Source organism: Streptomyces sp. NPDC090021 (assembly GCF_044748225.1).
Taxonomy (GTDB): Bacteria; Actinomycetota; Actinomycetes; order Streptomycetales; family Streptomycetaceae; genus Streptomyces.
In genome coordinates, this window is sequence record NZ_JBIVFO010000050.1 from 1 (window position 1) to 51,545 (window position 51,545).

Here is a 51,545-nt window from a genome sequence, read left to right on the forward strand (position 1 = left end):
TCGTCATCCGTCAGAACCACGTCGACCGTCGGTCGACCCATGCGTGCCATGAGCCCAGCATACTTCTATAGCTTTTCTAAGACTCAGGACACTAGGACATTCGGCTCGTGCGCCGAGGGTGCGTGCCGGGCGTCGCGACGCCGCGGGGCAACTCAATACAGGCCCTAGATCGAGCCGACGACCTTGCGGGGAGTCACCCGCACGACGACGCGCGGGGCGTCGTCGACGGAGGCGGGGTTGAAGTCCCGGTAGTCCTTGCCCGTGTACTTCCGCGAGAGCTCGTTGATCAGCTCCTGGCCGCCCTCCGTGCTCAGTTCGGCCGTGCCCCGCACCTCGGCGTAGGTGTACGGCGCGTCGGGCGGGTTGATCATCACGGTGATGCGCGGGTCCCGGCGCAGGTTCTGTTCCTTCCTGCGCCCCTCGGTGGTGGAGATGAGCAGGGCGTCGCCGTCGCGCATGATCCAGGTCACGGACAGTTGCGGGCTGCCGTCGGGCTGGATGGTCGCCACCGTCGCGAACATGGGAGCGTCGTCGATGAGGCGCTTCAGATCATCGGAGAGTTCAGCAGACACGGGTGCAAGCCTTTCCGGAAGGGCGGTCCCGTACCCGTGGTACGGAACCCGACAACATCTGACCCTGTGTCACCATAGCCCCGCCGCGGCACCACTGAACGTGACGGCGCGACTCCCGAGGGCGGATGTGGCGGATCAAAGCCGCCCGGCTGCCTCCGGGCCCGGCCCGGGCGGCGGCGCGGGCGGCCGGCGTGGGCCCGTGGTGCACCTCAAGGAGCTGCGGCTCTCGGGGCTCGGGCAGAACCCGGCCGCCCCACGAACGTCCTCGTGCGCCTGGCCGCGCATCCGGCCGGCCGCCACGGGTCGACGCTGCGCGCGGGGCCGTGGCCCGGCGCGGTGACCGAGGCCCCGCACTCCGCGGCCCCGGATGGACCGCGTCCTCGCCGAGGCCGGCCTGTGACGTCCCGCCCTCAGGGGCTGCCGCGTTCCGGCAATGCCGTGCCGCAGCCGGTGCAGTAGCGGGCGTCCGCCTCGATCGCGTGCCGGTGGCACCGGACGCACACCAGGTGCAGCGCGCACGGCTCCGGCGGGGCGGCCGGGGTGCTCCGTCCGATGCTCATTCCGCGGCGCCTGTTGTGCACGGTCAGTACCAGGAGCCCCTCGGGGCCGGCCAGCAGCGCCCGGGAGGTGCCGCGCGGCAGCAGACCGAGGAAGCCGGGCGACAGCCGGGACGACGTGCCGTCCAGGGTGAGGGTGCCACCGCCCCCGACGACGACCAGCATCACGTCGACCTCGTCCTCGACGTACGCCGCCCCGCCCGTCCCGGGCAGGTGGCGCACCAGGTTGGCGTCCAGTTGCCGGTCGGCGGCCTCCAGCCGCCACAGAGCGCCGCTCTCCCCCTGTGCCACCGCCGCGACCAGTCCCGCGACGGTGACGAACTCCGCCTCCCGCACAGCCTGCTTATCCTTCGCACCGAGCCGAACCGCAATGCCCCGCACTGCGCCACACCACCCTCATGATCTCCCACTCGTCACCCCGGCGGCGAGCAGGAAGCCCACAACATCCGCGGGCTCCGGCTGTCGGCTCGGTGCGGTGAGCGCAGCATCCAGCGGGACGGTCATGAGCGCGGGGCGCTCCGCAGGCGGGCCGGCGCGCGGCGGGAGCGGCCCGGTGCGGGCGCGGTGCCGGCAGGCCGCCGAGGACCGCGGCGGGCAACCGCCGCCGGTTTCACGGCGGGAGTGGGCGGCTTACTGGCTGCCGAGGGCCATCCACCGCTCGGGCGCCTCCAGCGGGGCGAAGCCGAACTTGGCGTAGATCTCGTGCGCGTCCGCGGTGGCCAGCAGGACGCGGCGCAGGTTGTACGGGGAGAGATGGTCGCGCACCGCGGCGACGAGCGCGGTTCCCAGTCCCTTGCCGCGCACCTCCCGGGAGATGTAGACGTCGCACAGCCAGGCGAAGTCGGCCCGGTCGGTCACCACGCGGGCATAGCCGACCTGGCGGCCGGACGCCCGTTCGTAGACGCCGAAGTTCAGGGAACCGGCGATGGCCCGGTCCTGCTTCTCCCGGGACCGGTCGTGGGCCCAGTACGCGTCTTCCGACAGCCACTTGTGGACCAGGGCGGGATCGATCCGCGCGGAGTCGGCGGATATCTCGTATTCAGCGGGAAGAACGGTGGTCATGACGGCATCCAAGCAGGTGCGGCCGCTCCCCCACCGCTGATTTTCGCGACGCCGCCCGATCCTTCGCATGATCGTCGCACTGGAGCGACGTGCGAGGATCCCTCTCATGGATCATGGAACCGGCTGGACGTACGCAGCGGGGGGAACGCCCGCAGCCGGGCCCGAGGACGCACTGCGCCTGGTGCGCGGCGCCGTCCGTGGCGAGCCGGGCGGGCGGGTCGAGACCCTGCTCGCCACGTGCACGATGTGCGGTGCCGAGGAGGACGAGTTCGAGGTCGCCGCGGGCGAGTGCTTCTGCGTGGGTTGCTGCATACCGCTCGGGATCACGGACGGGGACGTGCGCTCCGGCGCCCGCCGGTGGCGGCTGGAGCCGACCGGCACACCGTTGCCGCCCTCGTCGCCGGGCCCGGGACTCGAACCGGGGGACCTGCCCCGCTGCCCCGCGGGACACGACGTCTTCCAGGTCGCGGTCGCGCTCTCGTTCACCGCGGAGGGGGAGGTGCGGGGTCTCTCGGTCGGCCTGAGGTGCCCGGTGGACGGCGCGCTGTGTCTCTATGTCGACGACGCGCGCGTGGTTGCGTACGGGGCGTGACCCGACGCCACGCCGTCGGGGCTCGGGGGCGGGGCATCAGTGCTGCGCGGGGGCGTGCGCCCCGGGACCTTCCCAGGTGAATCCGTCCGGGTCGGTGAAGGCGTCGCAGGTGCTGCCGGGGACGACCCGGTGCGAGCCGGTGCCGTCGGCGGGGACGCCGAGGTCCTTGGCCAGGGCGCGGCGCTTGGAGAGGGCCGGCTTGACGGAACCGGCGCCTCGGGCGGTGAACTCGACGTGCGTGCCGCCGAAGCTCTTCGCCACGCCCAGCCCGTGACCGACGGTCAGGAAGGCGGGCCCATCGAGCGCAGCCGCTCGGCCACGTCGTACACGTTCAGGCGCAGGGCGCGGATGTCGGTGATCAGGTCGCGCCACGGTTCGAATGCCGTGTCGACGTCCTTGCCGGAGGCCCTGATGTAGGCCACGGCGACGCCGTAGCCGAAGTACTCGTTCCTGGCGGGCAGCGGGCGCAGCAGGACGATCTGCTCCAGCAGTGCCGCCGCCCGCCAGTAGGCGTCGGGTGCGTCGGCCGCCAGGGCCGGGGTGTTCACGCGGTGCCGCGCGACGGCGGCGACCAGGCCCGAGTAGTCCAGGACGCCCAGGTCCTGGACCAGGAGTTCCTCCTGCCGGTCCAGGAGCCAGCGGATGTCGATGTGCAGTTCCAAGATCAGGCCGCCCGGCCCGGGCGGGCGGGCGCGGGCGGCCCGCCGAACTCACGGTCGAACGCCTCGGCGATGCCCGGTCGGCCGACGACTTCGCGGAACACGGCGGTCGCCCTGCCCAGAGCGAGCTGGTTCTCCTCCTCGATGGCCAGCTCCGCCAGATAGGCGCGGACGCTCATGCCACGGGCGGCGGCCACCGCGGCGAACCGGTCCCGCGTCGCCGAGTCGATCTTCACAGTCGTGTCTGCCATGCCCCGAGTATGCACCGGTGCATACCTTCGTGAATACGGTACGGAGGATCCCGGCGCCCCGCGTCGGAGACCGGGGCGCCGGGGGTGTCGCTACGGCCGGGGAGCCGGGGCCGCGGCCACCGGGGCCGCGCCCGAGGGGGCCGCGGGGGCGTGGGCGGCCGGGGCGGGGCGGCGGCGGTCGGCGACCACGACGGCGGTCACTCCCAGCACGGCCCACAGGGAGAGGACCAGCGCGGGTCCGGCCGCGCCCGCGCCGTCGAAGAAGGCGACCGAGCGGAGCAGCGAGCTGCCCGCGCCGGGCGGCAGCCACTGGCCGACGAGCCCGGCGGGCTCGGGCAGCAGGTGCGGCGCGCCCGCGGCGCCGGAGAACGGGTTGCCGAGCAGGACCACGAGCAGGACACCGAGGCCGATGCCGGGCTTGCCGAGGAGGGCGTGGAGCCCTGCGACGCCCCCGGCGACGGCCGCGACCGTGAGGGCCAGGCCCCCCGCCTCGGCCCACCAGTTGCCGGTGAGGACGCCCAGCCAGCTGTGGGCGAGGGCGGCGCCGGTCAGACCCACGAGGGTGGCGGCGCCCAGGACCGCGGTGACGGCACGGCCGCCGCGCAGACCGCCGAGGGAGACCAGGGCGCCGGCCGCGACCCCGGCGAGGGCGAGGGGCAGGACGCTCGCGCCGAAGGCGGCTCCGCGGGGGTCGGCGGCGGGTGTGGGCACCACGTCGGTGACGGGCGCGGCCGGAGCTCCGGGCGGTGACTGGGACGCGACGGCCTGCGTCAGCAGTTGCGCCACGACGGGGCTCGCGGCGGACGCGGTGACCAGGTGCGGGCCCTGCGGGGTGACGACGACCGCGCCGTACACCTCGCGGTTGCGGACGGCGGTACGGGCAGCGGCCTCGTCGGCGTACCGGTGGATCTCGAAGGCCCCCTCGCGGGAGGCGAGCCGCTGCTCCAGCGGGACGGCCGCGGCGGCGGGTCCGGCGACGCCGAGGGGCAGGTCGCGCGGGGCCATCCGGGTGGCCGGCCAGGCGAAGGCCCAGAGGGCCAGTGCGGCGAGGAGCGGGACCATGACCATCACGGCCAGGACGCGGCGGGAGGCCGGGACCGTGTGGCCGGAGGCGGGTGTCACTGACATGACGGGTCTCGATTCAAAGAGAAGGATCGTTCGTTTTACGTCCTGGCCCCACTGTGGGACGACCTCCTCGACTTGTCAAGAATGAATGTTCGTTTTAACTTGGGGGCATGGCACGCGTATCCCAGGCGCACCTCGACGCCCGCCGCCGGCAGATCCTCGACGGCGCAACCCGCTGCTTCACGCGCAACGGCTTCCACGCCACGTCCATGCAGGACGTGCTGAAGGAGGCGGACCTGTCCGCCGGAGCCGTCTACCGCTATTTCCGCAGCAAGGACGAACTCATCGTCGCGATCGCCGAGGAGACCTTCCTGTCCATCCGCGGCGCGTTCGAGGCGGCGGCGGAACAGAGCCCGCCGCCCGCCCCGGACCTCCTGATCTCCGAGGTCCTCGGCACGATCCTGGACGTACGGGCCGGGGAGCCCGGGGCCGACCCCCGGGACCTCCCCCGCCTGATGCTCCAGGTCTGGACCGAGACCCTGCGCAACGAGGAACTCGCTGCGCTGCTGCGCCGCGGCTACGAGGAGATCAGCGGGGCCTGGGTGAGGCTCGTGGAGAGCTACCGCGAGGCGGGCATGCTCCACTCCGGCGTCCCCACCGCACACATCGCGCGCACCCTCATCGCGACGACCCAGGGATACGTCACCCAGCAGGCGCTGTTCGGCGGGATCGACCCCGCCATACTCCGCGACGGCCTGCGCGGTCTGATGTCCATGACGGACGGCCCACCGGCAGGACGGTGAAACGGGACCGGGCCCTGTCGCCGTCGGCTGCGTACTGCTCAGGTCGCAGAGCAGGGGCCGGAGATCATCACCCCCCTCAGTGGATCTGGGCCGTGGCCGCGGTGACGAAGGCGTCGAGGGTGTCCTGCAGGTCCCGCTCGCGGTCGGCCAGTTCCGTTCGGGTGGGGGCCGCACGGAGCGGGCCGATGGCGTCGAAGGCCGCGGCGGCGAGGGCGACGAGCGTGGCATCGGCGGCGAGGAGCCGGACGTGGAAATGTGCGTTCTCCGTGGCCGCGCCGAGACGGTCGCACTCCGCGAAGGCCTCCCGCGCCTGGGGGCCGTCGGGGGCCTCCTGGAGCCGCTACCACAGGGTGACGGTGGCCCGTTTCGGCGCGGTGACCGATCCGGCGTAGGCGCTGTACGTCGTCAGGCGCTCCTGCCGCAGCTGCTGGGCCCGGGTGAAGACCTCCGCCTGCGCACTCGCGCGGCGCTGGACGGTCGGGGTGATGAGGGAACCCAACAGGGTTCCGGTGACGGCTATCAGGCTGGCGAACACGGCTTCCATGTCCGCATCTCACCACGCCGGGCGGCACCTGCCCGTCCGTGCTACCGCTTCAGGTAGGCCAGGACGGCCAGCACGCGCCGGTTGTCGTCCGCGGACGGTTCGATCCGCAGCTTGGTGAAGATGGCCGCGGTGTGCTTGGCGACCGCGCTCTCGCTGATGAACAGGGTCTGTGCCACGGCCGCGTTGGAGCGCCCCTCGGCCATGAGGCGCAGGACGTCCAGCTCGCGCGGTGTCAGTCCCGCCGTGGTGCCCCGGGCGTCGCCGCGGGCCAGCAGGCGTGCGATGACCTGCGGGTCCATCACCGTACCGCCCGCCGCCACGGTGCGTACCGCGTCGACGAACTGGGTGGTGTGCGTGACCCGGTCCTTCAGGAGGTAGCCGATGGCTCCCTGGCCCCCGGCGAGGAGTTCGTGGGCGTAGAGCTGGTCCACGTACTGGGACAGTACGAGGACGGGCAGGGCCGGGCGGGACCGGCGCGCCGCCAGGGCCGCCTGGAGCCCCTCGTCGGTGAAGGTGGGCGGCAGCCTGATGTCGACGACGGCCACGTCCGGCTCCTCCTCGATGAGCGTTCTGAGCAGGGCCGGGCCGTTGTCGACGGCGGCGATCACGTCGAAGCCGTGGTCCTGGAGGGTGCGCGTCAGCCCGTCCCGGAGGAGGAAGAGGTCTTCGGCAAGGACGACGCGCACGGTATCTCCAGGGTCGCGGTGGTCGGGCCGCCCCGCGGGCTGTGCAGGACGAGGGTTCCGTCGAAGGGTTCCAGGCGGCGGCGCAGACCCCGCAGTCCGCTTCCGGCGGGGTCCGCCCCGCCGCGGCCGTCGTCGGCGACCGTGACGCGCAGGGCGCCGCCGGTGTGGCTCAGGTGGATGCGGACCTCGGGTGCGCCGGAGTGCTTGGCGGCGTTGGCCAGCAGTTCCGCGACGGCGAAGTAGCCGGCCGATTCCACGGGGGCGGGGAGCCGTCCGGGCAGGGCCGCCGCCACGTGCACGTCGAGGTGGCTGTCGAGGGCGAGCGAGCGCACCGCGTCGCCGAGGCCCCGGTCGGCGAGTACGGGCGGAAGTACGCCGTGGACCAGCTCGCGCAGGTCCTGGAGGGCCCGCTGGGAGGTGGCCCGTACCTCCTGCAGCAGGGCGCGGGCGGCCTGCGGGTCGTGGTCGAGGAGGCGGGTGGCCTCGTCCAGGGTCATGCCCAGGGAGACCAGTCGGGCCTGTGCCCCGTCGTGCAGGTCCCTTTCGATGCGCCGCAGTTCGGCGGCCTGGACGTCGAGGACGTCGGCGCGGGAACCGGCGAGGTGCTCGATGCGGCGGACGAGTTCGGTGGTGTACGGGGCGGCGAGCAGCCGCCTGCTCCAGCGTGCGTGCATCCGCAGGACCCGGGGGGCCAGCCGCAGTCCGGCGGCCGTGAACCCGCAGCCGAGGAGGAGCGCGGCGAGCATCGACGGTGTGGAGTCGACCAGGACGAAGGCGTACCGGTTGCCGTCGCCCAGGAGCCGCCAGACGAAGGGCTGGACGGCTGCGCCGAAGAGCCCGTACTCGACGAGGGCCAGCGGCACGGCGGCGAGCAGCGCGCCGGTCCAGGGCTCCGCCCAGGCCCAGCGCAGGTCGTGCCAGAATCCGGCGTCGCCGAGGATCGCCAGGGTCCGTCGGCGGCGGCCGCCCCTGCCGGCGGGCCGGGGCGGAAGCGGTTGCGGCGGACTGATGACGGTCCCCTCCCCGGTCCCCGTCCCGGACCCGGGTCCGGGTCCGGGTCCGGGTCCGGTGCCGGTGCCGGTGCCGGTGCCGGTGCCGGTGCCGGTGCCGGTGCCGGTGGCAGTCCATGCTGCGGCCCAACGGCGGTAGCGGTCGGACATGCGGCGCAGGGCCGTCGCCGCGGGCGGGAGCAGGAGGAAACCGGCGCCGACGGGCAGGAGCAGCAGGGCCCCGATGACGAGGCCGCCTGCGCCGGACACGGCGAACGCGGCCAGGGACAGCAGCTGGCAGCGGCCGAGGTCCACCGCGGCACTCCGGATCCGGGCCGGCACACCCCGGTTGCCGGGCCGCCTGCTCCCCTGCGCCGCCATCCCCACCCGTCGTCCCGTCATGTCAGCGCACCCCGTGCGCCGTTGCGTCGGTGATCCTATCCGGGGCCGACTGCGCGGCCCGGCGGGTGGCGGCGAGCCACGGGAGGGCCGCGGCCAGGCAGGCGGCTCCGAGGATCAGCATGGGCGCGGTCGCCGCGGCCGTCTCGTCCGTCACGTACAGCATGCCGAGGTTGACCAGCGTGTGGAAGCCGCCGGCGAGCAGCAGCCGGTTGCTCCTCACGCCCTCCAGGGCGAGGCCGAGGATGACGGACATGGCGGTGGTGGCGAGCAGGAACCCCGCGGCGTAGGCGGGCTCGTGTGTGAACACCGGTACGTGCCACAGGCCCCAGGCGACGCCGACCAGCGCGGACGCGGTGACGGGACCGAAGCGGGTGCGCAGCAGCGGCTGCAGGTGGCAGCGCCAGCCGATCTCCTCGGCGCAGGCGCCGAGGAGTTGGGCGGCCAGGACCAGGACGACGGGGTGGGCGAAGGCCTGCGGGCCGGTGACGGGGAGCGAGCCGGACGTGAGCAGGGAGCCACCCGCGCACAGGGCGATGATGAGGACGGGGGTGAGCAGGAGAGCCGCCCGGCGAGCGGCCGTGCCTCCGGTCCGTTCACGGGTGGGCAGGGTGCCGGCGAGCCGGTCCCTGATCCGGCCGGGCCACAGCAGCGCCACGGCGGCCACGGCGACGGCGGGCCCGGACTGGGTCAGTTGCACCACCTCGGGCGGGATACCGGTCGCGGGCTGGACGGCCCCGCACAACCCCGCCGCCACGAAGGCGACGACGAGGAACACCCCGGCTTCCGCCGCCCAGCCGTTCCGCCGCCCGCTCCGCCCTGCCCGCCCTGCCCGCTGTTGCACCTGCTCGGTTCCCGGCATGCGCCCGGCCTCCCCGTGGGTCGATCGGGGCGTGCCTGTCACGCCCCTCATCGATGCTGCCGGTGCGGTTCGGGCCGGTCCTTGCACGTGGGTACCGAAGGGGGTGTATCCAGGTACACCCCCGCTCCGGGCAGCCGGGTCCCCGTGCCCGGCGGGGATCCCGGGGGCCGAGCCAGGCGGCGAGCCGGGCGCCCTCGGCGGGCGGGAGGGTGTCCTGAGCGGTGGTCCAGATCACGCCGCAACGCTGGACGCACCCGCCGACAGGCCGGTGTGTGCCCTGTGGACGCCGTGGGAGGGGGTGACGCGCACGGGCGCGTCACCCCGGGGGGTCACTTCGTCTGGTAGACGCCGAAGACGTCGAGCACCAGGTCGGCGTCCTCATGGCCCTGGTTCCAGAAGTTGATGACGCCGTGGTCGCCGTCGGCCGCCTGGACCAGGTTCGGCACGGTCGTACCGGCGGTCCAGTTCAGGGTGGAGGAGACGGGACGCGCCGCGGCGGGTGCGGCCGGGTCGCCCGGTTCGGGCAGTGCGTCGGGGCTCGGCGCGACCGAGAGGAAGCCGGTGCCGCCGGTCTCGGTGACGGTGGCGTTGAGCACGTACGCCTCGACACCCGCCGGGGTCGCGGCCTCGGGGGTGAACCCCTTCGTGATGTACTCGCGGGCCCGGAACCTGCCGCCGGCCCAGCCGTACTCCTCCACGCGGGTGTCGAGCGTCCGGAAGGGGGTGAAGGGCAGGAAGGCGGCCTTGCTCTCCGTGCTGTAGTAGCCGACGACGTCGACCACCACGTGGGTCGGCGACCAGGCACCGTTGAAGATCTTGATGGTTCCGTCGGAGGCGACCGGCACGATCACTGCGTTGGCCACCGTCTGGCCGGGCACGAAGTTGAGGTTCGACGCGGTCGGTACCGCCCCGGTGCCGGAGTAGGCGGTCAGGTGACCCGGCCCCTGCGGTTCGGTCACCGTGACGTTCAGGGCCACGGCCTTGATGTTCTGCGGTACGCCCTGCAGGCCACCGATCGGGGTCGTGAAGGCGCTGCGGGCGCCGAGCATGCCCTGGGGCGCGCCGACGCCCTCCCGGGTGTCCACGAACCGGGCGGGCGTCATCGAGGCGTACCCGCTGCCCGAGGACCGGGTGAAGTAACCGGTGACGTCGGCGATCAGGTCCACCGCGCTCCAGCCGCCGTTGAAGAGCTCCACGTATCCGTCCTCGCCCACCGGCACGATCACCAGGTTCGGGACGGAGCGGCCGGCCGTGTAGTTCAGGTTGGAGGTGACGGGGCGGTCGTATCCGGCGCCGGGCCAGGCGGTGATGTGGCCGCTGTCGACGGTCTCCGTGACGGTGACGTTGAGGGCGACCGCGGTGGCACCGGCCGGGATGGCGGCGTTCCCGGCCACCTTCACCCGGGCGGTGCCCTGCCCGGGGACCTTGGCCAGGGGCGCGCCGGTGCCGTCGCGGGTGTCGAGGAGCCGGGTCGGGGCGTGCGGGGTGAAGTCGGCGCCCGGGGTGAGGAAGGCACCGCCGTTGGTGGCCTGGACGGCGTTGGCGGCGTCGGTCACCTTCACCTGCACCTGGTACTCGCCGGACTTGTCGTACGTGTGCGAGTGGTGCAGTTCGGCGGTGCCCTGGACGGTGGCCGTGTCGGTCTTCCCGTCGCCCCAGTCGATGACGACGTCGAGCGCGAAGTCGGCGCTCGTGATCAGGGTGGTGAGCTCGATCCCGTGCGCGGTGTAGCTGGTGCCGCTGACGTCCACGGCGAGGCCGGGGTTGGCTCCCGCGTCGAGTGCGGCCTGCTCGGTCGTCGCCGCCTGCCCGGTCGTCGCGGCCCGGGCGGTCTGCGGCGCGGCGGTCTTGGCGTTCTCCCGGGTTTTCCCCTCGGTGGCGGCGGGCAGGGTGGTACGGACCGTGCGGTCCGCGGGGCTGTGGAAGCCCTGGGACGTGGATGCTTCGGTGATCGCCTCGGCCACGCCGGCCGCGACGGGTACGGGATCAGCCGCCTGCGCGGTGCCCGGGATGATGCCGAGACCGGCCGCCACGAAGGCAGCGGTCATTACGAGTCGGTGGTTGCGCACCGGCCCCCCAGTTGTGGTGATGAGCGAAGAGGGGCCACCGTATGGAAGGTTCCGGCCAAGGCTCACGGGCTTCCGGCGCGATTCACTCCATAGGGGCCAACACCCGTCGGTTGTACGGTTTGTGATCGACCGGGGGCCGTGGTCCCGGGGCCGGAGGGCCCGGTCGGCGGGAGGCCCGGGGTCGGCGTAGCGTTCCGGGAAGGCCGACGACGTCGACCGGGCGCAGGGGGTCACCACCCGGTGGTTCGGCATCCTGCTCGACCGGCGGCTGCCGGCCCCGGGCTCGGATCACGGCTGCCGGTTCGCCCTGCACCTGACGGACAAGGGTGGCGAGCCCGTCGGCTATGTCCCCGACAGCCGTCGCCGGGGGCGAAGGGCACCGGCCTGCCGGCCTGCCTGTGACGGCGCGACGCTCAACAGCAAGGGGGCACCTGGCATGGCCGGGGTGGGCGGCGGCGCAGCGGTCGGCTGACGGAGAGGCACTGAACCGCGGGGGTGCGAGAAGGCGAAGGGCCGCCGCCCCCTCGGGGGTGACGGCCCTCACTGCGCGAACGCGCGGCGGGCGGCGGACCGGGTCAGCCCGCCGCTCCGGCGCGACGCATCCGGGCGGCCAGCAGCAGCCCCGCGCCGGCGACGAGCGCGGTACCCGCGCCGCCCGCGATCATCGTCGTGTTGTCGCCCGCGCCGGTGGTGGCGAGGGACGCGCCGTTGCCGCCCTGGGCGGTGACGGCGGAGTTGCCGGAGCCGGAGCCGGAGCCGGTCGACGTACCGCTGCCGGCGCCGTTGCCGCCGGTACCGGAACCGTTGCCCTGCCCCTTGCCGTCCTCGCCCGAGCCGGGCTTCTCCTTGTCCTTGGCCGCCTGGTCCTTGGCGCGGGCCTCGTGCTGGCCCGTCTTCAGGAACTCGGCCCGGTCCGCGGCGGTGCCCGCCAGGGCTGCGCGGCCCGCCTTGACCAGTTCGGGACCGCCACCGTCGATGATCTTGGCGATCGAGACGCGGTTGTCCTGGTCGCGCAGCTCGTGCTGGGTCACCTCCAGGAAGTGACGCAGCTCGGCCGGGGTCGGCGATCCGTTCAGGAGCTTGCTGATCGCCTCGCTGAGGATCGGGCCCTGCCAGCCCTCGTCGATGCGGGCGAGCTCGACACGGTCGTCCGACGCCTGGGCGAGGTACCGGCCCGTCTTCAGGAACGCGATGCGGTCGGCCGGGGTGCCCTGGAGCGCCTTCTTGCCGGCCTCCTTGACCGCGGTGCCGCCCGTGCTGATGATCCTGGAGATCTCGACCTTGTTGTCGTCGTCGCGCAGCTCGTGCTGGGTCACCTCGTAGAAGTGCTGCAGCTGCTCCAGGGTCTCCCCGCCCCGGAAGAGCTTCTCGATGCCTTCCTTCAGGCCGGGCCCGGCATCGTGGGAGAGGCGGAGGATCGCCACCCGGTAGTCGTCGATGCGGATCCTGTGCTGGTCGACCTCGATGAACTTCCTCATGGCCTGCGGGCCGTCGGCGATGGCCTTCCGGCCGGCTTCCTTCATGTACTCGCTGGCCATCGGGTGAGCGATGATCGCGAGGATGGTCTTGCGGTCCTCTTCGGCCGGGTCGGGAACGGACTGGTCCGGCGTGGTCGGAGCCGGCTGGTTGCCGGCGGCCGGAGCGTCCGAACCGGCGGCGAACGCCGGTGACGCGATGAGGACGGCCGGAGCGAGAGCGGCGGTGGTGACCGCTGCGGCAATCCGGGACAACTTCACAGACAAAACCCCCTGGAAACGTTTCTTCGCACCGAAGACGTCCGATCCGCGCAGATGGTTGCCCTGATCCATCATTTTTTATTGCCGTGCCGGTCGGCCGCGGAGTCCTGCCGGCGGCGGGGCGGGCGCGACGGCGGCACTCTGCCGGGGCCGTCTCCTGTACGGCGATTCCGCCCTGGCCGGGCCGGCGCAGGACGCCCTCGATACGGCGACGCCGGTGCACGGGCGCGGGAGGAGCAGGACCGTCCGGCGCGGGGCGAGGCGGCGCGCCGTGCACGCGACCCGCTCCTCAGCAGCCTCCCACCGCATACCCGACGACGCTATGGTCTCCGGCCGGATCGGCGGGGAGCCGGGAGCCCGGGGCCCGGCGCGGACCGGCGGCCTCCCGCGATCAGTCCTCGGACCAGCGCTCCGTGATCAGCGCGGCCTGCTCCTGCAGTGCCGCGGTCAGTTCCTGGGCGGCGGCGGCCGAGGTGGAACGCAGGAGGGCGACGCTGATCTCCCTGGCCAGGTCGGGGCTGGCCAGAGGGCGCACGGCCAGATCGGTCCGGGGATGTCCGAGGGCGAGCCGCGGGACGAGGGCCACGCCCGTTCCCGCCGCCACGAGACCCTGGACCACCGCGTAGTCGTCGGTCCGCAGCGCGTGCAGGGGCTCGTACCCCTCCTGGGCGCACGCCCATGCGAGCACGCGGTCGCACGGGTCGTGGGGATCGGCGGCGCCCACCCACGCGGCGTCCCGCAGTTCGCCGAGGGGAACCCGGTCCAGCGCTGCGCACGGGTGGTCCTCCGGCATGACGAGGAGGAGCGGGTCCGTCAGCAGCGGATGGACCTCGAAGTCCTCGTCGAGGTCGAGGCGGTCGCCGGGCTGTGAGAAGACGAGGGCGGCGTCGAGCTCGCGAGCCTTCAACCCGCGTAGCAGCAGAGGGAGCTCACCTTCGGTGAGCGAGATGTGCACCCCCTGCCGGTGGAGCCGCCTGACCGCGGGCGCCAGCAGCAGGGCGCCCGCGGTGGGGAACGTGCCGATGTGCAGGGTGCGCGCCCCCCGCTCGGCGAGGCCGCGCACCTCCAGCTCGGCCCGGCGCAGCCGCTCGAGCACGGCCTCGGCGTGGGGCAGCAGGGCCTCGCCGAGTTCGGTCAGCGTGGCGCCGCGCGGTCCGCGCTGGACGAGGCGGGCGTCGAAGTGGGCCTCCAGCACGGCGAGGTGGTGCGTGATCGTGGGCTGGCTGTAGTGCAGCGCGCGGCCGGCGGCGGCGAGCGAACCCTCCTGCGCGATGGCCCTCAGTACCTGGAGATGCCTGACGTCGAGCATATAGGCATCTTATGGAGGGGTAACGAAAACTCCATCCTTCTTCGATGGCCCGATGCCTGTCACGCTCCCGGGGTGAACACGAGAACGACCGATCAGCACACCGATCGGCACACTGATCAGCACGCCCCTTCCTCCCAGCTCCGCGCCCCGTATGCCGAGGCGGTGCTGCGCCATGCCGGACGGGACTGGCTGAGACTGAACGTGCCCGGGCACGCCGCGACCCCCGGCTCGGACCTCGCCGGCTTCTTCGGCCCGAGGATTACGGCGCTGGACTTCCCGCCGCTGCTCGACGGCATCGACCTCGGCCGGGACACCCCGCTGGACCGGGCCCTGGGGCTGGCGGCCGAAGCCTGGGGCGCGCGCCGTACGTGGTTCCTGACCAACGGCGCCTCGCAGGGCAACCAGATCGCCTCGATGGTCGCCCCGGCACTGGGACGCACCCTCGTCGTGCAGCGCAGCGTGCACTCCAGCGTCATCGACGGGCTGGTGCTGTCCGGCATGGACGCCGTCTTCGTCCAGCCGTCCGTCGACCCCGAGCAGGGCATCGCCCACGGCGTGACCGCCTCTGACGTGGCGGCGGCGCTCGCGCGGACACCGGACGCGGCCGCCGTGTACATCGTCTCGCCGAGCTACTTCGGTGCGGTCGCAGACGTGCGCGCCATCGCGGACACCGCCCATGCCGCGGGGGTCCCGCTGATCGTCGACGAGGCGTGGGGATCGCACTTCGGCTTCCACCCCGGTCTCCCCGCGCGTGCGCTCTCCTCTGGCGCGGACCTGGCGATCTCCAGTACGCACAAGCTGGCGGGCAGCCTGACGCAGTCGGCGATGCTCCACCTCGCCGAGGGGCACTTCGCGGACCGGCTCGTACCTCTGGTGGACCGCGCCTTCCGGCTCGTCCAGTCCACCAGCGCAAGTGCGCTGCTGACCGCGTCGCTGGATCTCGCCCGCAGGCGGCTCGCCACCGACGCCGACGCCACGGGCGGCTGTGTCGAGGCCGCGGAGAGGGTACGGGGCGCGGTCCGCGCGCTGGGCCGGTTCACGGTGGTGAGCGACGGGTTCCACGCCTTCCCCGACATCGTCGGGGCCGATCCGCTGCGGATCGCGATCGACACCCGTGCCGGGGGCATCACGGGCCACGAAGCCCGGCGCCGGCTCTTCCGCGACCACCAGGTCATGGTCGAGGTGGCGACCGGTGCGGCGATCGTCGCCGTGATCGGCGCGGGGTCCGTCCCGGACACCGACCGCTTCGTCGAGGCCCTGCACGCCCTGCCCTCCCCGCTCACCGACCCGGCCGGCTCCAGTGACAGCGACCGGGGCCCGGAAACGGACACGGACACGGACGGATATGCGGACGCGGACGGATGTCCGGACGCGGACACGGACGAGCTGCGGCTCCCGGACCCCGGCGCCGCGAAGCTCACCGCCCGCGAGGCGTTCCTGAGCCCCGCCCGGGTCGTGTCCGCGGAGGATGCGGTCGGGCGGATCTCCGCGGACACGCTGGCCGCGTACCCGCCGGGCATTCCCAACGTCCTGCCGGGCGAGGTCATCACCGCCGAGGTCGTCCGTTTCCTCCAGCGGACCGCGGCCGCGCCGAACGGCCACGTACGCGGTGCGATCGACCGCGGTGTGACGCACCTGCGTGTCGTCACCTGAGGAATCCGGCGCGGACGGCCCGAGCGCGGGGGTCAGCCCTGGGGAGAGGCCGGTTGGGCGTCCTTGGACAGCGGTACCTCTCCGGTGTTGTCGACATGGCGGGCGGCGACCCAGCCGGCCTTGTCGCGCAGCAGGTACCAGATGCTGTTGCCGTCGATGGTCTGGGCGTGCACCTTGCTGTGTAGACCGACCTCGGCGCCGTGGCTGAGGTTGCCCACGACGGAGGAGTCCGTGCTCGGGTATTGGCGCAGGTTGACGCCGGCGGTGCTGACGACGGTGCCGAACGGCTGGGGCGGACGGGACATCGTGACCTCCAAGGGAACGCCGGAGTGGCGGGACGGAGTCCGGCATGGGACGGGTTGACGGCACCGTAGGTCCCGATGACCGCCGAGGTGTCGGAGGCGTGCGCAGGCGCAGCACGACTGGCCCACGGGCGTCATTCCGATGGTGGTGTCGGTCGGTCGGCTCAGGTCGGGTGAAACGGCGGTCGCCGCACAACGGGTCGGCCCGGGATGTCGAGAAGCGGCCTGCCGCTCCGTCCCCGGAGTGAAGGCGGCCAGAATCGGTCACACCGGCACGGAGGAGATGCACCATGGCCAAGTACCTGCTGCGGGGGGACGGGGACGAGCTCGTGCATCCTCGCCCGCGGGTGCGCCCGGCGGCGCCGTGCGCGGCCGTCGACCGGCCCGGGGGGTCACCCGGCCGGTCGCGTGCCGGGGTCAGCGGCGGGCGGCGAAGACCTTCAGCCATGTGCCGTCCGGCCGCCGGGTGGCCTCGGTGTACCCGTTGCCGTCCGCCTGCGCGGTACACCCCGGCGGCCGCGAGCCCCAGGTCGATGACTTCGGCCGGGAGGAACCGCCCGAACCGGTTGGCGTCCGGGCTCTGCGCCCAGCCCGGTGAGGGGAAGGTCTGGACGGTGCGTCGAGCCGGATCCGGCCCTGTTCGACCTGCTGCATGACGGCAGCGGCGGTGCAGGTCCTGGTGACGCCTCGACGCGGTGCCGCCTGTCGGGCCGCGCGGGGCGGCCGGTGCCGAGATCCGCGACCCGGAAGGGCCGCGCCAGGTCCGGCCGGCGCCGCCCGTGTCGCTGCCGGATCGGTTCATTCGGCGAACGCGCGGCGCAGGGCGGCGACGAGATCGGCGATCTGACGCTGGGACACCGCGGCGGAGAGGATCGCCTGCGAGCCGTGGAAGGTTCCGGCGTACTGGTGCAGCTCGACCGGTACGCCGGCCTGCAGCAGCCTCAGCGCATGGGCGATGCCCTCGTCGCGGTTCGGGTCGAACTCCGCGGTGGCGATGTAGGCGGGCGGCAGGCCGGAGAGGTCCTCGGCGCGGGCCGGAGCGGCGTACGGGGTGGCCGGCCCCGGGCCGAGGTAGTGCCGCCACCCATGGCCGATCTTGGTGCGGTCGAGCCAGGGGGTGTCCGTGAAGTGCCGGGCCGACCACGTCTCCTGACGGTCGTCGAGGCCGGCCTCGTTCAGCAGTTGGAAGCGGATCGGCGGCCCCTGCTCGTCGCGTGCCCGCAGGGCGACCGCGGCTGCGATCGCCGCGCCGGCGCTGTGGCCCCCGACGGCGATCCGGTCGGGGTCCGTACCCAGCCGGGTGGCGTTCTCGGCCGTCCATACCAGTGCGGCGTACGCGTCGTCCAGGGCGGCAGGGAAGCGGTGCTCGGGGGCCGTGCGGTAGCCGACCGAGACCACGACCGCGCCGACGCTGTCGGCGATCCGGGCGGCCCACGGGTGCTCGGTCTCCAGGTCGCCCATGATGAACCCGCCACCGTGCAGCCAGACGACGGCTCCCCGGGCGTGGCGCGGGCGGTAGATCCGTACCGGCACATCGGGGTCGCCGGGGACCGTGCGGTCCTCGACCTCCACGTCCGTGAGGTCCGGCGCGGGGCGCGAGGCGGCCAGCCCGGTGTAGATCCTGCGGGCGGCGGCCGGGTCGGCCCAGTCGGTCCGGGGAAGGAACGGGACGAATGCTTCGAGTTCGGGATCCATGACGACCATCCTCACGGCCGCCGCCTGACGGGTCACCCGCCAACTGTCGTGCGTCCGGGCCCGATCGACCGCCGATCGGCGCTCGTGGCCAGGTGCGTCGTCCGGCGGATCGAGCGGCCGCCCGGGCGGAGTACCCCACCTGACCGGCAGCGCGGAGATGCGCTCATGCCGGGGCGGTGCCGTCCAGGAGGAGGCGCTTCTGGGGCTTGCCCATCGCGTTGCGGGGCACCGCCTCGACGAAGCGGACCTCACGAGGGCGCTTGTGGACCGACAGGTGCGCGGCGACGAAGTCGGTCAGCTCGGAACCGGTGACCTCCTCGGCGACGACGAACGCGACGATCCGCTGGCCGAGGTCGGCGTCGGGGACCCCGACAACGGCGGCCTCCCGCACCCGGGGATGGTCCAGCAGGGCGTTCTCGATCTCGCCCGCGCCGATCCGGTATCCGCCGGACTTGATCAGGTCGGTGGATGCGCGGCCGACGATCCGGTGGACACCGTCCTTGTCGTCGACGGCCGCGATGTCACCCGTACGGAACCAGCCGTCCTCGGTGTACGCGGCCGCGGTGGCCTCGGGCCGTCCCAGGTAGCCGGAGAAGAGCGTGGGGCCGGTCAGCTGGAGTTCACCGATCTCCGCACCGTCCTCGGCGGCGATGCGGGTGGAGATACCGGGGAGCGGGGTACCGACCGTGCCCGGGTGGAGGTCGCCGCCTGCCCGGCCGCTCAGCGTGATCAGCGTCTCCGTCATCCCGTAGCGCTCGACGATACGGTGTCCGCTCGCCCGCTCGATGTCCCGGAAGACGGGCGCGGGCAGCGCGGCGCTGCCCGACACCAGGAGCCGGGCCCCCGACAGGGCGGCCGCGGCCTGCGGCTCGCGGGCGATGCGCGACCACACGGTCGGCACGCCGAAGTACAGGCTGCCGCCTGCGGCGGCGTACGCCTCGGGTGTGGGCCGGCCGGTGTGCACGAGGCGGCTGCCGGTGCGCAGGGCGCCGAGGACGCCGAGGACGAGTCCGTGGACGTGGAACAGCGGCAGTCCGTGGACGAGGGTGTCCTCGGCACTCCACTGCCAGGCCTCGGCGAGGGCGTCCAGGTCGGCGGTGATGGCGGCGCTGCTGAGGACCACGCCCTTCGGGGCGCCCGTGGTGCCGGAGGTGTAGAGGACCAGGGCGGGGTCGTCGGGTGTGCGTGCGGCGGCCGGATTGGGGATCCGGTCCGAGCGGCGGGCGAAGTCGACCTCGATGGGGCGGGCCCCCGAGTCGCGCAGGATGTGCCCGCGCTCGGCCGGACCGGCGTCCGGCGGCAGGGGGACGCACGGCACGCCGGCGAGCAGGGCGCCGACCACGGCGGCCACGGTCTCCAGGGTGGGTGTCGCGGTCACCGCGAACGCCGGCACCCCCGCCTCGGCGAGGTCGGCGGCCACCTGGCGGGCGGCCCCCAGGAGTTCCTCGTAGGAGGCGGTACGGCCGGCGACGGTGACGGCGTCCGCGCGGTCCCCGTGGACGCCGGTGAGGGCGGTCAGCATGGCGGGCGACTCCGTTCGGCGGTGACGGTGAGGATGTGAGGTGCTGGTGCGTGCTGCGGGGTGAGGTGCCCGTCCGGTCAGCCTACGCGGGCACGGACCGGTTCCCGGCACCCTATGATCGGCGGGACTTGACCGTTCGGAGACAGTTCTCGACCTCCTCGACCGCTCGACCGCTCGACCTGATTCTCGATCCCGGGGGTTCATGTGGAAACGGCACGGTTGGCGACGACGATCGCCGCGACGATCACCATCGGCTGGATGAGCGGCCTCTTCTACGGTTTCTCCGTATCCGTGATGCCGGGACTCCGGGTCGCAGCCGACCGCACCGCCATCGAGACGATGCAGCGGATCAACGTGGCGATCCTCAACGGCTGGTTTCTGCTGGGGTACGTCGGCGGGCTCGTCTTCAGCGCGGCCGCGGTCGTCCTCCACGCCGTCGGCAGCGGCGGGCGGGACGCCCTGGCGCCGCTGATCGGCGCGCTCGTCGCGTACCTCGCGGCCATGGTCGTGACGGCCCGGATCAACATTCCGCTGAACAACGCCCTGGAACAGGCCGGGCCCGTCGAGCGGATCGGCGACCCGGCGGCGGTCCGCCGCGCATTCGAAGCGCCGTGGGTACGGGCCAACGCGTGGCGGGCCGTGCTGTGCACGGTCTCCCTCGGCCTCCTCGCCTGGGCGCTGGCCCTGCGCTGACGGACGGAGGCGACGTACGCGACGGGGGCGACGGAGCCGCGGGAGTCGACGGCGGGTGGCGGGGCCGGCGGGGCCCGCCCCGTACCGGACTCGCCCGACACGTCGGCGCCGCGCCAGCTCGATCTCCTCGGCTGCGCCCTGATCGTGTGCTCGCCGGCGGCCCTGACGCTGGCCGTGGAGCGCGGGGACGCCTGGGGCTGGGCGAGCGCCCGTACCCCCGCCTGCTTCGCCGTGGCCGTGGTGGCGGGTGCGCTGTTCCTCGTACGGGAGCGGCGCGCCCGGCACCCGCTGGTCGATCCGAGGCTGTTCCGCAACGTCCGTTACGTCCTGATCACCGGGACGGGCTCGCTCACGAACATGGGCTACGGCGTCACCGTCTTCCTCGCCACGCTCTACCTCCAGGGCGTACGCGGGCTCTCGCCGCTCCTGGCGGGCACGGTGTTCCTGGCCCCGGCCCTGCGCCTATCCGTGCCCGTACGCGATCTCCGGGACGGGGTTGGAACGCCTCCCGCAGGGCAGACGCAGGAGCGCGCCGACGGCGCAGCACCGCTCTGGAGGACACGGACAGCGAGGTGAGAGCCGGATGGACCGCAAGGCGTCCGAAACGGAAACCGAGGGCTCCGGGCCCACGCCCAGGAAGCCCGACCCGACCCCGCGGGACCCCGTGCACGCGCAGCGCGCACCCCGGCAGGTTGAACCGCGGCCCCGTCCCGTGCCCCGCCCACCGTCTTCCGGGAAGCGGCCGGCGATCACCGAGCCGCCCGACTAGGGAGACGAGCCGGACGGTCCACCGTGCGTTGCGGGTCACTCGCGGCGGCCGCATGGTGGGCAGTGCACTCCCCCCACAGGCAAGGAGCACTTCGTCATGAGCAAGGCAAAGGGCAAGGCCAAGCAGATCAAGGGCACGCTCAAGGAGACGGCCGGCGACGCGATGGACGACAGGCGTATGCAGGCGGAAGGCAGTGCCGAGCAGATGGCCGGCAAGGCGGAGGAGATGGCCTCGGAGGCCGCGGGCCGGGCCAAGAAGGGCATGCGCAGGTCCTGACCACCGCTTCCGGCGCACCGCTGCACCTGCCGAGCGGCGGACCGGCTCGTGACCGGCCGAGGAGGGCCGGGACCGTCACACCGACGGTCCCGGCCCTCTCGGCGCCACCGGCTCCCGTTCCTGACCCCCGGCAAACATGGCCGGTACATGGCAGGGCATGGCGGGAACGGAAAGTTCTCCGCTGACGTCTATCGGGCGGCCGTTGGCCGCGGATGCCGCGTCTGATCTCCGGCCCCTCCCCGACGCTCGGGACGCCCCGGCCGCCGCCGCACCGCTGCTCTCTCGGCGTCACCAACCGCCCCTCTTCCCCGAGCCTCCCGCCGGCTCGGCCGGCGCCGAATGGCGGAACGATTCTGCTGCACGGGGCGGCCCTCGTGCTGACCATGGACCCGGCAGGATGGCCCCGTGACCTTCGTATCCGGAACCGGCGGCAGCGCCGCTGCCCCCGCCGCGGGTCGGATCCGTCTGGTGGCGGCCGCCGCGGCCGTGCTGACGGTAGGCGCGGGCCTCGGGCTGCGGGCCGTGGCGGCGGGGAACGTGGCCAAGTACGGCGGGGACGCGCTGTACACCGTCCTGCTGGTGGCCCTGGTCGTGCTGGTCGTACCGCGGTGGACGCCGCTGCGGGCCGCCGGGACCGCCCTGGCGGTGAGCTGGGCCGTCGAGCTCTTCCAGCTCAGTTCGCTGCCCGCGGAGCTGTCCCGCCAGAGCGTGGCCGCCCGCCTGGTACTCGGTTCCACCTTCAACGCACCGGACCTGTTCTGGTACGTGGTCGGCGCGGCGGGCGGCTGGCTGTTCCACACGGTGATGGTGGCGCAGCGACGGCCGTGGGCTCCCACCGGCCGGTGACTCTCCTCACACGGGACAGGGGCCCGGACTGCGGCTGAGGGCTCCCCCGCCGTCGCCCTCGGGCGCGGCGGCGGACGCGCGCGGGAGGACTCCTCGGTGCACCGGGTCCGGTGCACCGATGCCGCCCCACAGCGGTCGGCAGGCCCGCCGCGCGCCTGCCGAGGGTCACTCGCCAGGCCCGCCGGACCGGTCCCGTTCCGGCCGCGGTTCGCGCCGTGGAACCGGCCGATCGGCCGAGGAGGGCTCCCGGACGGATGACCTAGCCTGGATCGGACACGCGATAACGGGGGGCCGAGCGCAAAGGAAGAGCGCGTCCATGGGCATCACCAGCAGTTCCGCTCGCCGTCTCCGGCGGGCGGGCTCCGCGGCCACGGCGGCCGTCCTCGGCATCCTGGCCGTTTCCGGTACCCCGGCCCTCGCCGCCACGGACGGCTCGGCGGACCGGTCCGCGGCCGGGAACCCCGCCGGGGCCGCCGCGTCGGCCGGAAGCCCGGAGACCGCGCGGAGCGCCTCGGGGATCCCGTCGGCGATCTCCCGGCTCGCACAGGGCTCGGGCAGGGACGTCGCGATCACCATCGACGACGGCCCGGACCCCCGCTGGACGCCCCAGGTCCTCGACGTGCTGCGGAAGAACCACGTCAAGGCCACCTTCTGCCTGATCGGGACGAAGGCGCAGAAGTACCCGGAGCTCGTGCGCTCGGTCGCCGCCGACGGACACCGCCTGTGCAACCACTCCGTCGATCACGACGTGACCATGGACCACAAGCCCGTCGCTTACCAGAAGCAGCAGATACTCGAGGGCAAGGCCATGATCGAGAAGGCCGCTCCCGGAGTTCCGGTCGGCTACTACCGGGCCCCGGGAGGCGCCTTCACCCCCGACAGCCGGGCGATCGCCGCGGCGAGCGGGATGCGGCCGCTGGGCTGGAGCGTGGACCCCAAGGACTGGAGCCGCCCGGGCGTGCCCGCGATCATCTCCGCCGTCGAGGACAAGCTGCCCCAGCAGCCCACCGTCCTCTTCCACGACGGGGGCGGGGACCGCAGCGAGACCGTCGCGGCGCTCGAACAGTACCTGCCCTGGCTCACGGCGCAGGGCTACCGCTTCACCTTCCCCGCCCGTACCACCCCGTAGGGGACCGCACAGCGGCACCTCCCGCCACCCGGCCGTCTCGACGTGCCCGCACCGCCTGCGCCACGCGGGAGCGGTCTCCCGCGCGGCCGCGCGCCGCCGCGCGTCGGGCGCCCTGCGCCGGAGGGCGACGGCGACCGGATTCGGTGCCGCGCCCGCGTCGGGCGTCACGGAGTGGGTCTCGACGTGCGGATGCCGTTCCGGTTCGTGCGGCGTGCGCCGACGCAGCGCGGACTCGGCGCCGGGCCGGCGCGCGGCTGCCGTGGTCACGGCGCGGCAGCGTACGCGGCCCGCTCGCCGCCTTCCCCCTGCACGCCCCTCCCCCACCTGGTGGCGAGACCGGACAACCCCCGGTCCGCTGTCCGGCTTTCGCCGGGAAACCCCTCCCGTCACCGGCTGCGGGCGGTCGGCCGGATCAGGAGGCGGCCATGGCCTTGCGCAGGGTGTGCAGGCACGACGAGACGGCCGTGTGGCGGGGCGTGCCGTAGTCGCGCGCCTGCATCCAGGCCGCGTACAGCAGGGACCACAGCACGTTCTGCAGCCACTCGGCGTCCGCCTCCGCGTCGACCGTTCCTTCGGACTGGCCGCGTTCGATGAGGCGGACCAGGACCCGGTCGGAGTCGGTCTCCTCCTCGAAGCCCGCCCAGCTCAGGAACTGCGGGACGTCGAACAGCAGCATGAGCCGGTCCCCCAGCTCGAAGTACTCCAGGCAGAGCCGCTCCAGCGCCTTCGGGGCCGGGCCCTCCTCGACGCGCGCGCGGACGGTCGCCTCGTGCAGCCGCTCCCGTACGTCGGCCCCGAGCGCCGCCACCAGGTCCGAGCGTTCCGCGAAGTAGCGGTGGACGGTCGTGCGTCCGACGCCGGCGGCCTCGGCCACGTCCGCGAGCGACGCACCGTGGTTGGCCGACAGGACGGTGACGGCGGCGTCGAGGATCGCGCGCCGTGTGCGGGCGCGGGTCGCGGTCTCGGTCGTCGTCGCTGCCGCTGCCGCCGTCGCCTCCGCTGCCGTCGCGATGTGGTCATGCTCCATGGACGTACGGTAGCGCGCATCCCGCAATGAAACCGACTTGACCATTATGGAACATCCATGTTCCATTTCCGGTATGGCTGACTCGACACCCCCGCCCCGTACCGCGCTCGACGCACCCCGACTGCGCGTCCTCTGGTCGTTCGCCCGCCCGCACCGCCGCACGCTGGCCGCGGGACTGGCCCTGGCGCTGGCCGGTTCGGCCCTCGGCCTGGCCACGCCCATGATCACCAAGTGGGTGCTGGACGCCCTGAACGACTCCGCCTCCCTCGCCGGCCCCGTGGCGGCCCTGTTCGTCCTCCTCGTCGTCGGCGCCGCCGTGTCCTACCGGCAGTGGTGCCTGCTCGGCACCCTGGGCGAACGCGTCGTACTGGAGGCGCGCGAGTCCATGGTGCGGCGGTTCCTCCGGGCCACCGTGCCCGCGCTCACCCGCCGCCCGACCGGTGAGCTCGTCACCCGCGTCACCTCGGACACCGTCCTGCTCCGCGAGGCGACCGCCCAGTCGTTCGTCGGCCTGGTCAACGGCGCCGTCATGCTGGTGGGCAGCCTGGTCCTGATGGGCGTGCTCGACCTGGTGCTCCTCGGTACGACCGTGGCCGCCGTGGCCGTGACCGGCGCGCTCTTCGCCCTCCTCATGCCGGGCATCGGCAAGGCGCAGCAGCGCGCGCAGGAGCACATCGGCCTGCTCGGCGGCCGTCTGGAGGGCACGCTGCGCGCGATCCGCACCGTGAAGGTGAGCCGCGCCGAGGACCGGGCCGTCGAACGGATCGTGGCCGACGCGCGGTCCGCGGCCGAGTACGGCATCCGGGCGGTACGTCAGGAGGCGCTGGCCTGGACGGTCGCCGGGTCCGGCATCCAGCTGGCCATCATCGCGATCCTCGGCGTCGGGGCCTGGCGGGTCGGGGCCGGGGACCTGGAGGTGTCCAGCCTGATCGCCTTCCTGCTGTACGCGTTCACGCTGATGGAACCGGTCAGCACGCTCAGCCAGAACCTGACCTCCCTGCAGGCCGGGATGGCCGCGGCCGAACGCATCCGGCAGACCGCCGATCTGACGGCGGAGGACGCCGAGCGCCGCCCTCACCGCGGTGCCTCGCCCGCCCGTGCGGCGGACACCGACGACCGGGCGCAGGTGCCCGTGCTCGAACTGCGCGGTGTCAGCGCCGCGTACGGCCCCGAGGCCGGTCATGCCGTCAGCGACGTGCGGCTGGCCATCCCCCGGCGTGGCCACACCGCGATCGTCGGGCCGTCGGGCGCCGGCAAGACCACCCTGTTCTCGCTGGTCCTGCGGTTCCTGGAGCCCGTCGACGGCGAACTGCTCCTGAACGGACGGCCGTACCGCGACCACAGCCATTCCGAGGTACGGGCGCGGCTGGCGTACGTCGAGCAGGACACCCCGGTCGTGCCCGGTACCCTCCGCGACAACCTGCTGCTCGCCCGGCCCGAGGCCACCGAGGAGGAACTGCTGCGCGTACTGCGGGACGTACGGCTGACGGACAAGGTCGACGCCCTCGACGGTGGTCTGGACAGCCCGCTGTCGTCGGCGCACGTGTCCGGTGGCGAACGCCAGCGCATCGCGCTCGCGCGCGCCCTGCTGCGGACCCCCGAGGTCCTGCTGCTGGACGAGGCGACCGCGCAGTTGGACGGTCTGACCGAGGCCGCGGTGCAGGACTGCATCCGCAGCCGTGCGGCGTCGGGTGCGGTGGTGACGGTCGCGCACCGACTGTCGACGGTGGTCGACGCCGATCTGATCGTGGTCATGGAGGCGGGCCGGATCCGCGCCCGCGGCACCCACGAGGAACTGCTGGACTCCGACCCGCTCTACCGCGAGCTGGTGGCGGCCCTGCGCCTGGCCACCACCGCCGGGGCGGAGGTGGCGTAGCCCGGCCGGCCCGGCCGACCCGGCCTCGACGACGGACGGCGGACGGCGGACTGCGGACTGCGGACGGCGGACGGCGGATCGGCCGGGGCCGGCCGCCCGCGCGGTGCGGTGTCAGGCGGGGGTTTCGGGGGCCGGGGTGGCACGGGCGATCAGGAGGGCGACGTCGTCGTGGACTCCCGGGTGGCGCATGGTGTCGAGCAGCAGGTCGCAGGTCTCGTCCAGGGGGCGGCCGGGGTCGTCGAGGGCGTCGAGGAGGACCTTCAGGCGCTCGTCGATCGCATCGTCCCGGGTCTCGACCAGGCCGTCGGTGTAGAGGACGAGCTGATCGCCCGCCGCTACGGGGATGCTGACGGTGCGGAAGGCGACACCACAGCCGCCGAGGGGCGCACCGGTGGGCAGGTCGAGGAGTTCTCGCGTGCCGTCCTGCCGCAGGAGGACCGGAGGCAGGTGCCCGGCCAGGGACAGGTGCCACTGCGCCCCGCACGGGTCGTAGACGGCGTAGACGCAGGTCGCGATGGTTTCGAGGCCCTCGGTGACGTGGTCGAGGTGGTGGAGGACCTGTGCGGGATCGAGGTCGAGGTCGGCCAGGGTGCGGGTGGCGGTGCGCAGTTGGCCCATGCTGGCCGCGGCGGCGACTCCGCTGCCCATGACGTCGCCGACGACGAGGGCGGTCTTGTCCCCGCTCAGCGGGATCACGTCGAACCAGTCGCCGCCGATCTCCATGGTGGCCTGGGCGGGGCGGTAGCGGGTGGCGACCTCCAGACCCGGCCGCCGCGGCGGGGTGTGCGGCAGCAGGCTGCGCTGGAGGGTGAGTGCCGTATGGCGCTGCTCCTCGACCGCCCGGTGCCGCTCGGTGACGTCGACGCTGGCGGTGGCCACGCCCAGTACGGTCCCGTTGGGGGTTTCGAGCCGGTAGAACGAGATCGACCAGGCGTGGTCGTGGTCCGGGTCGGCCGGGGTACGTCCGACGGTGTACTGGTCCACGATGGGGACACCGGTGGCCAGCACCTCGCGCATCGCGGCCTCGAAGGAGGCGTCCACGGCCGGCAGCACCTCGTGGACGTGCCGGCCGATGTGCTCGGCCGCGGGGACCCCGTTGAGGCGTTCCTCCGCAGGGTTGACCGAGACGTATCGGAGGTCGGTGTCGAGCACGCCGAGGCCCACCGGCGACTGCTCCACGAGCCGGGCGGACAGGGCCAGATCCCGTTCGACCTGCCGTACGGTCGCCTGGTCCGCGGCCAGGCCCAGCGCGTAGTACTCCTGCTGGGAGTCCAGCAGCCGCATGTTGCGGAATTCGACCATGCGCGTGCTGCCGTCCTTGTGCCGGACGGGGAAGACGCCGACCCAGCTGACGCCGGTCTCCATGACCTCGGTGAACATGTCCAGTACCACCGGGACGTGCTCCTCGTGGAGCAGGAGCCGGGCCGCGTACTCACCGAGGGCCTCGTCGGCGGTGTAACCGAACAGTTCCTCGGCCTGCGGGCTCCACAGGTCGATCCGGCCGTCGGCGTCGAGGAGAACGGCGGCCACGCGCAGCACGTCGAGCAGGCCGCCGGCCGCGGACGCGGCGGGCCGCGCCTCTCCGGGATCGCCTTGCGAGGGCTCGATCGCTCCCATCTGCGGGCTCTCCTTCCGGCCACTGCGGGCTGCGGCCCTACGCTCCCAGCCATCTCATCGTCCCCCTCCGCGCGACACGCGTGCACGCGGCGCCCCCACCGGACGGCCCACGCACCACCACCCCACGGGTTCGAATGCGTGCGCGAAAACCGGACTTCACCACCCCTGTTGCGGCGAGCCCGACCGTCGACGGAGGTACCGGTGCGGGTGCCCGGGGAGAGAGGGGGCATCATGCCGATGTGCATGAGAACGAGACCCGCCAGGGGTGGCCGCGGTACACGCTCACCGACACGGCACGAGGCCACGCCTGGGGCCACTGCGCAGAGGCGGAGGGGTTGTTCGGGCAGGGATGGCGCGAGACGTACGAACTGTTCGGCTGGGTTCCGGAGGGAACCGACGTGCTCGGGTGGGTCGGCCGTGACGTGTGGCTCGTGCCCGAGGACGAGACGCTCGACCCCTGGCTGCTGGAGGACGTCGAGAGCCTCGGGCGGCACCCCGGGACGGACGGTCTCGTCCTCACCGGCTTCGAGGGCCACGACACCCCGGCCGATGGGTACCGGGGCCCCGTCCGCTTGCACGACGGACAGCGGTGGCTCGGATCCTGCCGGGAGTTCGCCCGCGTGCTGCCGCCCGGGCGGCCGGATCCCGCGATCGTGCTGCGCGGGTTCGCGCCGGGCGAAGAACTGCGGCAGGCCCTGACGGCGGGCACCCGGCGCGCGCTGGACCTCGGGGAAGCGGCTCTGGAGGTACGGGACGACCTCGGGGAGCCGTTCGCCGAACTCCTCCTGTGGACCACCGTCAGCGCCTGGCAGCCGTCCGCGCTCGGGCCCGGTCTGATCGACCTGGAACTGGAGGGCAGACTCTCCCCTCCCGTTCCGGAGCAGGCCCGGCCGCTGTGGGAGCGTCGGCTCGCCGGACCGCCCCGGACGCCCGGCGCCTGGGCCGGTCTCGGCACACGGCCGCGCTGGGACTGGCTGGACCACGTCCGGGGACGGCCCCGGCCGGTCGGCGCCGGCGCCGACCGGCCGTCGGGCGGGGCCTACGTACTGGACGGGCGGTACATCACGGACGTCCCGGGCCTGTACCTGGCGCTCGGCGAGGCGTTCAACGGGCCGGGCGGCTACTTCGGTGCCAACCTGGACGCCCTCGATGACTGTTTGTGCGCCGCCTTCGGTCACACCGGGCCGGCGACCCTGCTGTGGCGGGACTCCGCCGTCGCGCGCGAGCACCTGACCCGCGCACTGACCTCGGACGGGCAGGCCTACGACCGGTTCAGCGCCGTACTCGACGTCCTCGCCGGGCGCGGGGTGCGGGTCACGCTCGCCTGACTCGTGTCCTGCCCGGCGCACGCGTTGAGCGCCTCCCACCGCTGGAGGATCTCCGCACGGTCCGCCGCGGGCGCGGTGGCGGCCCACTGCTCGATGCGGCCGTGATCGGAACGTTCCCGAAGCGGGTGATCAGGAAGGAGGCGGCCGTCAGGAGCCCCGACAGGGCGGTCGGGGCCCCGGTCCGTCCCCCGGGTCAGCGCGGCCGGGGCCGAGGGCGCCGAGCGTCGAGCGTCGAGCGTCGAGCGTCGAGCGTCGAGCGTCGAGCGTCGAGCGTCGAGCGTCGAGACCGTGATCGCCGCCTGCAGGGTGATGCCGTTCATCTTCATCAGCTCGGTGTGGAAGTGGAAGCCGAGTCTCATGTCGATCCGCCGTCCGTACGGCCACTTCCGGGGAGGCGGAAGCCGTTGAAGAGGTCGTCCATGCCGCGCAGGGCCAGCCCCGCGTGGGGGTGGCACGGACCGCCAGGTCGCGGGCCGTCACGGCCAGCGGGGCGCGCAGGGCGCCCAGGCGGCCGACGCGGCGGGCGCGCAGCCGCACGGCGTCCGTGCGGTCGCGGCGGGCGGCGGTGTACGCGGCGAGGGCGGCCGGGACGGCGGTGTCCATGGCGCCGGTGCCGTCCCCGGCCGGGAGGAGGTGGGCCAGGACCGCCGCGTCCTCGATGGCCTGGCAGCCGCCCTGGCCGAGGTTGGGGGCCATGGCGTGGGCGGCGTCGCCGAGCCAGGCGGTCCGGCAGTGCCGGCGCGGGCGGCCGCCACGATTGCCGTAGTGCTCCTGCCGGAGCCGGGCGCACTCCGGGGCCCACCCCGTCCTCGCCCGCAGGACGGGTCGCGCACAGGCCGCGGGATGCCGGGCACCGCGATCGCGGCGCCGAAGGGGTCTTCCGTACCGGCTGGCATGCTCCTCCTCATGACGGATCAGCGCCTGCCCCAACTCACCCGCATCGCCGACGCCCACGAGGTCACTGCCGCGCTCCGGCACCAGTTGACCGACTGCTGGGTGGCCGTCACCAACGCGGGCGGGGCCGCCGGGTTCCCCTTCCCGCCCGTCGGTCACGAGGACGTCGCACCGGTCGTGGACGAACTCCTCGACCGTCTCCATCCACAGCGGGACCGGCTCGTCGTCGCCGCGTTCGACGGAGTCCTCGCCGGCTGGGTCGTGCTCCGGCGTGAGCCCCACCGCCTCGTGGAGCACTGGGGCACGGTGCACCACCTCCAGACCCGTCCCGGGTTCCGGCGCCGAGGGGTCGGAGCCGCCCTCATGCAGGAGCTGCGGAGGACCGCCCGTGACGAACTCGGGCTCGAACAGCTCCGTCTCGCGGCCCGCGGAGGGGAGGGGCTGGAGGACTTCTACGGCCGGCTCGGATGGCGTGAGGTCGGCCGCTGGCCGGGAGCCCTGCGCCTCTCCCCCGAGGACACCCGGGACGAGGTCCTGATGCTCCTCGACGCGCCCTGAGCGCTCCGGCCCCTGCGGGCGCCGGACCGGGCCGGGCGCTCGGGCGGGCACTCGGCCGGGCGCTTGGCTGAAGGCTCGGGTGAGGCCGCCTCCCGGTGCGGGGCCGGGAGGCGGCCGGGTGCGGTGGCGCCGCGGCTCAGCGGAAGAGCATGGACGCGTCCCCGGCCGGGGTGGTCACCGAGCCCGGGCACAGGAAGCTGCCCGAGCTCTTGGTCGCGGTGAAGGCCCGGTTGACGTACTTGCGGGTCGTGCCGTCGCGGTCCCACACGATGTTCGTCGCCTTGTAGCGACAGGAGATGAAGCTCTGCCTGCCGGTGATGTCGATCAGGGCGGTGCGGGCCGTGCCGGCCGTGTCGTCGAACGTGAAGGCGGGGTTGTTGTTGAGGGTGGCGGCGATGCCGCCGCCGCAGGCGAGATTGCCGCCCGGCGCGTTGACCGTGGCGCGGTCGACGGTGAGGGCGTTCGGGGCGGCGGCGCTGGTGCTCGCGTTCGTCCAGCTGCAGCTGTTGCCGGCGACGACCATCACGCCGTCGGCCTTCTGGTCGGCGGCCGGGGCGGCGGAGCCGTGGGCCAGGGCCGTTCCGGTACCGGCCAGCCCTGCCGCGACGACGAGTGTCGCGATCCCGGCGGCGCGGGCGAGTCGTGTGGTGCGGGAGGTGTTCGGGGTGTGCCTCATGGGTCGCTCCTCCATGCCACGTGCTGGTGGGGGTGGGCGAGGCGCTGGGCCTCTCAGGGGGGTGCGGAGTGCGTGCCGGGAGCGTCCCACAGCCACCTCGAAGTGTCAGGAGCCTGACAGGTGCATGGCAACAATTGGCTGGAATTACCGGGCGGTACGACATGCCGCGGCGCTGGATCCGGCCCGGGAGCCGCCGTGAGGTCCCCTCCCCGGATGACGGGCACAATGAGGAGAGACCTCGATCGAAGGGGGACCTCTGATGCCATCGGACCGGCCAGGGGGTACGGGCGCCGACGCCCCCGGTCCGATCCGGTCCGAGCCGGGGTCGCTTCTGGAGCACGTGCCCGTGGCCGTCTTCGGCCTCGACGACGAGGAGCGCGTCCGCTACTGGGGCCCCGGCGCCCGGCACCTGTTCGGCTACGCGCCCGAAGAAGTGCTGTCCCGGCCGGCCTCGATCCTCTTCCCCGACCCGGAACCCGCAACCCCCGGCGGGGCGTCACAGCTGGTGGAGCGCGGCCGCAGCCTGGGGTACTGGCGGGTCCGGATGCCCGCACGGCACCGCGACGCCGGAGTCTTCGACTGCGGGTTCCGGGTGTTCCCGGTGACCGGACCGGCGGGCGACTCCGTGGTCATGGGGCTGGCAAGCCGGGGCGACGAACTCGACCGGGTCAAGACGAACCTCGTCTTCCTCGACGCCCTTTTCGAGACCTGCCCGATCGGCCTCGTCATGCTCGACGAGGAGCTGCGCTACGTGCACCTCAACCAGGTGCTGGCCGACATGGACGGCATCCCCGTGCGGGAGCACCTCGGGCGACGCATGACCGACATCATGATCACGTCCGACGGGGGCGAGTACGAACGCATGCTCCGCGCCGTGGCCGAGAAGGGACACCCCCTCGTCGGCGCACTGGTGGGGCTGCGCACCGCCGGCCGGCCCGACCGGGACCAGGTCCGCTCGGTGAGCTTCTTCCCCCTGAGCGGGGCGGGGGACACCCTGCCCGGTGTGGGCGGGCTGCTCGTCGACGTCACCGACCGGGAGCAGGCCCTGCTCGAAGCGACGGCCGCCCGGCAGCGGCTGGATCTGCTGGACCGCGCATCGGCCCAGGTCGGCACAACTCTGGACCTGGAGGTCACCGCCCGCGAACTGATCGACGCCGTGATGCCGGACTTCTGCGACGGCGCCGTGGTCGAAATGGTCGAGTGGATGTACGAGGACGAGCGGTTCGACCCCGCGCTGCCGCTGACCACGCGCCGGATCGCCTCCGGCACCGTCCTCCCGCCGCCCGTACCGGAGCTGGTCGGCGGCCGGGAACGGGTCACCTACCCACCCGGCTCCGGCATCCACGAGATGCTGAGCAGCGGCCGCCCGCTCTCCGTCGTCGTCGACGAGGCCTTCGCGACCCGCACCGCCGCCCACCGGGACCGGGCCCGTCTGCTGCTGGACAGCGATCTGGGCGGGATCGTCCTCGCCCCGCTCATCGCGCGGGGCACCGTCCAGGGCATCGCCATGTTCGGCCGCTCCACCGCCCGCCCCGCCTTCACCGAACAGGATGTCACCCTCGCCGGTGAGCTGGCCTCACGGGCCGCCCTGTGCCTGGACAACGCACGCCTGTACGGCCGGGTCCAGGACATCGCACTGACCCTCCAGCGCGCCCTCCTGCCCAGCGCCGTGGTGTCCGGCGCCCACGTGGACGTCGCCCACCGCTATCTCCCCGGCAGCCGGATCACCGAGGTCGGGGGCGACTGGTACGACGTGATCAACCTGCCCGGCGACCGGGTCGCGCTCGTCGTCGGGGACGTCATGGGGCACGGCGTCCCGGCCGCCGCGTCGATGGGCCGCCTGCGCATCACGGCCAAGGCCCTCGCCCCCCACGCCCCCACCCCCGAAGCCCTGCTCACCGAACTCGACACCTGCGCCCAGGAGTCCGGCATCCAGCTGGCCACGTGCCTCTTCCTCGTGTACGACCCGCACACCGGCCGCGCCCGCATCGGGAACGCCGGCCACCCGCCGCCCCTGGTGCGCCACCCGGACGGGGCGGTCGAAACGGTGGGCGAGGGCCTGGGGATCCCACTGGGGGTGGGCGGCGTCCCCTTCCGGTCCTCCGCGCTCGACCTGCCCGAGGGCGCGGTGCTCGCCCTGTACACCGACGGCCTGATCGAGGCGCGGGGCCAGGACATCGGAGCCGGTCTGGAGACGCTGCGCGAGCAGCTGCGTACGGTGACGGGGCCACTGGAGGAGGCCGCGGACCGGATCATCGCGAACCTGCTGCCGGCCGGGGCGGCCGACGACACCGTCCTGGTACTGGCCCGGATCCACCGCGCCAAGGGCCGGGGCGCCTGAGGAGAGGGCGAGAGCGGTGCGGTCGTCGTCCGCCGGGCTCACGCGCCGGCCCCGGGGGTGGATCTCACTACGGAGACGGCGTCGTCTTGCGCAGGACGCCGATCTTGTCGATGCGGTGCTCGGGATTGCCCTGGGCGTCGCTCCAGAAGTTGCCCTCGGCGTGGTCCTCCGGTGTGGCGCAGGTCGAAATGGTGATCATGGCTTGGGTGGGGGTCTCGCCGGGTGCGCCGGGCACCGGCGCACGCTGTTCGTCCAGCGAGCGCTGCGACCGGAAGGACGTCTTGCGGGTCGCGGTGATCTCGTAGGTGTGCTCCACCCCGCCCGCGGTCACGACGACCGTGTCGCCGTGCTCGACCGCGGGCAGGTCCCGCAGCGGGCCGCCGGCCGACAGGCGGTGCGCGGTGACCAGGAAGTTCCCCACCTGCCCGGGTCCGACCCCGCCCCGCTTCCCGTACGGGCTGGCCGCGACCCCGCGGTCCTGGATGCGGGTCCCGGGTACGTCGTCGGTGGTGCCCTCGTACGGCACGACGCGCAGCCCCGATACGCCCGCGGAGGGGATGGACAGGGTCGACTCCCGGGTGCGGGTGTCGACCGGGTCCGCGGCGGACGTGGCCCCGGGTACGTGCGCGGCGGACGCGGCGGCCTGCGCCGAGGCGGGGGCGGTGGTGGTGGTCGCCGATGCCGCAGCGGGCTGCCGGGGCGGGGCCGCGGCCCCTGCGGCCGCGGAGGGGCCACAGGCCGCCAGCACGGCGGTCACGGCGCCGGCCAGTACGACGGGTACGGCTCGGAACGGGAACGGCAGGGGCATGGGCGCATCCGGGGGGTCGGTCGCCCGGGTCGAGCGGCAGGTGGGTGACCCGGTTCACGGTCAGGGTGACATACGGAGCAAGAAGTCCATAAGGGTCCGGTCCTGTGACCTCCCTCCCCCGCCCCGGACCCCGCGACCGGGGCGGGGGCCGAGGCCGGAAGGCCGGCCTCGGGGCCGCGAGCCGGTGTCAGCGTCGACGGTCGGCGGTCGGCCGGCCGAGGCCGGGGCCGGGGCCGGGAGGCCGGCCTCGGGGCCGCGGGCCGGGCCGGTGTCAGCGTCGACGGTCGACGGTCGGCGGTCGGCGGTCGGCGGTCGGCGGTCGGCGGTCGGCGGTCGGCGTGGAGTTCCAGGCGGTCTCCCGAGAAGCGGTGGCGGAAACAGCAGTCGTGCGAGACCGCGACCACAGCCCCCGCCCGCGGTAGGCGGCGAGGGCGGCCGCCAGGTCCTCGACCAGATCCAGGGCGATGTGGTTCGTCGGCACGTCGAGAACCAGAAGGTCCGCGGGTCGGGTCACCGGGGCGCGCCCGCGGGCCAGTCTTCGCCACCCACCGGAAGCCCGGCACCGGCAAGGTCGTCAACCCGCGCGACGTCTGCCCGGACACAGGGTTCGCCGCACCGTCGTACGGGCAGGCCCGCGCCCTGCCGGATGAGCACACGGTCGTACGCGGACCCGGAACGGACCGGGATCTGCACGAGTACCGCCACTCCTCCCTGACACACACCTCGGCGAGCAGGGCGCCTCCCTGCTGGTGCTGATGCGAAGTCGAGGCACAAGAAGCCGGAGAACGTCCGGCGCTGCTTCAAGCCGTCCCCGGAGGCGATTGCCGAGCTCACCAGCCGGCTCGCACCGGGAGGCGTTGCGCGCTGAGCCCGCATGATGGCGGGCCCTTGTGCGCGCTCTGCTGTTGCGGACAGCTGGGGCGGAAGAACGGCCTGAGGCCCGTCGCGTCATGCGGCGGGCCTCAGTGGATTCCGAGGTAGGACGACGCGCGAGCTCAGCTGCTACTCGGCCGTCGGCTCGACGTAGGTGCTGTCGAACCAGTCGAGGAACTCGCGGACGGTGCCGATCTTGGCGACCCGGGCATGCAGCGCCTTCTGGTCGTGCCCGGCCAGGAACCATCCGCCGGCGACCGGTTCGCCACAGCCGCACCCGCACAGGCGGGTGTCGTGCGGCGAGTCGAAGTAGGTGATCGGGTTTCGGGCCGAGTCCACAGGAGTCTTCTTGTCCACGTAGGCGTCGTAGACCGCGTGGCCCGCCTTGAGGAACCTGCCCTCGATCGCCTTACGCCCGCCGGCCACCGGGACCAGCTTGTCGATCTCGATGGCCATGCGTACGGTGCCGCGGGCGGAGAGCAGCGCGTACTGCTCCTTCTCCGCGCGTTCACCCAGGACCCAGCAGCCCCGGTTGGCCTGGAAGAGCGTGTCGTCGCTCATACTCTCGTGCCAACCGACATAGCTACGCCCCAGTTGATCCTCCTGCGGCTCGACGGGCCGCATGTCACCGAGAGTGATGTGGATCACGATTCGCCCCCAATAGATGGATACCCAAGGCTCCTTGCCTTGTCATCTATTGACATGCTGCCAGAACCGCCCGGATACCTTCAACCCCTTGGATGTAAGGTCGTTGGTCAGAGGTGTAGGTGAGATCGCGGCGGCCACCTCGTGCCCGGCGTCTTCGACCGCCTCGGCCAGAGGAGTGAAAAGCCGGACTTCGCGAGCCTATGCAAGGGGCCTCAGACCCCGTGACGGCCCGGAGCCGGCCCGCGCCGGTGCGGGCCGGCTCCGGTGCGGGCCGGCTCCGGTGCGGGCCGGCTACTCGACCTTCTCCCAGTTGAGTGTGCGCTCCACAGCCCGCTTCCAGCCCGCGTAACCCTCGGCACGCCGCTCCTCGGACCACTGGGGCTCCCAGCGCTTGGACTCCTGCCAGTGCGTGCGCAGTTCGTCCGTGTCCCGCCAGAAGCCGGTGGCGAGGCCGGCCGCGTAGGCGGCGCCGAGCGCGGTGGTCTCGGCGACGACGGGGCGGCTGACCGGTACGCCGAGGACGTCGGACTGCGTCTGCATGCACAGGTCGTTGGCGGTGACACCGCCGTCGACCTTGAGCACGTCGAGGTGCACGCCCGAGTCCTGCTCCATGGCTTCCACCACGTCGCGGCTCTGGTAGCAGATCGCCTCCAGCGTGGCCCGCGCCAGATGACCGTTGTCGTGGTAGCGGGCGAGCCCGACGATCGCACCGCGGGCGTCGGAGCGCCAGTACGGGGCGAACAGGCCGGAGAAGGCGGGAACGAAGTAGATGCCTCCGCTGTCCTCGACGGTCCGGGCCAGGCGTTCGCTCTCACCGGCATCGGTGATGATCTTCAGCTGGTCGCGCAGCCACTGCACGGCGGAGCCGGTGACCGCGATGGAGCCTTCGAGGGCGTAGACCGCGGGGCTGTCGCCGAACTGGTAGGCCACGGTGGTCAGCAGACCGTGCTGCGAGCGGACCAGCTCCGTACCGGTGTTGAGGACCAGGAAGTTGCCGGTCCCGTACGTGTTCTTCGCCTCGCCGGGTGCGAAGCAGACCTGGCCGACGGTGGCCGCCTGCTGGTCGCCGAGGACGCCCGTGATGGGGATGGCCTCCCGCAACGGCCGCGAGGTGCGGGTCCTCCCGTACGCCTCCGGGTGGGAGGAGGGGTTGATCGTGGGCAGCATCGACCGGGGGATGTTGAAGAAGCCGAGGAGTTCGTCGTCCCAGTCGAGGGTTTCCAGGTCCATGAGCATGGTGCGGCTGGCATTGGTGACGTCGGTGGCGTGGACGCCGCCGTCGGGGCCTCCCGTGAGGTTCCACAGCACCCAGCAGTCGGTGTTGCCGAAGAGGGCGTGGCCCTGTTCGGCGGCCTCCCGCACCCCGTCGACGTTCTCCAGGATCCACTGGATCTTGCCGCCGGAGAAATAGGTGGCCGGAGGCAGCCCCGCCTTGCGGCGGATGACGTCGCCCTGGCCGCCGCGCTCCAGTGCCGCGGCGATGGAGTCCGTACGGGTGTCCTGCCAGACGATCGCGTTGTAGTAGGGGCGCCCGGTACGGGGGTCCCAGACGACGGTCGTCTCGCGCTGGTTGGTGATACCGACGGCCGCGAGGTCGGAGGCGTCGAGGTTGCCGTGCCGGAGGGCGTTCTGGATCACCGAGTTGGTGCGTTCCCAGATCTCCACGGGGTCGTGTTCGACCCATCCCGAGCGCGGGAGGACCTGGGAGTGCTCCAGTTGGTGCCTCGCCACCTCGTTTCCGGCATGGTCGAAGATCATGAAACGGGTGCTCGTGGTCCCCTGGTCCACTGCGCCGACGAAGTCAGCCATGGGGTGCCGCCTCTCTGCGGATGCCGTGCGGGGGCTGCCGCCCGGGGGACGGAGTGGGCGTGCCGCGAACGTCCGTCCCCGGGCGGCGCCGGCTCTGCGCGACCGGCTCTCTGCGGTCAGCCGTGTGTGCCGAGCTCTGCGTGATCGGCCCTTCGCGTCCAGCTCTGCATGGTCCGTTCTGGCCGGTCAGCTCTCGTCCGGTACCGGTACCCGTCCGGGCGGCTCCGGTTCGGCGGTCGGCAGGAACCGGCCGACCAAGAACTTGTACAGAGCCGCGCCGAGCAGACCGCCGACGAAGGGGCCGATGATCGGGACCCAGAAGTAGAGATTCCCGTACTGATCTCGCCACGCCCCGCCGTAGCCGGTGAAGAAGCTCGCCAGGCGGGGGCCGAAGTCGCGGGCCGGGTTGATCGCGTAACCGGCGTTGGTGCCCCACGCCATGCCGATCGCCACGACGATCAGGCCGACGATGAACGGGGCGAGGTTGGCGCCCGGGGGTGTGCCCAGCAGGTCCGTGACGGCCAGGATCAGGAAGAGCAGGATCGCGGTGCCGATGATCTGGTCGCGCAGTGCGCCCCACTCGGTCACCGGCAGGTTGGTGTTCCCGTTGGCCGGGAGCGTGGAGAAGACTCCCTGGGTCTTGATGGTGTGACCGGGGTCGGCCTTGGCCAGCGCCTCGGTGTAGTTCCAGCGGACGATCAGGGCGGCCACGAAGGCGCCGGCCACCTGGGCCAGCGCGTACGGGGCCACCTTGCTCCACGGGAAGCCCTTGAACGCGGCCAGCGCGACGGTCACCGCCGGATTGATGTGAGCACCGCTCAGCCTTGCCGCGACATAGACGCCCAGGGTCACGCCGAGACCCCAGGCCCAGGCGATGCTGTCGTGGTTGCCGAGACCGCCCGCGGGATCCGTGAGGGCCCCACCGGCGACCACTTGGGCCACCACGCCGCAACCGAAAAGGATAAGGATCATGGTGCCGGCGAATTCGGCGAAGAGTTCGCCGACCAGACCCGATCTGTGGAGGCGCTCCGTCATGGGTGCACCGCTTCCCGCCAGGCCGACGGCCGGCTTCGACTGCCCCGAGTCCTCTGCTTGTTCGACCGCAGCACGAAGTGCCCCCCTCGCCCGAGAAGCCGATCCGGCCCTGGTCTGCGCACATGCCCGTGAGCGGGTACCTCCATAGTGCCCTTCCCTCCCCTTATCCGCTCCTTATCCGCCTCCGACTCCCGTTCCACGGGGCCGTCATGGAGGGGACAGGGCCCGGCCGGGGTGGCTAATGGCTCCGGCCGGGCCCTGCGTGCGTGGGGTGTTGCTGGGGAGCCCGGATGCCGCGGATGGATGCAGGGGATGCTGCGGACGCTCGAATGCTCCGATGCGAACTTCGTGCCACCAGACTGGCACATTCAGTAACTTTCCGCACGGCGTCCGGCTCGGCGTCGGCATGCGCGCGGTCACCGCCGCGCCCCTGGTTCGATGGAGGTCTCATGCCGCTCGGCTGTCCACGATGGCGCCGGTCATGTCAGCCGGGCCGGGACATCCGGCTTTCGACACCACGGGGACGGCGCCCTCCCGGCCCAACGCCCGCGACGGGCGCTGTCGTTCCTCGCCAGGTCCGACACCGCCCGCCTGCATCGAGACGCCCGTGACGACCCGGAGGAGGACGAGGTCCGGGGCCATGGCCGACGGCGGTATCGCGACCTCGTCGCGCTGCCGGGTCGTCGCGACGGCCACGTCCCGTGTCGCCCCCATGCCGATCCCCTCGGTGGGGGTGAACCCGGGCGAGACGAGGGTGACGCGCAGGTCGGGGCCGGATGCCTGGCGCGGCCCTGCGGTGAGCACCTTCGCCGCCGTGGTGGTGGCCGCGTAGACGGTCTGGGGGTCTTGACGACGTGGGAGGTGGTGGAGCCGACGTTGACGAAGTGGCCGGTGTGCTGTGCCGGCGCCGGAAGGCGGGCAGGGCGGCCGCAATGCCGTTGGGGAGGCCGGTATGCGGGTGGAGACCATGGCGTCCCCGTCGCGCGCGTTCCCTCCTGGACCACGTCACCGCCGAGTACGGCGTGATCGACAGCCTGCGCGACATCGCCGCGGCCCCGACGGCATCGAGCTCACCTCGGCCGCGGCGCCGAGCACAGGCAGCGGGCGGAACGCCTGCTCGGCCGCACCCTGGACGGCCTCGCGGTCCGCCGCTGACACCACCGGGATCGGCACGGCACCTACGGGGCCCGGCCGCGTGATGGCGGGGGGGAGAGCCACCACGCGGCCCGGGTCCGCTCGGAAGTCCGCGCCGCTCACCGCCGCGGACGCCCGTGAAAGCGCTTATGGCCGCGCTCCGGAGACTCAAACCTCTCCCCGGGCATCGTCACCGGGGCGTCGCCGTCACCGTTCGCGCGTCTCCTCCACCGCCGCCGCGATGGCGGCGAGGGGCGAACCCGGGTCCCGTTCGACCTCCAGGTCGCCGAGGGTGACGATGCCGACGAGCTCGCCGCCCCCGGTCCGCACGGGCAGGCGCCGCAGCGCGTGCCGGCGCATGAGGTCGACGGCTTCGTCAACGTGATCGTCGGGCCCGACCGTGAGCGGTTCGGCGCTGCAGACCGCCAGGACGGTCGTCTCGGCCGGGTCGCGGTCCTCCGCCAGCGCGCGGACCACGAGGTCCCGGTCCGTGAGGATGCCGCAGAGCCGTCCCTCGTCGACGACCAGCACGTCCCCGATGCCCGCGTCCCGCATCACCCGCGCCGCTTCCGCGAGCGAGGTCTGTCGCTCCACGGTCACGGGGTTGCGCGTCATCACCTCGTGCACTCGTCGGGTCATCGGTCCTCCCGATGGGTCGTTCGGGCAGTGCCCCGGCAAGCCGGTGCCGTCTGCCCGGCGCCTACCCCTCCACCGGCGAGGTAGGCCGCGCTGAGCCGGTCCGTCACAGTATCCGGGTGACGGCGCCGGGGCGCGTTGTGTGCAGGCTCGGACCGGTGGAGGCCCGACCGGCCGCGGTCCGTTGTTCCCGTCGCGCGCGGGCCTTGGCACTCGGCCCGCAGATCAGCAATGATCACGCCCATGGTTTCAGTGGTGCAGAACGTGGCGATCGACTGTGCGGACGCCTATGAGCTGGCCCGGTTCTGGAGCGGTGTGACGGGCCACCCTGTGCATCCGGACGCCAAGCCGGGGGATCGGGAGACCCTGGTGCCGCTGGCGGAGGGACCGGTGCTGTACTTCAACCAGGTACCCGAGGCCAAGACGGTCAAGAACCGGATCCACCTGTGCCTGCGCCCCGAGACCTCACGCGACCAGGAGGTGGAGCGCCTGCTGGGGCTCGGCGCGTCCTTCGTCGCCGATCACCGCAACCCCGACGGTTCGGGCTGGGCTGTCCTTGCCGACCCGGAGGGCAACGAGTTCTGCGTTCTGCGCAGCGATTCCGACCGCGCGACCACGGATTCCTAGCCCGGATGCCCATGCCGGGCTTTCGGCATCACCGTCGGCATCACCGGCCGATTTCTTAGCAACACAGGCCAACAATTCTCCTGGCCGCAACCCGGACGACTACAAAGGAGCCATCGGACCGAACCCGGCCCTGACGGAGTGATAAACCCGTGGGCGGCCGGAATGAGGCGAAGGTGGTGGTGTGCATGCGCGAGTGCAGCAGGATCCGAGCGATTGCGGTCAGATTACTCACGCCAAGCCCGAGCCCTGGACCTCTCCCCTGATGGGCCGGCCATGTTGATGCCGATCCTGTTCTCACCGGCTCAGGCCACGGCCGACGATTACCGGTCCCTGACGTCGACCATCCGGGCGAAGGCCGAGGACGGGCAGGGATTCTTCGGCGGAGCCGGACGCAAGGAGGGCGAGATGCCCTACCTCCCCCTGCACATCCGGCTGCGGGGCCTGTTCGTCGAGCTCTTCATCGAACTCCGCCCGCGCAATACGAGCCTCCGTATCGCCGGGTTCCGGAACATCTTCGAGAACGGCGTGGCCCCGCCCGAGGCGTATGTGCACCACGTGCGGGACTCCGCCGCGCCGCAGGAGCTCGACAGAACGGAACCCCTGCCGTTCGGCGGGGCCCGCGCCGATCTGGAAACGGCGGCAGCCGTCCGGCGCGCCGGGATCATGCTGGGACGCCGCCCCTTGAGCCTCGCGGTCATCAGGCTGCACCAGAACCGCGATCCGCGGAGCACCGCCTACGGAATGCTGGTGCTCTCGGAAATGCTCTGCGAGGCCGCCCGGTATCCCGCGCTGGCCGATGCGATGTCACGTCTGTGGATATCCGGCGGCCGACTGTAACCAGCAGGAACCACCGAATTCCGGTTGCTCGTCACGACCAGCGGGCGCGGGGGCACGGAAGGAGGAAAAAGCCCTCTTCAGGAGTTCCAAGAAGCGCTCTCCGCTTGGCGAGATGCCTTGTGCCGTCGGCCGCCCGGGCCCTGCCCCGGGCGGCCGACGGCCTGCGGGGCCTGCGCGGCCTGCCCACCGGGCCGTGAACGCCGGGGACCGCCACTGGAGGGCGCGCATGGCGGACCCGTCGCGGCGGGCCCTGGCCTGCGCGCCGTGCGGCTGTCCGGGGGGCCTCGTACCGTGGGGGTGTACTCCGGGAGGCATCGTGGCGTACCGGTTCTGCGAGAACGAACAGTTCGATTTCGAGGTGATGGCGCTCCTCGGAGCGGCCTGGCAGAAGGGTTCCGATCCCGGCGAGGTCCTGGCCACGGCCGGCGCACTGCGCGCGGCGGACGGCCGCCGGTGGTTCGAGGGCTGGACGGAGCTGGCCCGGCGCGTCCGGTCGGACGGCGAACGGGCAGCTGCGGCCGGGCGGCGGACGAGCGCACGGGACGCGTGGCTGCGGGCCGCGGGCTACTTCGGGACGGGGCTCGTGGCCGCCGACGCGCTGGCCGACGAGCGACGGCTCCTCGCGGTGTTCCGGGAGCACCGCGAGTGCTTCGACCGGTTCTCGGCGGCGTGGGAGCCGGCCGCGGAGCGGGTGGCGGTGCCGTACGAGGGGACCGCGCTGCCCGGTTACCTCTTCCGGCCGGCCACGGGCGGCGCGGACGCGCCGACGGTGATCGTGAACAACGGCAGCGACGGTCCGGTGAGCACCGCGTGGACGATGCTCGGCGCACCGGCCGTGGCGCGCGGCTGGAACGCCCTCCTCTTCGACGGGCCGGGGCAGCAGTCGATGCTGTTCGAGCACGGGATGCCGTTCCGCCCCGACTGGGAGAACGTGATCACCCCGGTGGTGGACTTCCTGCTGGCCCGGGACGACATCGCCGCCGGCCGGCTGGTGCTGGCCGGGATCAGTCAGGCGGGCTACTGGGTGCCCCGGGCCCTGGCCTTCGAGCAGCGGATCGCTGCGGGTGTCGCGGACCCGGGTGTGGTGTCCGTCGTGGACAGCTGGTTGAGCAACTTCCCGCCTGAGCTGCTAGAGCTGTTCGACTCGGGCGACCGGAACGCGTTCGACCAGGTCATGCGTGAAGGTATCGCGGAGGACGAGGAGCTCGCCGCCCTCTGGAAGTGGCGGGCCAAACCGTACGGGATCGACTCGCCGTTCGATCTGCTCACCGAGATGGGCCGGTACGACCTGACAGGGGTGCTGGACCGGGTCGCGGTTCCGCTGCTGGTGACCTCGCCGGAGGGCGAGCAGTTCTGGCCCGGCCAGTCGCGGCGGCTCTACGACGCGCTGCCCGGTGAGAAGGAGTTCGTGGAGTTCACGGCGGCGGAGGGCGCGGGCATGCACTGCGAGCCCCTGGGCCGGGCCCTGTTCGAGCAGAGGGTGTTCGACTGGCTGGCCGCCCGCCTCGACGTCACGGCCTGACCGCAGGCGGGGGCGCGGCCTCGGCCTGCGCCCGGTCCGCTGTCGGCGGCCCCGGCGGTGCCGGGCCGTCCGGTGCCGGGGCATCGGGGGTGCGGGACGGGTTCCGAAACCGGTCGGCCTCGCCCCGCTCCACGTGCTCCTCGTAGATCCGCACCTTGTGCCACATCACCTCCAGCGCGTCCCGCAGTTCCCTGATCTGCGCCTCCACGAAGGTCTAGTGGAGGCGCAACAGCTCCAGGCGGTCGTGCTCGTTGCCCGGGCCCGGGCCCTGACGGACCAGCTCGATGTACTGCCCGTTCGCCGAGGTCACCGGTCTCGGCATGCTCCAGCGTGTGCTGTACTTCCTGCCCGCTTCCCGCGCGGACTGTCCGGCGCGTCTCCACCACCTGCTGGACACCACCCTCGCCACTGCCCGCGCCCACCCCGACCCGTACGTCCGCCGGTGGGCCGGTACGGCGGACCTCGACGCGGTCTGACCGGGGCGTGCCACCGTCGGCCGCGAGGTCCGGGGCAGGCAGGGGATCTTGAGAGCACGAGTGGCCCATGGCAGGCTCATGCCGCATGATCGACGAATTCGCGAAGGACAATCTGCACGGGAGACTGCGGCGGGACCGCACGGCGCTCCTCTGGAAACTCGACGGCCTGTCGGAGTACGACGCACGCCGGCCCTTGACACCCACCGGCACCAACCTCCTCGGGCTGGTCAAACACGTGGCCACAGTCGAGGCCAGGTACTTCGGCGAGGTCTTCGACCGCCCTTCCCCGGAACCGCTGTCCCGGTGGCAGGACTCCGACGGCAGCGATCTGTGGGCGAGCGAGGACGAGACCCGCGACCAGATCATCGGGTTCTACCGGCGCACATGGGAACACTCGGACGCGACGATCAGCGAACTGCCCCTCGACGCCCCCGGCCACGTGCCGTGGTGGCCGGAGCCTTATTCCCACACGAGTCTGTTCGCCATCCTGGTCCATGTTCTCGGCGAGTCCGTCAGGCACACCGGGCACGCCGACATCCTGCGCGAGGGCCTCGACGGCCGGACCGGGCTGCGCCCCGAACACGAGCAGCCGATCGACGAGGAAGCACGTACAGCCCACTGGGCGAAGGTCGAGCAGGCCGCCAGGTCGGCCGCCTCCGGAAGATCCAGGTCCTTGTCCCGCAGCGGGGCGGCTCCGGGACTCTGACCGCCACGCCCCAGCACGGAGAATCAGTGCTCCGGCGCTGCGGCAAGGTGTCGGCGGGAAGCGACCCCGAGCTTCCGGAACTGGTGGAGGCGGCCCGCGAGCTCGCACGGCCCGGCTGCGGCGACAGCGTGCCTGCGGTCGCCGGCCGTTGGGGCTTCGTCAGCGCGAGCCATTTCAGCCGTGTGTTCCGTGGTTCCGTGGCCGGTACGGGATGTCGCCCCGGGCCTGGCGCGCCTCCTGCGCGGCTGACCGGGACCCCTGGCCGGCCGCCGGACACCGGGCATGGGCCGGGGATCCCGGTGCCTGCCCGGGGCTGCGTATCAGCGGCGGCGCTTGTGACCGTTGAGCTCGATGTAGCCGAGGTCCGCGATGAGTGCCGCGACCGTCGGGTAGTACCTGCTGTAGCCGGGGCCGCCGACGGTGAAGCCTGCTCCCGTCGGGTCGTTGAGCTGCCGGTAGACCCACTCGGAGAGCTGCCCCCAGCTGGTCTGGAGGGCCGCGCCGAAGCGGTTGATCGGGTTGGACGTGTTGTTCCTGATGTTCCCGCGGATGATGTCGAAGAGGTGGCCGAACCGGGCTGCTTCGGAGGTCGCTCCGATGATGTCGACGAGGTAGGAGCCGACGGTGTGCCGGCCGTGCCCCGTGGCGAGGAGCTGCTGGGCGTTGCCGAGCGTCAGAAGCGCGTTCTGGAGGTTCTGGGGAGTGAGTCTGCGCTGGTCGCGGAGCCCGCCGTTCGGCAGGTCGGTGTAACTTCCGGTCCAGGGAAGCGTGCTGGCCCGGACGCCCAGGACGCGGTTGAAGGCGTCTGGGTAGCCGTCGCGGAAGACGTAGTGGCGGTTTCCGGTGCCACCCGGCTGTCCGGGCTGGTAGAAGCCGGCCAGGTAGAGGGTGTTGGCCCAGAAGTAGAGGGAGACGACGTGCTGCCCGGCATGGGTCACCCGGACCTGGATCAGCTGGTTGTAGGTGGTCGTGGTCTCGTCCAGGACCTGGTAGAAGTCGTGGCCGCTGATCCGGTGGATCCGGTCGATCATGTTCCAGTACCGGTCGTGCTGGCCCTGGCCGCCGCCGTCGAGACCGGTGATGTCCCAGTCGACCACGGTGAGCGACCGGTCGGGGTCGGCGTGCGCGGCGGGTGCGGCTGCGCCGAGCATTCCGACCGACAGGGCGAGCGCGATGAAGAGACCGGTGACCCGGCGGCATCCTCGCCGGAAGAGGTCGGGGTTGAAGGGGTTGGACATGCGGATTTCCTTGTTGGCCGTGATGAGGTCGGCTGTCATGGGTACGGGCGGTCGGCCGCGCAGGTGGCGGGGGCGGTGAACCGGCGGAGGACGGCGAGGGCGGTGCCGCCGCCCCCGGGCGGATTGCCCTCGCCGTCCGGCTGCACTGTCACCTCAGGCATCGGCCAGGGCACGCCGGAGAGTGCCGACGGCGAGGTCGATGGCCGACTGGGCGGCGTGGGTGCCGCGCAGGGCGTTGAGCATCACGAAGTCGTGGATGATGCCCTGACAGCGAACGGCGGTGACGGGCACTCCGGCGGCGCGCAGCTTGTTGGCGTACGCCTCTCCCTCGTCGCGCAGTACATCGGCCTCGGCGGTGATGACCAGGGCCGGGGGCAGACCGGTGAGTTGTTCGACGGTGGCTCGCAGCGGGGAGGCGGTGATCTCGGCCCGCTCGGTCTCGTCGGTGGTGTACTGGTCCCAGAACCACTGCATGGCGTCGCGGCGCAGGAAGTACCCTTCCGCGAACTGGTGGTAGGAGCCGGTGTCGAAGCCGGCGTCCGTGACCGGGTAGAAGAGAACCTGGTGGACCAGCGGCACCCCGTCCCGCTCCTTGGCCATCAGGGTCAGCGCGGCGGTCATGTTCCCGCCGACCGAGTCGCCGGCGACCGCGATCCGGGAGGCGTCCAGGCCGTGGCCGGCGCCGTCGGTGACGATCCAGCGGGCCACCGTCCAGTTCTGCTCGATCGCCACCGGGTAGCGGTGTTCGGGCGACAGGTCGTACTCAGGGAACACCACGGCCGCCCCGGCACCGACGGCGAGTTCGCGGACCAGACGGTCGTGGGTGTGGGCGTTGCCGAAGACCCAGCCCGCGCCGTGGAGGTAGAGGATGACCGGGAGTCGCCCGGCCGCACCAGCGGGGCGGACGATGCGGGCGCGGACCTCTCCGGTGGGGCCGCCGGACACGGTCACCCACTCCTCGTCCACGGCGGGCAGGTCGGCAGGGCCGGACTGCACCTCGTCGACGGCCTTGCGGCCGTCGGCCGGCGGGATCTGGAAGAGGAACGGCGGCTCGGCCGTGGCCCGGGCGAACTCGGCGGCGGCCGCCTCCAGGACCGGGGTGACGGGTGTGAACGGGGTCTGGTCGGTCAAGTTCCGGCCTCTCACTGTGGACGGGCGTGCCGCGGCGGCGCGAACGCCGCCGGGAACGGCTCCCGCCCCGGAAGAGCGGGAGACGTTCCGAAAGCTAGACGGGATCGGGCGGCGCGGGTCGCCCGTGAGTGCACGGATCTGGCCCCTGCGTGCAGAGCTCGCGCCGGCGGCCCGCAGCTGCGCGAGGATGGCGTCACCGCGACCGTCCCGTCGTTTCGGTCTCCCTGCAGACCAGCGGCGTCCACCACGCCGGACGACTCGGCCCACTTCCCGCTGCAGAACCGCGACAACGCGCCCGTCCGCACGGTTCGCCGGACGGTAGAGACCGATGGGGGCCATGCGCGCACCAGGGGCCCGGCGGGCCATCGAGGCGGGGACGTTCCGGTATCGGGCGGGCGGAGGGCCCGGGAGCGAGCCGGGACCGCTGTCAGTGGAGGGTGCCAGCATCGGGGCCATGATGCGATTCGATTGGCGTCCTTTCCTCGAACGGTGGAGCACGGAGTGGGCGCAGGCCTACGACCCGCAACGCGACGGACACCGGGGCGGGGAGGAGTGCGCCGCGGCCCGGTGGCTAGGCCGTGAGGCGGCGGACACGGCCGGGATCACCGCCGCCGAGACACGCCTCGGCGTCGCGCTTCCCCCGTCCCTGCGGTCCTTCCTCGCGGTCACCGACGGCTGGCACAACGCGGGCACCTTCGTCTGGCGGCTCGCCGGCTGCGCAGACCTCGAATGGTGCGGCGATCCGCACGGCATGCGGGACGTATGGCTGGACGGTGCCGGGGACGACGCCGACGAGGACCTTGTCCGACTGGCCGGCACATGGTCGCGTTCCCTTCAACTGGCCGTCGAATCGGACATGGTGGACGTTCTCCTGGATCCGGAGGATGTGGACGCACGGGGAGAGTGGGCCGTGTACATCTGGGCGCTGTGGCGGGCGAGCCCCCCGGAACGGTACCCGTCCTTCCGTCACTTCATGGAGGACATGTACCGGCAGTTCCACGCCATGGCCTCGGACCGCCCCTGCTTCTCGAACGACACCACCCGGGCCCTGGACGAGCGGGTCGAGGAGGCGCGGCTCGCCGCCCTACGCGGTGAGTACGAGCAGGCGCGGGAGACCCTCTGCGAGGCCGTCGGGTTCGGCCGGCCCAGGGCGGGCCGGCTGCGGCAGCAGATCGACGCTCTCCTCGGCACGGCCACCGGAGCCGAAGAGGGGGGCTCGCTCGCCGACCCGTACAGGCCCCGGCCGGGGCGGCGCGCTAGCCGCGACGCAGCCGGGAATCGAGGACCGCGCCGAGAAGTTCGGCGTCGGGTGCGGTCAGCAGCCGTTTGGGCAGGACCATCAACCAGGTCCTGCGGCCGCTCCCACCCACAACGACGTAGAGATTCGGAGTCTCGTGATATCGCGTCATCACATCCCAGCCCAGGCGCTTGATGTCCGCGCCGTCGCGGACGGCCGCAATGCCCGCACCGTCGACGACGCATTCCGCGCCCTCGTAGGCCTGCTGAGCGCGCAGGGCATGTGTGACGATCTGCCGGGACGCGAGCAGGGCGAACACGGCTGCGCCGACGACGGCTGCGGCCACGAGGCCGACGTTGACCGAGCCGCCCTCTTCGTCGACACGCACTCCCAGGAGCGCGATGAACAATGCGCCCGCGGCAGCGAGCCAGCGCAGCCGCCGAAACATTCCCGCGGCCTTCAGTCCCTCACGGAACTCGTTCTTCTCCACACTGCCCGTGATCCGAAGGGCGATCTCGCCGGTGGCCCGGGCCTGCTGCGGCTGCCATATGTCGTTGTCTTCCACGGCGCGGAGCATAGCGCTCCGCCGAGCACCCTCTGATCGGCCGTCCCCTTGTCCGCTCGCGGGGACGGCGGGCGAGGCACGGCAGGTGCGAGCGCATCCGGGCCGGGAGCGCCGGCCGCCATCCGCGGGGTGCTGCTGTGGCGGGTGTTCGACGCCGACCTCCACTTCCGCGGCGCCCTGTGGCCGGACTTCCAGCACATCGACCTCCTTGAGGCCGTCGAACACCACCGGGTGCGAACCCGCGCCTGCGGCCCCGAGGTGGCAACCCCACCCACGAAAATGGCACATACGTATAATTGCGGCAAAATTGTGCTCCATGCGTCACCCCACCGACTGCACCTCCCGCGGGGGTCCACCGTGCACGACGTGCCCTACTGGCTGTGGATCGTCTTCGCCGTCACCGTCCTCGTGGCACTGGCGGTCGATCTCCTCGCGCACCGGCAGGCGCACGTCATCGGCTTTCGTGAGGCGGCCGCGTGGAGCGGGGTGTGGGTCGGCCTGGCCCTGGCCTTCGGCGGCCTCGTGTTCGCCGTCGTGGGCACGCAGGCCGGTGTGGAGTACACGACGGCATGGCTGCTGGAGAAGAGCCTGTCGGTCGACAACCTGTTCGTCTTCGCTCTGATCTTCGGCTATTTCCGGGTCCCGCGGGCCTACCAGCACCGCGTGCTGTTCTTCGGGGTACTGGGCGCGCTGGTGTTCCGGGGCGTCTTCCTCGCCGCCGGAGTGGCCGTCGTCAGCCGGTTCACGGCCGTCCTGTACGTCTTCGCCGCGGTCCTCTTCTACAGCACGTACAAGATCCTCAAGGAGGAGGACGACAGCTTCGACCCGGGGCGGAGCCTCGCCGTCCGGCTCCTGCGGAAGGTCGTCCCGGTCAGTGACGACTACGTCGGGACGAAGTTCTTCGTGAAGGAAGCCGGCCGGCGCGTGGCGACGCCGCTGTTGGCCGTGGTGGCCGCGATCGAGGCGGCCGACCTGGTCTTCGCGGTCGACAGCGTGCCCGCGGTGCTCGCCGTCAGCAGCGACGCCTTCATCGTCTACAGCAGCAACGCCTTCGCGATCCTGGGGCTGCGAGCCCTCTACTTCATGCTGGCCGGCATGCTCGACCGTTTCCACTACCTGAGTACGGGGCTGGCCCTGATCCTCGCGTTCATCGGCGTGAAGCTGGTCCTGCAGGCCTCGCACGAACTGATCAGCCCCTCGATCCCCGAGATCCCCTCACCGGTGAGCCTCTCTGTGATCGTCATCGTCCTCGTGGTATCGGTGACCCTCAGCCTGCTCCGGCCACCGCCACCGCACGACAGCCGGGCGGACCGCGGGGCGTGATCACCCCGCCAAAGAAAGCTTCAAATCCGGGCAAAGCGGGCGTAAAGTCGATATATGGACGGAGAGAAGCATCCCGCGGCAGCCATTCCGGGACATCTTTGCCCCTGGTGCCATCAGCCGTTGCCCGCGACGGTCCAGCGGCACAAGACGTTGGGCGTCTACGTCCCCGTCTACGCCGACGCCCCCTGCACCAACCCCGCCTGCCCCCGAGCCGCACCCGACGGCCGACGGGAGCCGCAGGCGCAGCCGCTGACCGAGGACCGCACCGCCCCCTGAGGTACGGCCGGGCGAGGTACGGACCGGCGTCGCCCCGCTCCCGTATGACGGAAGTCTTACGTACGCGCGTGGGAGACACCCCGGCGGGCCGGTACTGCGTAGCGTCCCGGGCATGCGTGTACTCGTCACCGGAGGAGCCGGGTTCATCGGCTCCCACATCGTCACCGCCCTCAAGGAACGCGGGCACGAGCCCGTCGTCCTCGACGCCCTGCTGCCCGCCGCCCACCCCGGCACACCACCACTGCCCGACGCGGAGTTCGTCCGGGCCGACGTACGGGACGCCGACGCGGTCCGGGCGGCGCTGCGCGGGGTGGACGCGGTGTGCCACCAGGCGGCGATGGTCGGCCTCGGGAAGGACTTCGCGGACGCCCCCGCGTACGTCGGCTGCAACGACCTCGGCACGGCCGTCCTGCTCGCGGAGATGGCGGCCGCCGGGGTCCGGGAACTGGTCCTCGCCGGGTCGATGGTGGTCTACGGCGAGGGCCGGTACACGTGCGCAGAGCACGCAACGGTGCGCCCCGGAGCGCGCCGGATCGACGACCTGACGGCCGGCAGGTTCGAGCCCCGCTGCCCCGAATGCGGGGCGGACCTCGTACCGGGTCTCGTCGGCGAGGACGCGCCGACGGATCCGCGGAACGTGTATGCCACGACGAAGCTGGCGCAGGAGCACCTGGCGGCGTCCTGGGCCCGGTGCGTGGAGGGGCGCGCGGTGTCGCTGCGCTACCACAACGTGTACGGCCCGGGCATGCCCCGCGACACCCCGTACGCCGGCGTCGCCTCCTTCTTCCGCTCCTCCCTCGCCCGCGGCCAGGCCCCGCGGGTCTTCGAGGACGGCGCGCAGCGCCGGGACTTCGTGCACGTCCGGGACGTGGCCGCGGCGAACGCAGTGGCGCTGGAGGCCGTCGCCGGCCGGCCCGTGGGTGCCCTGACGGCTTACAACACCGGCAGCGGGGAGCCTCATACGGTAGGCGAAATGGCCGCCGAGCTGGCTGCGGCGCACGGCGGACCCGCCCCGGTGGTCACGGGCGAGTTCCGCCTCGGCGACGTCCGGCACATCACCGCCGACTCCGCCCGGCTGCGCGAGGAGCTCGGCTGGCGCCCCGTGGTCGGCTTCGCCGAAGGGGTGGCCGAGTTCGCGCGGGCCGGGCAGCGCGCATCGGCGGGTGTGACCGGCTGATCCCGGGAACCGGCCGAGCGCGGCGGCCGGGTGCGCGGCCGCCGCGGGCGCGGGGGGCCGGCCCCGGCGGGCCCCCCCACCCGCCCCCGCACAGGCGCCCCGGTGCGCGCGGGGCCCCCGGCGGCCCCCC

At 72.8% G+C, this 51,545-nt stretch carries 50 protein-coding genes and 4 pseudogenes; 21 read left to right on the forward strand and 33 right to left on the reverse strand.

Annotated elements, in window-relative coordinates; all coding sequences use genetic code 11:
• Nucleotides 1–164: 164 nt before the first annotated feature.
• The 3 genes from ACIPXC_RS30540 to ACIPXC_RS30550 form a co-directional block, all read right to left on the reverse strand.
• Nucleotides 165–572 carry a PPOX class F420-dependent oxidoreductase gene (locus ACIPXC_RS30540; protein ID WP_401624520.1) on the reverse strand — a complete coding sequence of 136 codons (408 nt, stop codon included), beginning with the start codon at nucleotides 570–572 and terminating at the stop codon, nucleotides 165–167.
• Between the two features lie 410 nt (nucleotides 573–982).
• Complete coding sequence (locus ACIPXC_RS30545; RefSeq protein WP_401624522.1) at nucleotides 983–1,465, reverse strand: hypothetical protein; 483 nt, start codon at nucleotides 1,463–1,465, stop codon at nucleotides 983–985.
• 294 nt (nucleotides 1,466–1,759) lie between these two features.
• On the reverse strand, nucleotides 1,760–2,191 hold the full coding sequence (locus tag ACIPXC_RS30550; protein ID WP_401624523.1) for a GNAT family N-acetyltransferase: 432 nt from the start codon (nucleotides 2,189–2,191) through the stop codon (nucleotides 1,760–1,762).
• Between the two features lie 106 nt (nucleotides 2,192–2,297).
• Here ACIPXC_RS30550 and ACIPXC_RS30555 point away from each other — a divergent pair, with 106 nt between their 5' ends.
• On the forward strand, nucleotides 2,298–2,783 hold the full coding sequence (locus ACIPXC_RS30555) for a hypothetical protein (RefSeq protein WP_401624524.1): 486 nt from the start codon (nucleotides 2,298–2,300) through the stop codon (nucleotides 2,781–2,783).
• 36 nt (nucleotides 2,784–2,819) lie between these two features.
• Here the strand turns inward: ACIPXC_RS30555 and ACIPXC_RS30560 are convergent.
• The 4 genes and pseudogenes from ACIPXC_RS30560 to ACIPXC_RS30575 form a co-directional block, all read right to left on the reverse strand.
• Nucleotides 2,820–3,062, reverse strand: a pseudogene (locus tag ACIPXC_RS30560) (glyoxalase); the annotation flags it as partial.
• A gap of 2 nt (nucleotides 3,063–3,064) precedes the next feature.
• Nucleotides 3,065–3,445 (reverse strand): toxin Doc, encoded by a 381-nt coding sequence (locus ACIPXC_RS30565; RefSeq protein ID WP_401624526.1) that lies wholly within the window; start codon nucleotides 3,443–3,445, stop codon nucleotides 3,065–3,067.
• Nucleotides 3,446–3,447: 2 nt separating this feature from the next.
• On the reverse strand, nucleotides 3,448–3,693 hold the full coding sequence (locus ACIPXC_RS30570; RefSeq protein ID WP_386455703.1) for an antitoxin MazE7: 246 nt from the start codon (nucleotides 3,691–3,693) through the stop codon (nucleotides 3,448–3,450).
• Between the two features lie 90 nt (nucleotides 3,694–3,783).
• Nucleotides 3,784–4,821 (reverse strand): ABC transporter permease, encoded by a 1,038-nt coding sequence (locus tag ACIPXC_RS30575; RefSeq protein WP_401624528.1) that lies wholly within the window; start codon nucleotides 4,819–4,821, stop codon nucleotides 3,784–3,786.
• 107 nt (nucleotides 4,822–4,928) lie between these two features.
• On the opposite strand from ACIPXC_RS30575, the gene ACIPXC_RS30580 reads away from it, so the two are divergent.
• Nucleotides 4,929–5,561: a TetR/AcrR family transcriptional regulator gene (locus ACIPXC_RS30580; protein ID WP_401624530.1), complete on the forward strand. Its 633-nt coding sequence runs from the start codon at nucleotides 4,929–4,931 to the stop codon at nucleotides 5,559–5,561.
• Between the two features lie 340 nt (nucleotides 5,562–5,901).
• On the opposite strand, the gene ACIPXC_RS30585 is transcribed toward ACIPXC_RS30580, so the two are convergent.
• From ACIPXC_RS30585 to ACIPXC_RS30615, 7 genes are all read right to left on the reverse strand, one after another.
• Nucleotides 5,902–6,105, reverse strand: coding sequence for a hypothetical protein (locus ACIPXC_RS30585; RefSeq protein WP_401624532.1), 204 nt, complete (start codon nucleotides 6,103–6,105; stop codon nucleotides 5,902–5,904).
• Nucleotides 6,106–6,146: 41 nt separating this feature from the next.
• Nucleotides 6,147–6,791, reverse strand: a complete 645-nt coding sequence (locus tag ACIPXC_RS30590) for a response regulator (protein WP_401624534.1) — start codon at nucleotides 6,789–6,791, stop codon at nucleotides 6,147–6,149.
• Nucleotides 6,743–8,182 (reverse strand): sensor histidine kinase, encoded by a 1,440-nt coding sequence (locus ACIPXC_RS30595; RefSeq protein ID WP_401624536.1) that lies wholly within the window; start codon nucleotides 8,180–8,182, stop codon nucleotides 6,743–6,745. The genes ACIPXC_RS30590 and ACIPXC_RS30595 overlap by 49 nt, the downstream gene beginning before the upstream one ends.
• A 1-nt stretch (nucleotide 8,183) precedes the next feature.
• Nucleotides 8,184–9,041, reverse strand: a complete 858-nt coding sequence (locus ACIPXC_RS30600; RefSeq protein WP_401624538.1) for a CPBP family intramembrane glutamic endopeptidase — start codon at nucleotides 9,039–9,041, stop codon at nucleotides 8,184–8,186.
• Between the two features lie 329 nt (nucleotides 9,042–9,370).
• Nucleotides 9,371–11,089: a PKD domain-containing protein gene (locus ACIPXC_RS30605; protein ID WP_401624540.1), complete on the reverse strand. Its 1,719-nt coding sequence runs from the start codon at nucleotides 11,087–11,089 to the stop codon at nucleotides 9,371–9,373.
• Nucleotides 11,090–11,685: 596 nt separating this feature from the next.
• On the reverse strand, nucleotides 11,686–12,840 hold the full coding sequence (locus tag ACIPXC_RS30610; protein WP_401624542.1) for an ALF repeat-containing protein: 1,155 nt from the start codon (nucleotides 12,838–12,840) through the stop codon (nucleotides 11,686–11,688).
• Nucleotides 12,841–13,237: 397 nt separating this feature from the next.
• Nucleotides 13,238–14,155 carry a LysR family transcriptional regulator gene (locus ACIPXC_RS30615; RefSeq protein WP_401624544.1) on the reverse strand — a complete coding sequence of 306 codons (918 nt, stop codon included), beginning with the start codon at nucleotides 14,153–14,155 and terminating at the stop codon, nucleotides 13,238–13,240.
• A gap of 72 nt (nucleotides 14,156–14,227) precedes the next feature.
• Between ACIPXC_RS30615 and ACIPXC_RS30620 the strand changes: the two genes are divergently transcribed.
• The gene (locus ACIPXC_RS30620) at nucleotides 14,228–15,808 is read left to right on the forward strand and encodes an aminotransferase class I/II-fold pyridoxal phosphate-dependent enzyme (RefSeq protein WP_401624546.1); all 1,581 of its coding nucleotides are present in this window, start codon (nucleotides 14,228–14,230) and stop codon (nucleotides 15,806–15,808) included.
• Nucleotides 15,809–15,840: 32 nt separating this feature from the next.
• On the opposite strand, the gene ACIPXC_RS30625 is transcribed toward ACIPXC_RS30620, so the two are convergent.
• The 3 genes from ACIPXC_RS30625 to ACIPXC_RS30635 form a co-directional block, all read right to left on the reverse strand.
• Nucleotides 15,841–16,113, reverse strand: coding sequence for an SH3 domain-containing protein (locus tag ACIPXC_RS30625; protein WP_401624548.1), 273 nt, complete (start codon nucleotides 16,111–16,113; stop codon nucleotides 15,841–15,843).
• Between the two features lie 795 nt (nucleotides 16,114–16,908).
• The gene (locus ACIPXC_RS30630) at nucleotides 16,909–17,805 is read right to left on the reverse strand and encodes an alpha/beta hydrolase (RefSeq protein ID WP_401624610.1); all 897 of its coding nucleotides are present in this window, start codon (nucleotides 17,803–17,805) and stop codon (nucleotides 16,909–16,911) included.
• A 163-nt stretch (nucleotides 17,806–17,968) separates the two neighbouring features.
• Complete coding sequence (locus ACIPXC_RS30635) at nucleotides 17,969–19,327, reverse strand: acyl-CoA synthetase (RefSeq protein ID WP_401624550.1); 1,359 nt, start codon at nucleotides 19,325–19,327, stop codon at nucleotides 17,969–17,971.
• Between the two features lie 219 nt (nucleotides 19,328–19,546).
• Between ACIPXC_RS30635 and ACIPXC_RS30640 the strand changes: the two genes are divergently transcribed.
• The 5 genes from ACIPXC_RS30640 to ACIPXC_RS30660 all read left to right on the forward strand — a co-directional run bounded on the left by ACIPXC_RS30640 (nucleotide 19,547) and on the right by ACIPXC_RS30660 (nucleotide 23,040).
• The gene (locus ACIPXC_RS30640; protein ID WP_401624552.1) at nucleotides 19,547–20,020 is read left to right on the forward strand and encodes a DUF1772 domain-containing protein; all 474 of its coding nucleotides are present in this window, start codon (nucleotides 19,547–19,549) and stop codon (nucleotides 20,018–20,020) included.
• A 144-nt stretch (nucleotides 20,021–20,164) separates the two neighbouring features.
• Nucleotides 20,165–20,596: a hypothetical protein gene (locus ACIPXC_RS30645; protein WP_401624554.1), complete on the forward strand. Its 432-nt coding sequence runs from the start codon at nucleotides 20,165–20,167 to the stop codon at nucleotides 20,594–20,596.
• A 289-nt stretch (nucleotides 20,597–20,885) separates the two neighbouring features.
• The gene (locus ACIPXC_RS30650) at nucleotides 20,886–21,065 is read left to right on the forward strand and encodes a CsbD family protein (protein WP_401624556.1); all 180 of its coding nucleotides are present in this window, start codon (nucleotides 20,886–20,888) and stop codon (nucleotides 21,063–21,065) included.
• 405 nt (nucleotides 21,066–21,470) lie between these two features.
• Nucleotides 21,471–21,911, forward strand: a complete 441-nt coding sequence (locus tag ACIPXC_RS30655) for a DUF2809 domain-containing protein (RefSeq protein ID WP_401624558.1) — start codon at nucleotides 21,471–21,473, stop codon at nucleotides 21,909–21,911.
• 316 nt (nucleotides 21,912–22,227) lie between these two features.
• Nucleotides 22,228–23,040, forward strand: a complete 813-nt coding sequence (locus ACIPXC_RS30660) for a polysaccharide deacetylase family protein (protein ID WP_401624560.1) — start codon at nucleotides 22,228–22,230, stop codon at nucleotides 23,038–23,040.
• Between the two features lie 412 nt (nucleotides 23,041–23,452).
• On the opposite strand, the gene ACIPXC_RS30665 is transcribed toward ACIPXC_RS30660, so the two are convergent.
• Entirely contained in the window at nucleotides 23,453–24,067 is a 615-nt protein-coding gene (locus ACIPXC_RS30665) for a TetR/AcrR family transcriptional regulator (protein WP_401624562.1), read from the reverse strand.
• A gap of 73 nt (nucleotides 24,068–24,140) precedes the next feature.
• On the opposite strand from ACIPXC_RS30665, the gene ACIPXC_RS30670 reads away from it, so the two are divergent.
• The gene (locus ACIPXC_RS30670) at nucleotides 24,141–25,943 is read left to right on the forward strand and encodes an ABC transporter ATP-binding protein (RefSeq protein WP_401624564.1); all 1,803 of its coding nucleotides are present in this window, start codon (nucleotides 24,141–24,143) and stop codon (nucleotides 25,941–25,943) included.
• 111 nt (nucleotides 25,944–26,054) lie between these two features.
• On the opposite strand, the gene ACIPXC_RS30675 is transcribed toward ACIPXC_RS30670, so the two are convergent.
• Nucleotides 26,055–27,560, reverse strand: a complete 1,506-nt coding sequence (locus ACIPXC_RS30675; protein ID WP_401624566.1) for a SpoIIE family protein phosphatase — start codon at nucleotides 27,558–27,560, stop codon at nucleotides 26,055–26,057.
• Nucleotides 27,561–27,799: 239 nt separating this feature from the next.
• On the opposite strand from ACIPXC_RS30675, the gene ACIPXC_RS30680 reads away from it, so the two are divergent.
• Nucleotides 27,800–28,888 (forward strand): barstar family protein, encoded by a 1,089-nt coding sequence (locus ACIPXC_RS30680; protein WP_401624568.1) that lies wholly within the window; start codon nucleotides 27,800–27,802, stop codon nucleotides 28,886–28,888.
• Here ACIPXC_RS30680 and ACIPXC_RS30685 read toward each other — a convergent pair.
• Nucleotides 28,822–29,247, reverse strand: coding sequence for a hypothetical protein (locus ACIPXC_RS30685; RefSeq protein WP_401624614.1), 426 nt, complete (start codon nucleotides 29,245–29,247; stop codon nucleotides 28,822–28,824). The two genes, ACIPXC_RS30680 and ACIPXC_RS30685, sit on opposite strands and share 67 nt — an antisense overlap.
• A gap of 235 nt (nucleotides 29,248–29,482) precedes the next feature.
• A pseudogene (locus tag ACIPXC_RS30690) lies at nucleotides 29,483–29,584 on the reverse strand (monooxygenase); the annotation flags it as partial.
• 210 nt (nucleotides 29,585–29,794) lie between these two features.
• Here ACIPXC_RS30690 and ACIPXC_RS30695 point away from each other — a divergent pair.
• The gene (locus ACIPXC_RS30695) at nucleotides 29,795–30,340 is read left to right on the forward strand and encodes a GNAT family N-acetyltransferase (protein WP_401624570.1); all 546 of its coding nucleotides are present in this window, start codon (nucleotides 29,795–29,797) and stop codon (nucleotides 30,338–30,340) included.
• Between the two features lie 136 nt (nucleotides 30,341–30,476).
• Here the strand turns inward: ACIPXC_RS30695 and ACIPXC_RS30700 are convergent, their stop codons facing one another.
• Nucleotides 30,477–31,016 carry a hypothetical protein gene (locus ACIPXC_RS30700; RefSeq protein WP_401624572.1) on the reverse strand — a complete coding sequence of 180 codons (540 nt, stop codon included), beginning with the start codon at nucleotides 31,014–31,016 and terminating at the stop codon, nucleotides 30,477–30,479.
• Nucleotides 31,017–31,275: 259 nt separating this feature from the next.
• On the opposite strand from ACIPXC_RS30700, the gene ACIPXC_RS30705 reads away from it, so the two are divergent.
• Nucleotides 31,276–33,357 (forward strand): SpoIIE family protein phosphatase, encoded by a 2,082-nt coding sequence (locus ACIPXC_RS30705; RefSeq protein WP_401624574.1) that lies wholly within the window; start codon nucleotides 31,276–31,278, stop codon nucleotides 33,355–33,357.
• Nucleotides 33,358–33,424: 67 nt separating this feature from the next.
• Here the strand turns inward: ACIPXC_RS30705 and ACIPXC_RS30710 are convergent, their stop codons facing one another.
• Complete coding sequence (locus ACIPXC_RS30710) at nucleotides 33,425–34,165, reverse strand: class E sortase (protein WP_401624576.1); 741 nt, start codon at nucleotides 34,163–34,165, stop codon at nucleotides 33,425–33,427.
• Between the two features lie 329 nt (nucleotides 34,166–34,494).
• Nucleotides 34,495–34,715 (reverse strand): annotated as a pseudogene (locus tag ACIPXC_RS30715) (ABC transporter ATP-binding protein); the annotation flags it as partial.
• On the opposite strand from ACIPXC_RS30715, the pseudogene ACIPXC_RS30720 reads away from it, so the two are divergent.
• A pseudogene (locus ACIPXC_RS30720) lies at nucleotides 34,682–35,033 on the forward strand (site-specific integrase); the annotation flags it as partial. The pseudogenes ACIPXC_RS30715 and ACIPXC_RS30720 sit on opposite strands and share 34 nt — an antisense overlap.
• Before the next feature lie 134 nt (nucleotides 35,034–35,167).
• Here ACIPXC_RS30720 and ACIPXC_RS30725 read toward each other — a convergent pair.
• The 5 genes from ACIPXC_RS30725 to ACIPXC_RS30745 form a co-directional block, all read right to left on the reverse strand.
• On the reverse strand, nucleotides 35,168–35,599 hold the full coding sequence (locus ACIPXC_RS30725) for a hypothetical protein (protein ID WP_401624578.1): 432 nt from the start codon (nucleotides 35,597–35,599) through the stop codon (nucleotides 35,168–35,170).
• A 378-nt stretch (nucleotides 35,600–35,977) separates the two neighbouring features.
• Nucleotides 35,978–37,495: a glycerol kinase GlpK gene (gene glpK / locus ACIPXC_RS30730; RefSeq protein ID WP_401624580.1), complete on the reverse strand. Its 1,518-nt coding sequence runs from the start codon at nucleotides 37,493–37,495 to the stop codon at nucleotides 35,978–35,980.
• 186 nt (nucleotides 37,496–37,681) lie between these two features.
• On the reverse strand, nucleotides 37,682–38,530 hold the full coding sequence (locus tag ACIPXC_RS30735; protein ID WP_401624582.1) for an MIP/aquaporin family protein: 849 nt from the start codon (nucleotides 38,528–38,530) through the stop codon (nucleotides 37,682–37,684).
• Between the two features lie 447 nt (nucleotides 38,531–38,977).
• Nucleotides 38,978–39,334, reverse strand: coding sequence for a hypothetical protein (locus ACIPXC_RS30740; protein ID WP_401624584.1), 357 nt, complete (start codon nucleotides 39,332–39,334; stop codon nucleotides 38,978–38,980).
• Between the two features lie 537 nt (nucleotides 39,335–39,871).
• Nucleotides 39,872–40,303 carry a CBS domain-containing protein gene (locus ACIPXC_RS30745; RefSeq protein ID WP_401624586.1) on the reverse strand — a complete coding sequence of 144 codons (432 nt, stop codon included), beginning with the start codon at nucleotides 40,301–40,303 and terminating at the stop codon, nucleotides 39,872–39,874.
• Between the two features lie 240 nt (nucleotides 40,304–40,543).
• Here ACIPXC_RS30745 and ACIPXC_RS30750 point away from each other — a divergent pair, with 240 nt between their 5' ends.
• From ACIPXC_RS30750 to ACIPXC_RS30760, 3 genes are all read left to right on the forward strand, one after another.
• Nucleotides 40,544–40,927 (forward strand): VOC family protein, encoded by a 384-nt coding sequence (locus ACIPXC_RS30750; protein WP_401624588.1) that lies wholly within the window; start codon nucleotides 40,544–40,546, stop codon nucleotides 40,925–40,927.
• A gap of 273 nt (nucleotides 40,928–41,200) precedes the next feature.
• Nucleotides 41,201–41,764: a ribosome-inactivating family protein gene (locus tag ACIPXC_RS30755; RefSeq protein WP_401624590.1), complete on the forward strand. Its 564-nt coding sequence runs from the start codon at nucleotides 41,201–41,203 to the stop codon at nucleotides 41,762–41,764.
• Nucleotides 41,765–42,080: 316 nt separating this feature from the next.
• Nucleotides 42,081–43,286: a dipeptidyl aminopeptidase gene (locus ACIPXC_RS30760; protein WP_401624592.1), complete on the forward strand. Its 1,206-nt coding sequence runs from the start codon at nucleotides 42,081–42,083 to the stop codon at nucleotides 43,284–43,286.
• Here the strand turns inward: ACIPXC_RS30760 and ACIPXC_RS30765 are convergent.
• On the reverse strand, nucleotides 43,276–43,494 hold the full coding sequence (locus ACIPXC_RS30765; RefSeq protein ID WP_401624594.1) for a hypothetical protein: 219 nt from the start codon (nucleotides 43,492–43,494) through the stop codon (nucleotides 43,276–43,278). The genes ACIPXC_RS30760 and ACIPXC_RS30765 overlap by 11 nt on opposite strands.
• 112 nt (nucleotides 43,495–43,606) lie before the next feature.
• Between ACIPXC_RS30765 and ACIPXC_RS30770 the strand changes: the two genes are divergently transcribed.
• On the forward strand, nucleotides 43,607–43,762 hold the full coding sequence (locus ACIPXC_RS30770) for a hypothetical protein (protein WP_401624596.1): 156 nt from the start codon (nucleotides 43,607–43,609) through the stop codon (nucleotides 43,760–43,762).
• 85 nt (nucleotides 43,763–43,847) lie between these two features.
• Entirely contained in the window at nucleotides 43,848–44,468 is a 621-nt protein-coding gene (locus ACIPXC_RS30775) for a DinB family protein (RefSeq protein WP_401624598.1), read from the forward strand.
• Between the two features lie 320 nt (nucleotides 44,469–44,788).
• Here the strand turns inward: ACIPXC_RS30775 and ACIPXC_RS30780 are convergent, their stop codons facing one another.
• The 3 genes from ACIPXC_RS30780 to ACIPXC_RS30790 form a co-directional block, all read right to left on the reverse strand.
• Nucleotides 44,789–45,745, reverse strand: a complete 957-nt coding sequence (locus ACIPXC_RS30780; RefSeq protein WP_401624600.1) for a ribosome-inactivating family protein — start codon at nucleotides 45,743–45,745, stop codon at nucleotides 44,789–44,791.
• A 114-nt stretch (nucleotides 45,746–45,859) separates the two neighbouring features.
• Nucleotides 45,860–46,837: an alpha/beta hydrolase gene (locus ACIPXC_RS30785; RefSeq protein WP_401624602.1), complete on the reverse strand. Its 978-nt coding sequence runs from the start codon at nucleotides 46,835–46,837 to the stop codon at nucleotides 45,860–45,862.
• A 1,256-nt stretch (nucleotides 46,838–48,093) separates the two neighbouring features.
• The gene (locus ACIPXC_RS30790; protein WP_401624604.1) at nucleotides 48,094–48,639 is read right to left on the reverse strand and encodes a hypothetical protein; all 546 of its coding nucleotides are present in this window, start codon (nucleotides 48,637–48,639) and stop codon (nucleotides 48,094–48,096) included.
• 357 nt (nucleotides 48,640–48,996) lie between these two features.
• Between ACIPXC_RS30790 and ACIPXC_RS30795 the strand changes: the two genes are divergently transcribed.
• The 3 genes from ACIPXC_RS30795 (at nucleotide 48,997) to ACIPXC_RS30805 (ending at nucleotide 51,415) form a co-directional block, all read left to right on the forward strand.
• The gene (locus ACIPXC_RS30795) at nucleotides 48,997–49,962 is read left to right on the forward strand and encodes a TerC family protein (protein WP_401624612.1); all 966 of its coding nucleotides are present in this window, start codon (nucleotides 48,997–48,999) and stop codon (nucleotides 49,960–49,962) included.
• Nucleotides 49,963–50,082: 120 nt separating this feature from the next.
• Complete coding sequence (locus ACIPXC_RS30800; RefSeq protein ID WP_401624606.1) at nucleotides 50,083–50,238, forward strand: hypothetical protein; 156 nt, start codon at nucleotides 50,083–50,085, stop codon at nucleotides 50,236–50,238.
• A gap of 112 nt (nucleotides 50,239–50,350) precedes the next feature.
• Nucleotides 50,351–51,415: an NAD-dependent epimerase/dehydratase family protein gene (locus ACIPXC_RS30805; protein WP_401624608.1), complete on the forward strand. Its 1,065-nt coding sequence runs from the start codon at nucleotides 50,351–50,353 to the stop codon at nucleotides 51,413–51,415.
• Nucleotides 51,416–51,545 lie beyond the last annotated feature (130 nt).

Bases quoted from the DNA above. Each gene is read 5' to 3' on its own strand.
- ACIPXC_RS30805 (WP_401624608.1), top strand. From the start codon at position 50,351: ATGCGTGTACTCGTCACCGGAGGAGCCGGGTTCATCGGCTCCCACATC.
- ACIPXC_RS30755 (WP_401624590.1), top strand. From the start codon at position 41,201: ATGTTGATGCCGATCCTGTTCTCACCGGCTCAGGCCACGGCCGACGAT.
- ACIPXC_RS30575 (WP_401624528.1), bottom strand. From the start codon at position 4,821: ATGTCAGTGACACCCGCCTCCGGCCACACGGTCCCGGCCTCCCGCCGC.
- ACIPXC_RS30615 (WP_401624544.1), bottom strand. From the start codon at position 14,155: ATGCTCGACGTCAGGCATCTCCAGGTACTGAGGGCCATCGCGCAGGAG.
- ACIPXC_RS30700 (WP_401624572.1), bottom strand. From the start codon at position 31,016: ATGAGGCACACCCCGAACACCTCCCGCACCACACGACTCGCCCGCGCC.
- ACIPXC_RS30605 (WP_401624540.1), bottom strand. From the start codon at position 11,089: ATGACCGCTGCCTTCGTGGCGGCCGGTCTCGGCATCATCCCGGGCACC.
- ACIPXC_RS30555 (WP_401624524.1), top strand. From the start codon at position 2,298: ATGGATCATGGAACCGGCTGGACGTACGCAGCGGGGGGAACGCCCGCA.
- ACIPXC_RS30585 (WP_401624532.1), bottom strand. From the start codon at position 6,105: ATGGAAGCCGTGTTCGCCAGCCTGATAGCCGTCACCGGAACCCTGTTG.
- ACIPXC_RS30770 (WP_401624596.1), top strand. From the start codon at position 43,607: ATGCTCCAGCGTGTGCTGTACTTCCTGCCCGCTTCCCGCGCGGACTGT.
- ACIPXC_RS30775 (WP_401624598.1), top strand. From the start codon at position 43,848: ATGATCGACGAATTCGCGAAGGACAATCTGCACGGGAGACTGCGGCGG.
- ACIPXC_RS30705 (WP_401624574.1), top strand. From the start codon at position 31,276: ATGCCATCGGACCGGCCAGGGGGTACGGGCGCCGACGCCCCCGGTCCG.
- ACIPXC_RS30710 (WP_401624576.1), bottom strand. From the start codon at position 34,165: ATGCCCCTGCCGTTCCCGTTCCGAGCCGTACCCGTCGTACTGGCCGGC.
- ACIPXC_RS30595 (WP_401624536.1), bottom strand. From the start codon at position 8,182: ATGACGGGACGACGGGTGGGGATGGCGGCGCAGGGGAGCAGGCGGCCC.
- ACIPXC_RS30635 (WP_401624550.1), bottom strand. From the start codon at position 19,327: ATGCTGACCGCCCTCACCGGCGTCCACGGGGACCGCGCGGACGCCGTC.
- ACIPXC_RS30580 (WP_401624530.1), top strand. From the start codon at position 4,929: ATGGCACGCGTATCCCAGGCGCACCTCGACGCCCGCCGCCGGCAGATC.
- ACIPXC_RS30780 (WP_401624600.1), bottom strand. From the start codon at position 45,745: ATGACAGCCGACCTCATCACGGCCAACAAGGAAATCCGCATGTCCAAC.
- ACIPXC_RS30725 (WP_401624578.1), bottom strand. From the start codon at position 35,599: ATGAGCGACGACACGCTCTTCCAGGCCAACCGGGGCTGCTGGGTCCTG.
- ACIPXC_RS30670 (WP_401624564.1), top strand. From the start codon at position 24,141: ATGGCTGACTCGACACCCCCGCCCCGTACCGCGCTCGACGCACCCCGA.
- glpK (WP_401624580.1), bottom strand. From the start codon at position 37,495: ATGGCTGACTTCGTCGGCGCAGTGGACCAGGGGACCACGAGCACCCGT.
- ACIPXC_RS30570 (WP_386455703.1), bottom strand. From the start codon at position 3,693: ATGGCAGACACGACTGTGAAGATCGACTCGGCGACGCGGGACCGGTTC.
- ACIPXC_RS30660 (WP_401624560.1), top strand. From the start codon at position 22,228: ATGGGCATCACCAGCAGTTCCGCTCGCCGTCTCCGGCGGGCGGGCTCC.
- ACIPXC_RS30625 (WP_401624548.1), bottom strand. From the start codon at position 16,113: ATGTCCCGTCCGCCCCAGCCGTTCGGCACCGTCGTCAGCACCGCCGGC.
- ACIPXC_RS30675 (WP_401624566.1), bottom strand. From the start codon at position 27,560: ATGGGAGCGATCGAGCCCTCGCAAGGCGATCCCGGAGAGGCGCGGCCC.
- ACIPXC_RS30550 (WP_401624523.1), bottom strand. From the start codon at position 2,191: ATGACCACCGTTCTTCCCGCTGAATACGAGATATCCGCCGACTCCGCG.
- ACIPXC_RS30745 (WP_401624586.1), bottom strand. From the start codon at position 40,303: ATGACCCGACGAGTGCACGAGGTGATGACGCGCAACCCCGTGACCGTG.
- ACIPXC_RS30665 (WP_401624562.1), bottom strand. From the start codon at position 24,067: ATGGAGCATGACCACATCGCGACGGCAGCGGAGGCGACGGCGGCAGCG.
- ACIPXC_RS30735 (WP_401624582.1), bottom strand. From the start codon at position 38,530: ATGACGGAGCGCCTCCACAGATCGGGTCTGGTCGGCGAACTCTTCGCC.
- ACIPXC_RS30750 (WP_401624588.1), top strand. From the start codon at position 40,544: ATGGTTTCAGTGGTGCAGAACGTGGCGATCGACTGTGCGGACGCCTAT.
- ACIPXC_RS30650 (WP_401624556.1), top strand. From the start codon at position 20,886: ATGAGCAAGGCAAAGGGCAAGGCCAAGCAGATCAAGGGCACGCTCAAG.
- ACIPXC_RS30600 (WP_401624538.1), bottom strand. From the start codon at position 9,041: ATGCCGGGAACCGAGCAGGTGCAACAGCGGGCAGGGCGGGCAGGGCGG.
- ACIPXC_RS30685 (WP_401624614.1), bottom strand. From the start codon at position 29,247: ATGAGACTCGGCTTCCACTTCCACACCGAGCTGATGAAGATGAACGGC.
- ACIPXC_RS30630 (WP_401624610.1), bottom strand. From the start codon at position 17,805: ATGGATCCCGAACTCGAAGCATTCGTCCCGTTCCTTCCCCGGACCGAC.
- ACIPXC_RS30695 (WP_401624570.1), top strand. From the start codon at position 29,795: ATGACGGATCAGCGCCTGCCCCAACTCACCCGCATCGCCGACGCCCAC.